The sequence below is a fragment of the Geosporobacter subterraneus DSM 17957 genome, from assembly GCF_900142145.1.
Lineage (GTDB): Bacteria > Bacillota > Clostridia > Peptostreptococcales > Thermotaleaceae > Geosporobacter > Geosporobacter subterraneus.
The window spans coordinates 1-57,671 of record NZ_FQZV01000013.1 but is presented as its reverse complement, the minus strand read 5'-3'; the positions used below and the strand labels follow the sequence as shown (position 1 = coordinate 57,671).

Below are 57,671 nucleotides of genomic sequence, written 5' to 3'. Positions count from 1 at the left end.
AAGGTCATACGCCTATACGGAGAAGGAGATTTAAATGAAATACTCGGCAAAATAATTTTGGAGGAGATGATAAAAGGTAAAAATCAATGGATAGAGGATCCTGAGCAGCAATGAAAACGTGGTATGTAGGTATTTATGCAAGAGTTTCTACTACGAAAGACGAGCAGAAAGACTCCATACAGGCACAAATTCAAAGTCTCGAAGAATGGATTCGGACTAACAATGAAAAAGGCATAGAACAATACAAGTTGGTACAAATTTTCCAAGACTATGGAATATCCGGTGCTACTTTTAATAGGGATGAATTTGACGAGATGAAAAAATGTATTGAACAAGGAAAGATAAATATGGTTCTGACCAGAGATTTATCCCGTTTTGGGAGAAATTATGTACAGGCGGGATATTACCTGGAAGATTACTTTAAAATAAACAACATTAGATTTGTTTCAGTACTGGATAATGTAGATACTATTCATGAAATCAATGATATCGTACCTTTCAAAAATGTACTCAATGAAATGTATATTAAAGATTGCTCCAGAAAAAGCCGGGACGGGTTAAAGCAAAGAATGACCCGGGGTAGTTACATTGGCTCAAAAGCTCCTTACGGATATGTAAAAGAAATTGTAGAGGACAAGGGACAAAAAACCATTCGGTTAGTGCCTGCAGAGGATGAAACAACGGAGACTGTTAAAGAGATATTTCAGATGTACTTAGACGGTTGGGGATATTCCAGGATTGCAAGCTATCTGAATGATAAGAAAATCCCTTCTCCTGCTGCACTTATTGATTTTCCACTTGCCAAAGGATATCAGTGGAATGTAAACGGGGTCAAATCAATCTTAACCAATCCAAAGTACGGTGGAATGATGGTGCAAGGTCAATACAAAAAAATCAGCTACAAGCTTAAAAAAACCATAAAGCTTCCACCGGAAAACTGGATATATAGCGGAGAATTCCAAGGAATTGTATCTAAAGATATTTATATGAAGGCACAAGAACTGAGGGTGGCCAGAAGTGGGACAGGACAAAAAGGTAGCAGGAGTAGTCAACTATTTAGCGGTAAAATCCTATGCGGCGATTGCGGCAGTGGGATGGGATATCAAAAAAAATATCAGGAATATCGATGCGTAAATGCACAAAAAGGGAAGCAATGTACCGCCCATAGCATTAAAGAGGATTTCTTACTGGAACAAATCAGAGTAGATATCCAAGCATGCTGTAAAAACTTAGAGATAGGCAGGTTATGGAGCCTAAAGAATCTCGCCCTGAATATAAAAAAAGAGGGTATTCAAAAGAATCTGGCAGAGATAGAAGAGCAATATAAAAAGGCGGAAGGAAAACTTAAAAAGTTATATTGTGACCGGTTAGAAGGACATATATCCAAAGAACTTTTTCTGACATTTTCAAATGAAATTCAAGATAAGCAAATATCCTTACTAAAAAAAAAGGATCAGTTAGATAAACAATGTACAGAAATAAACAGGTGTATGAAGCAATGGGAAGAGGAACCCTTTAGACAAATTGAAAGAATTTTTTGTATAGAAAACATTTCAAGTGAAATCGTCGACAGATTGATTGAAGTGATCATAGTGCATGAATATAAGAATAGGGGAGAGAAGGTCGTTAAGCTCCACTATAGATTCCGGGATACAGATTTAAATGATAATGAATACAATCCTATTCTCTAAAGACTGAATGTGGCGACTGCTCTATACATTGGATGAAGAATTTGAAAAGCTGTTTAAAATAAAAGTGGATTTTGATGACCGGATGGATACTGGAGAGGAAAACGAATTGAGTATTGCCCAGTTTATTAGTTATTACTGCAAGAAAAAAAATATCAGACACCTGGATACTACCGGTGTTGCAAAGGTGGTTGAGTATTGCAGCAGAATTGCAGGCAGTCAGAAGAAATTGTCAACCCAGTTTAGCAAGATAGCGGAGCTGCTCATCGAAGCTGATGTGTGGGCAGAGGTAGAGCGTGAGCCATATATTTGCGACAGACACATTAAAAAAGCCTATGATGAGAAGATATATAGAAACAATATGTTAGAAGATAGAATGTTGGAGATGTATAAAACTAAAAAAATAATTATTGATATCCGGGACAGAAAAATCGGGAGAATTAATGGACTGTCAGTAATAAATTTAGGAGATCATGTGTTTGGAAAACCATCGGTAATCACAGCTACAACATTTATAGGGCATAAAGGCGTTATCAATATCGAACGGGAAGTAGAAATGAGCGGCAGCATTCATGACAAGGGTGTAATGATTCTAGAAGGATATTTAAACGAAAGATTCGCCCAAGAAGCGCCTTTGTCCCTTACAGGAAAGATCTGTTTTGAACAATCTTACGGGGGTGTAGATGGGGATAGTGCCTCTAGCACGGAGTTATATGCGCTGCTATCCAGTTTAGGAGATGTACCTCTCAAGCAGTATATCGCAGTAACCGGTTCAGTAAACCAAAAAGGCGAGGTTCAGCCGGTGGGAGGTGTAACGGAAAAAATTGAGGGATTTTTTGATATTTGCAGTTACTTTGGACTCACAGGAGATCAAGGGGTTATGATACCTTATCAAAATGTGGAGGATTTAGTGTTAAAAGACGATGTGATCGATGCAGTTCAAAAAGGTCTTTTTCACATTTACCCTGTATCTAGTATCGAAGAGGGGATAGAGATTCTAACAGATCGATCTTATCCTGATATTTATGAAGGGATTAGAGCGAAGTTAAACAAATATGCTGCATCAGAAAATCAAAATACGTCTTCAACAAAAAATGGAAGGGAGTCTGGCAACTTATTGTAGGAAGTAGAGCGAATTCGCTCTTTTTCTTTGCGCTAGTATCGCTGCATTCCACAGCGATAAATTTTTAAACTTATGTAATGAGTTCATAAAATGGAGGATTTTCTCAAAAGGATATGATATATTTTAAAAGGGAAACCTTTTATGCTTGGAAAGTAAGGATAAAAGAAGGAAAATGGACAGAATATAACAATAACGGGTATGAAAAACTTTAGAAGCCCTATTAGAATTAAAGGAGGTAAAGAACATGAGCAACATACATGAATTACCATTTCTAAAAGAGAAGATCAATGAACTAAAGGAGCAGGGAGTATATCGACAGCTCCCGATTTTAGAAGGACCCAATGAATCAGAAATCTTTCTCAATGGTAAAAAAGTAGTTAACCTTTCATCCAATAATTATCTGGGATTTGCTAACCATCCGAGATTAAAAAGAGCCTCTATTGAAGCCGTAGAAAAATATGGTGTCGGTGCTGGTGCCGTACGAACCATTATTGGAAATATGGATATTCATGAAGAAATGGAGACACTTTTGGCAGCCTTCAAACGGGAGGAGGCTGTGATGACTTTCCAATCCGGCTTTAATTGTAATGCAGGTACTATACAAGCAGTTACTGAAGCAGGTGATATCATCATTTCAGACGAATTAAATCATGCCAGCATCATTGATGGTGCGCGGTTAAGCAAGGCTGACAAAACAGTTTATAAGCACAATGATATGGATCACCTGGAGAAAGTTCTAAAGGAAAGCAGAGAAAAGTACAGAAATCTGCTGATTATCACTGACGGTGTATTCAGTATGGATGGGGATATTGCGGACTTGCCTTCTATTGCTGCTTTAGCAGAAAAATACAATGCAATGACCTATGTAGATGATGCCCATGGCTCTGGTGTATTAGGTGAAAGCGGCCGGGGAACAGTAGATCATTTTCAACTGCATGGCAGGATTGATTTTAGCATTGGAACCCTTTCAAAGGCTATCGGTGTTATCGGAGGCTATGTAGCAGGCAGCAAGACAGCTCAGGAATGGCTAAATCATAGGGGCAGACCAATTCTATTTAGTACGGCTCTTCCTCCTGCTGCAGTTGGTGCTATTATTGAGGCTGTAAAGATGTTGATGGAAACCACAGAATATACCGATAGATTGTGGAAAAATGCTAAATATTTTAAAGAAAAACTTGGAAAGCTAGGCTTTAACACGGGACATAGTCAAACACCTATTACACCGGTGATTATCGGGGACGAAGCAAAGACAATGGAGTTTTCCAGAAATTTGCTAAAGAATGGGGTGTTTGCATCGGGAATTGTGTTCCCTACAGTACAAAAGGGAACCGGAAGAGTACGGTGCATGGTAACCGCAGGGCACACTGAGGAGCAGTTGGACCGTGCCATTGCTGCCTTTGAAAAGGTTGGAAGAGAAATGAATTTAATATAAGCAGGCAATGAGAAGCAGGTGTGATTCACCTGCTTTTCTTTTATGCCAATTATCTTTGTTCACATGATTCCTGCAGGTTGTTATATAATATTAGTATCTAAACTAGCATCGAGGTGATGGGAATGATTATTGGAACATGTACTGTTGAGCTAATTATGTTTGAACCTAATTCCCTAAAAGAGAAAAGACATATCATAAAGAGCCTGATTGGAAGGCTTCAGTCTAGATTTAATGCATCTGTAGCCGAGGTAGATCTGCAGGAAAAGTGGAAAGGGGCTGTGCTTGGCATTGCTTGTGTAACAACCACCACCAAGCATGCAAATCAAATGATTGATAGCATCATCAGGTTTATTGAGGGAGATAATAGGGTAGAGATTGTACAGTTAAATATTGAGATTCTGTAATTATAAAAATGATCCATCGTGATTAGGAAGGTGAAAATTCATTGAAGAAAAAAGCAAATGAAAGGTTAAGAAAGAAGGAAATAAAGGATGTGTTAGAGAAGCTAGAGAAAATATATCCGGAGGCTGTTTCGGAGTTAGTTTATCAGACTCCTTTCCAGCTTCTGATTTCTACAATACTTGCAGCGCAATGCACAGATGTTCGTGTCAATCAGGTTACAAAAAAGCTATACCAGCATTATAATACACCTCAGGATTTTCTTAAACTCAGTGAAGAGGAATTAGGAGAGTGGATTCACAGCTGTGGCTTTTATAAGACTAAAGCAAAAAACATTCTCAATACCTGTCGTATTCTAGTGGAAAAGTATGGAGGCGAGGTACCTCAAAGGAGAGAAGAACTGGTGGAGCTGCCTGGAGTAGGCAGAAAAACCGCTAATGTGGTTATCAGCAATGCTTTTGGAAAACCAGCCATTGCCGTGGATACCCATGTTTTTAGGGTGTCCAATCGCATTGGGCTGGCCCATAGTGACAATGTAGAGGACACCGAAGAGCAGCTTATGAATAATATTCCTAAGACCCAGTGGTCCGATGCCCATCATTGGTTAATCTACCATGGGCGCAGAATTTGTAAAGCGAGAAAACCTCTTTGTGAACAATGTCCGTTAAGAGAGGAATGCCTATACTATAAGGAATTAACAAAGAAGAGCTAGATTTCGTCTGGTTCTTCTTTTCAACGAAATGAAAAGGAAAATGTAAAAATACGACGAATAATAAAAACGAAAGATCTAAAGATGAAAGAGGTGTGGGTCATGACGGAAGCTGGAGAGCAAAGAATCAGCCCCCATGAAGTGATGTTTGCCCTAGACATTGGGACAAGAAACGTGGTTGGCATCGTGGGCAGACAGGAAGAAGATCAGTTCATCATATTAGATGTAGAAGTGATCGAGCATCCAAGCAGATCTATGTACGATGGACAGATTCATGATATCGATAAGGTTGCTGCTGTAGCCCAAAGGGTTAAAAGTAATCTTGAAAATAGATTAGGTTTTTCTTTACGTCAGGTAGCGATTGCTGCTGCCGGTAGAGCTTTAAAAACTTATAAAGTTCATGTAGGAAGAGAAGTAGACATTACAAAGATCATAGACAAACGTATGATCGATAGTCTAGAAATAGAGGGAATTCAAAAAGCGCAGCATGCCCTTGAACAGGAATCCTCGACCCAAGATATAAAATATTACTGTGTGGGTTATACAGTAATTAATTATTATCTTAATGATGGCGTGATGACAACCTTAAAGGGACATCGGGGAGATAAAATTGGCGCCGACATTTTGGCTACCTTCCTGCCGCAGGTTGTTGTGGACAGTCTATACAGTGTTATGGAACGAATCGGATTGGATGTAATCAACCTTACGCTAGAGCCCATCGCTGCTATTCATGTAGCCATTCCGCCAAAGCTTAGACTGCTAAATCTTGCACTAATCGACATTGGGGCAGGTACTTCTGATATTGCAATCACACAGGATGGTACAGTGGTAGCCTATGCAATGGCTTCTGTAGCAGGAGATGAAATCACAGAGGCAATCGCAAAAAACTTTCTACTGGATTTTGAAACGGCTGAAAAACTGAAAGTAAGCCTCAACAAAAAGGAACAGCACTCTTTTAGTGATATTGTAGGAATACCATACGAAATGAGCACCAGTGAAATCATTGAGCGGATTGACGAGGTAATAGAGGCACTGGCAGAAGAAATTGGAGAAAAGATCCTTGCCTACAACGGGAAGACTCCAAGTGCAGTATTTTGTATTGGCGGAGGAAGCCAGATTCCAACCTTTACGCAACATTTAGCTGCAAAGCTTGGACTGCCAAAGGAAAGAGTCGTTGTAAGAGGAACTGAAATTATTGAAAATACAATTTTTCAATGCAACAGGATTGAAGGGCCTGAATTCATTACACCTATTGGTATTGGGTTGATTGCCTTGAAAGACCGGGAGCAGGATTTTATTCATATTCATGTGAACGAAACAGCAGTCAAATTATTAAATACGAAGCAAATGTTTGTTTCCGACGCTCTTATCCGAATCGGATATAATGCAAGAAAGCTCATCGGCAGAAGGGGAAAAGGGTTGACCTGCTTTGTAAATGGTGCTCAAAAGAATATTCCAGGAGAACCGGGGGAAGCAGCAAAAATATTTGTGAACGGTGTCCCTGGCAACTTGGACACAAAGATAAAAAACCGGGACAATATTGTAGTAGAGCCGGCCTATGATGGAAAAGATGTACACCTTACCTTAAACGACCTTTTAATGGAGGTTAAAACTGTCCAATACAATGGCCTGGATTTTAAATTAATAGGAGATCCTCTTGTAAATGGAAAACCAACTGCTTTAAATTATAGTATTCAAGATGGGGATCAGATTACATTTAAAGAAATTCAGCAAATAGATGAGCTGCTGATGCGGCTGCAAAAAAGATCGGAACACTGTAGAGTTTTTGTCAATGAGGTACTGGTAGACAAAGATTATGTGATGCAAGACAAAGATCATATCAGGATTGAAGAAATTGAAATTAGAGAAAAACCAATTGAGGGTCCTTTTAATGCGGTGGTTGTCCATGAAGCAGAGGCTGCCCCAAATCCACAGAAGGATTGCAATGAACACGGGATATTGGTTCATGTAAACAATGAACCTGTCTTACTGCACTCCGATCGAAATACCCCCTATATTTTTGTGGATGTTTTTAATTATATCGACTTTGATCGCACGAAAGTGCAGGGTACGCTTATATTAAAGCTAAATGACCAAAGAGCTAATTATACAGATCCCATTGCTGATGGAGATCGTATAGAAATCTATTGGGAATAAATCATTGGGGGTTAAGACAAAAAAACTAGAGGGATTCCCTCTAGTTTTTTTGGTTGCGGAGGCAGGATTTGAACCTACAGCCTCCGGGTTATGAGCCCGACGAGCTACCATTGCTCTACTCCGCGCTGAAAAATGTTACTATCATAGTATATGTACAGAGATTATAGAATATGCATTGATTTGTAAAAAAGGAGGGAGAAAACTCCCTCCGTCATCAAAGGGGAAAATTTATGGGTGGATCTATGTCCACTACATATTATGCATGTACAAAAAAAAAGTGACAGAATCCAACATTCAAAAGTGTTATTTTGGCATTAAATTTGTGTTACATTATGTTCAATGAAGTAAATATAATGTATATTAGTAATATAGGTGTGTCAAATGTAATAATATTAAAACAAACAGATCTTGCTACATTAGAAATTAAAATGCAGGAAAGGAGGAAAAAATGATGGATGCAAAAGCTGCCAATAACACCAAACAAAAGAATTTTGTTGCAGGAATTATCATTGTATTATTAAGTTTTCTAGTTTCTACTACAGGAATTACATTTTTCCTGATTCACCGTGATACAATCTATAATGGTGTAACGATAGAAAATATAGATATGGGCGGCCTATCTATTGCTGAGGCTGGTAAAAAAGTTCAGAATCATTTCGAAGACAGCGTTGTCCAAAAGAAGATACTTCTAAAATATGGAGATAAGGTTTGGAATTTTAGTGCAGAAGATATGGGATACAATCTTAATTATACAAAGGCTGTTAACGAAGCCTATAACATCGGCAGAGAAGGGAATTATTTTGAAAGGCTTCAAAAGATCATCTCTCTTTATCGCAGTCCTGAAAACGTAGCGCTTACGCCTGTCTATGATCAGGAAAAGATTGAAAAGCAATTATCTGAAATAAAAAAAAATATTGATAAACCTGCAAAAAATGCCATTATAAAGCGGGAAAACGGAAAATTTATCATAACTCCTGAGGTTACAGGACTTCATATGAATTTAGAGCGGGCAAAAAGTTCGATCCTAGATGCGGTAAGAGATCAAAAGGATATTTCTGAAATTGCCATTGACCTTCCTGTGGAGATTCAGTCCCCTAAAATTACTTCTGAAAGTCTAAGCTATATTAATGATCTATTGGGGGTATATACTACCCAATTTAATGCAGTAAACAAAAACCGCAGCCAAAATATAATACTTTCTTCGAATGCTATCAATGGAACCGTACTTATGCCTAATGATGTTTTTTCATTTAACGATAGGGTGGGTCCAAGAAGTAGAGATAGAGGCTATCTGGATGCGCCGGTTATTTTTAAAGGTGAACTGGTTGAAGGATTAGGAGGAGGAGTATGTCAGGTTTCCAGCACCATTTACAATTCCGTTTTAATGAGTAATCTTAAGATTGTAGAACGTGTGAATCATAGTATCCCTTCCACCTATGTACCAAAGGGATTAGATGCAACGGTTTCTTATGGGGTATTGGATTTTAAGTTTCAAAATACACTTTCTCAACCCATTTATATCGAATCAAATGTTCATGGAAATCAATTAACTATAAAGATTTATGGTTTAAAAACCGATAATAGAGTGGTAAAAATTGAAACGAAGGAAACGGAGTTTGTCAAACGGGGCACGGAAATCAAACAGGATCCTCATTTGCTGCAGGGAATGCAGCGGGTAGAGCAAGAAGGCAGAGATGGATATAAAATAACTACCTATAGAATCGTTTATGAAAATGGTGTAGAGGTTGAACGTAGTGTGGTTTCAAAAGATTACTACAGGCCACAAAAACAAATTATTATTAAAGGAACGAAAAAACCTCAACCAATAAGTACCATTAAGCAGGAGGCCACTAGCACGGAAACCAACAATATGGAGCCCGTCCAATAAAAACCTCTCAATTTGAACGATTTGTAGAATATGTTTACAGATATTGTCGTAGAAGTCTTAATGAGGTACGAGGTGATAGGATGAATCAGGATTTATTTGACAGGGAGATACAATGTCCTGTGTGTAAAAATATTTTTCACACCAAAAGAGTAAAGAGCTCTGCATGCAGAATTGAAAAACGGGATACAGATTTCTGTATTACCTATAGCAGTACAAATCCAATGTTTTATGGTGCCATTGTATGTCCCATGTGTGGTTATGCAGCTCTGGAGAGTAATTTTAAAGACATTACCCCTCAGGGGAAGAAAATTATTGAGGCCACAATAACAAAACGGTGGGTACCACGCAGCTTTGGAGAGGAAAGAGATGTACATGATGCTATAGAAGCCTACAAGCTGGCGCTGGTCTGCGGGCAGCTGTTGAATCTCAAAAAAGGAAATCTTGGAAATATATGTTTAAGGCTTGCCTGGCTCTACAGATTTATTAATAGTGAGCGGGAGCAGGAATTTCTAGCCCATGCACTAAATTGCTTTGAAGAGGCTTTTTTACACGAGCCGCTGCCTATAGGTAACTTGGATGAAGTATCTTTAACTTATCTCATTGGAGAATTATATTTACGTCTTGGAAGATATGTGGAATCCATTGATTGGTTCAATAAGGCAGTAGGGAATCCGCTGATAAAAAGAAATAAAAAGCTGGAAATGCAAGCGAGAGAACAATGGCGTGTAGCTAAGGAAGAATTCAAAAAATTAAAAAGTGAAGTGCAGGTGGGATGAATGAAAAGGGTGTTCTATGGAAAAGCGAAAACAACCTTAGGTGAATTCTATGTTGCGTCTAGTGACCAGGGTTTATGCAGGATTGCACTGGAAAACGAAGAAGAAAGCAGTTTTTTAAAATGGCTCCATAAGCATTTTGATCATGTAGAGGAAAGTTATGATAGAAATGAACAGATTATAAATCAATTAACTGCATATGGAAAAGGGCTGCTAAAAGAGTTTACTGTGCCTTTGCATTTGATTGGAACTCCTTTTCAGCAAAAGGTTTGGCAAGCACTGATGGCTGTTCCCTATGGTACAGTTAGCAGTTATAGGGATATTGCTGAAAAGATCGGTTTGCCTAAGGGCTTTCGGGCTGTAGGTATGGCCAATAACAAGAATAACATTCCGATTGTTATCCCTTGTCATCGCATTATCGGTGTGGATAGAAGCTTAGTTGGTTATGGGGGAGGCCTGGATTTTAAAATAAAATTGCTTGCCCTTGAGGGAATTAATGTTTACGAAGGAAAAGCTGTTACGAATCTGTAACGGCTTTATTTTTTGCGTTAATCCGAAATATGAGGGGGAATTCCATGTATAAAACAATGATGATTCTTGGACTCATACGGATGATAAAAAACAGAACACAGATATCCAGGCAAAAACCGATTGTTTTTGTGCCCGGATTATTTGGTTCTATGGGCGAGGAGATCATACCAGGGACTGGAGCTTGGAATTTTGGAATGGCTGCTTCCGTATATGAACCTTTCATCAAAAGCCTGGAAGGACTTGGATATAGACACAACAAGGATTTATTTATTGCTTATTACGATTGGAGAAAAGATTGCAGCTATATTTCCGCCCATTATCTGAAAAAAGTAATAGATCAAGCAAAAAAAGCAACGAAAAGTAATCAGGTGAATGTAATTTGTCACAGTATGGGAGGGCTGGTAGCCCGTGCTTATGCCCAAGGCGGTACTTATGAAAATGATATTGACAACCTAATCATTATCGCTACGCCGAATGCCGGCGCAGCAAATGCTTATTATTTTTGGTCCGGCGGCGAGCTTCCTTATGAAGGGAATATCAAATCAAATCTTTTTAGATCTCTGTTGGAAGGATACTTATGGATACTGGAGCGTGTATATGGTACAGAAAATGATATGGAAACCATTCGCCGTTATTTGCTGGGAGCGCGTGATCTGCTGCCTGGAAGAAAATATAACCCTTATCTTTATCAAATGGGTCCTCTGGGACGAATGCATTTTATACCTTATGAGAGCATGCAGCATCAAAATACTTTCATTGATGAATTGAATGAGAATGAAGGAATCTTGCCACGCAGAGGAATAAAAGTAACTTTGATCGGAGCAAAGGGAGTAGAAACCAATCAGTATTTATACGTAGATAGAAACTATAAAGACCCGATCGGAAGGTGGGCAGACGGAAAAGTTATTGAAGCTTATAAATCTGAAGAAGGTGATGGTACGGTTATGCTAAAGAGTCTGCTGGCTATTTCGGGAGATACCTATATCTTTCATGGAAGCCATACGGATATATTAAAGAAATGCAGCTTTGTATTACGAAAAAAACTGGAAATTCCTGAGGATGCGGTCATTAGTGAACAGGAGGAGAGCATTGAAAGGTACTTAAGTATACTTGTGGAGGGCAATGGGGATGTAGCAGTAAAAACCCTGACGAATCAGGGAGTGCATACCATTTACTCCGGCTTGGAAAAAAGAAGCGGCTTATATTATCAACAATTTAAACCGGGGTTGCAGTGGATTATGATTACTAACCACGGTCCTACCTCTCACTATATTGATTTCTTAGCAAAAGAAAACGGTGTTGTAAATCTAAAAATCATGGATAGCAATGGTGCCGTCAGAAAAATACGAAATAAGAGGGTGGAGGCAGGAAAAAGCTATCGGCTGTCTATATAGGGAAAGGAATTGCATAATATTCAAAAATCTGGTATAGTCTAAATATAGTATAGAAGGTGTCCCTCAAAAGTAGGGACATATTTTTTGCAGTTTATTCAAATTGTAAATTATATAGTATTGAGGTGATATTTTGAGGGGCAAAATTACATTGGTTACAGGCGGAGCTAGAAGCGGAAAGAGTTCTTTTGCTGAAAATCTAGCAAAGGAAGCACTAGGATCTGTGGCTTATCTAGCGACGGCTATCGCCTTTGATCAGGGAATGAAGGATAGGATTAAGAAACATCGGGAGAATAGACCGCAACAGTGGACTACCTATGAAGCATATAGCAATTTAGATCGCATAATACCGGAGATTGCCCAGACCCATAACACAATTTTATTGGATTGTGTTACAGTTATGACTACCAATCTTATGTTTGAGCAGGAGGGTATAGATTGGGAGACCATAAAACATGAGGAAATCGATAGGATAGAAGAAGGAATTCGGCAGCAATTTATTGACTTTCTTAGAGCCTGTCAAGAATATAATGTGTGGCTGATTATGGTAACCAACGAAGTGGGCATGGGGATTGTTCCTGAAAACAGACTGGCGCGGATTTTCAGGGATATAGCGGGTAGAATTAATCAGTTAATTGCACAGGAAGCAGATGAGGTTTATTTTACAGTATCTGGAATACCTATGAGAATCAAGTAAAGGAGCAGATATAAATATGGAAAAGAAGCTTGATAAAGGATTGGTACAGGTTTATACGGGAGACGGCAAGGGAAAGACAACTGCGGCATTAGGACAAGCCCTTCGAACTGTGGGGAGAGACTACAAGGTATATATGATACAGTTCTTAAAGGGTGGAGACTCGGGAGAACTGCATAGTGTGGAGCGGCTTTATCCTGATTTTCAAATTTTTCGCTTTGACAAAGTAAAAAAATTCTTCTGGACACTAAATGATGAAGAAAAAGCAGAGCTAAAGAAAAGAATTGATGAAGGCTTCGATTTTGCCATGCAGGTAATCAGAGAAGAGAGTTGTAATATGTTGATTTTAGATGAAATCATGGGCGTGTTATCTAATAAACTTCTTTCTGTTGAACAAATTTGTCAGTTAATTCAGGAAAAGCCGGAGCATATGGAGCTCATTTTGACAGGTAGAAATGTACCCCAGAAAATCATTGAGCTTGCGGATTATGTATCTGAAATAAAAATGATTAAGCATCCCTTCCAAAAAGGGATTCATGCAAGGGAAGGAATTGAACAGTAATGAAAAGACTGATCCTAATGATTCAGTTTTTAACCAGAATTCCAATATTGGTTCAACTGGATGTGGATGAGAAGGATTTCTTGGAAGGCGTGATCTATTTTCCTTTAGTAGGGCTAGTCATCGGTATGTTTGTATTATCCTTTTACCACTTAGGGAATTGGCTGGGAGGTCCATTTGCAGCTGCGGTGCTGGCTGTGGCCATTGAAGTATTTATTACTGGGGGACTTCATCTGGATGGCTTAGGGGATACCTTTGATGGTATATACAGCAACCGGCCTAAAGACAGAGTCCTTGAGATTATGAAGGACAGCCGGCTGGGAACCAATGCAGCTTTGGCTATATTGCTAACTCTACTGTTAAAGGTTGCTTTTATATCAAGCATCTCTATATCGAAAGCAGGGGGAATTCTTTTGTTAATGCCTGTTTTTTCAAGATTTAGTCTTGTATTTGCCAGTAGATATGCCAAGTACGCCAGGTCCAATGGCATGGGTAATTTGTATATTGGAAAAGTGAACAACCGACAGCTGCTGATGGCCGGTATTATGACTTTACTGTTTTCTCTCGTAACTTCTTGGTCTATACTTTTTCTGCCGATAGTCTGTATATTTAGTCTTTTATATATCCGGCATATTACTGGAAAAATAGACGGCATGACAGGAGATACCTTAGGAGCCCTTTGCGAGCTTGCAGAACTGGTTTATTTATTCTACCATCTTGTAGTATTCAATATTGTTAGGTGAGGGTTTTATGGAACTAATACTTGTAAGACATGGGGAAACACAATTGAATTACCAGAAAAAGTATTGTGGTTGGTCAGATTCCTGTTTAACAGAAGAAGGGCTTCTACAGGCAAAAAGAGCTGCAGACAAGCTCAGGGAAGAGACAATTCAGCATATTTATTGCAGTGATTTGAAGCGCACGGTTCAGACTGCTGAAAGGATTAATGCCTATCATCATGTTGGCTTGACACAATCAAAAGAGCTTAGAGAACTCAATTTTGGAAAATGGGAAGAATTAACCTATAGAGATATAAAAGAACAGTATCCCAAGGAAGCTGCGGATTGGGAAGCAGACTGGCTCAATTATGCTGTGCCGGAAGGTGAAAGCCTGGTGATAATGTATCGGCGTATCATTGAAGCTATAGAAAAAATTGTGAAGGAGCATCAGAATAAAAGGATACTTATCGTATCTCATGCCGGTTGTATACGTGCTACACTGGCCCATTATATAGGGAGTGGAATCGAAGACTACTGGAAATACAAGGTAGATCACTGTGGGATTACGAGGATAGAGATTGTAGACAATTATGCTGTGCTGACTGCCTTAAATCAGTAGTAATAATAAAAATACAGATGCATAAAATGCATAAAAATATGCTTATATTACATAAAACCAGGAAAATTTAAAGAAATCTATTGATAATTAACAAAAAGTTTGATACCATGTAAGCAAGTAAATATGATACAAACAGGTGTCGAAGTACTTAATAGGGAAGTTCGGTGAAAGACCGACACAGCCCCCGCTACTGTGAGTGAGGATGAAATTGGCACAATGCCACTTGGGATACAAGGAAGGCGCCGAAAGTAAGTAGATTCACGAGTCAGGAGACCTGCCTGTTGTGATCTGCTGTATTGCCTTCGGCGGGAAGGAAAAAGTGGGATGTACAATTGTGTGTTCATACCCTAACCGAGATGGTTAGGGTTTTTATTTATTACTTGGAGAAGGGAAGAGTATAGATGAATTACCCCAGGTTTGTCTTGGCAGGTACGCAAAGCGGTGTAGGAAAAACAACAATCTCCATAGGTGTTATGGCAGCCTTAAAGAAAAGAGGCTTTGAAGTACAGCCCTTCAAGGTGGGGCCAGATTATATTGATCCTGCGTTTCACAGCTTTGTCACGGGGAACGCTTCCCGAAACTTAGACGGCTGGATGTTAGAGGGTGCAGTGGTTAAAAAATTGTTTATGAAAAACGCTTCTGGAAAAGATATATCCGTCATAGAAGGTGTGATGGGCCTGTATGACGGCTTTGGAATCGAGAAGGATCAAGGGAGCACTGCACATATCTCAAAGATTATTCATGCGCCGGTGATTCTTATCATTAATGGAAACGGAATGTCTGCCAGTGCTGCTGCCCAGGTATTAGGCTATAAGGTCTTTGATCCCAGCGTAAATATACAGGGAATCATCATTAACAACCTGTCTGGAGAAAAACATTACGAACTGCTAAAGGCAGCTATTGAAAAATATACGGGGATTCCGTGTATAGGGTATATGAAGACGAATACAGCCATTCAGTTAAAAAGCAGACATCTTGGACTAATTCCCAGTGTAGAAGTGGAAGATTTGAAAAAGAAGATCGATGAAATTGGGGAAATGGTTGAAGAAACCATTGACCTTGATCAATTGATCCAAATTAGCAACAAAGCTCAATCTCTGCAGGGAGAAACAGATCCTCCAAAAGAAGTACTGAAATTTGAACAGGTACATATTGGTGTGGCAATGGATAAAGCATTTAACTTTTACTATAGAGATAATTTAGATTTATTAGAGGAATTGGGGGCAAAATTAGTTTATTTTAGCCCTCTGGAGGATGAAAAACTTCCGGAGGCTCTTCATGGCCTGTACTTTGGCGGCGGATTTCCGGAAGTATTTGCAGAGCAGCTAGAAAAAAATGTCTCCATGAGGGAGTCCATAAAAACTGCAGTAGATCAGGGGATACCCACCTATGCCGAGTGCGGAGGACTGATGTATTTGACGGAGGCCATAACAACCCTTGAGGGAAGGCGTCATGAAATGGTGGGGGTTTTCGAGGCGGAAACAACCATGACCAATCGTCTGCAGCGATTCGGATATGTAGAGGTAAACATTGAGAAGCCTTGTGTGATCAGTCATAATCCAGTTGGCGTAAAGGGTCATGAGTTTCACCGATCAGTTATTTCAATGTCAAAAGATGAAGCGTTTGCTTACAGGGTGGAGAAGCGAAGAAATGGAGAACTGGTGAATTCATGGTACTGTGGTCTGCAAAAGCAAAATGTACTGGCAGGTTATGCCCATATTCACTTTTATAATCGTAAGGAGCTTGCTAAGGATTTCGTTGAGAATTGTAGAAACTTTATGGATGGGAAAGGGGATCGTCATGGAGAATAAGAGATTGATGTTTCAAGGTACAGCTTCATCTGTTGGGAAGAGTCTGATTACTGCAGCTTTTTGCAGGATATTTCAACAGGACGGTTATCGGGTAGCTCCCTTTAAGTCTCAGAATATGGCTCTGAATTCCTATATTACAAAAGAGGGGCTGGAGATGGGAAGAGCACAAGTGGTCCAAGCGGAGGCGGCTTGTGTAGAAGCCGATGTGCGTATGAATCCCGTATTACTTAAACCTACCAGCGATAAAAAGTGTCAGGTAATACTAAATGGGAAAGTATTTAAAAATATGACAGCTATGGAGTATCATGAATTTAAGCCTGAGCTTTCGCAAATGGTGAAGGAAACCTTTGACAGCCTATCAACGGAGTACGATATTATTGTATTGGAAGGTGCAGGAAGCCCTGCGGAAATCAATCTCCGCGAAAATGACCTTGTAAATATGGGCATGGCAGAAATGGCAGATGCTCCGGTGATTCTGATTGGAGACATTGATCGCGGCGGTGTGTTCGCATCACTGGCAGGTACCATGATGCTGCTAACTGAAGAAGAAAGAAGGCGTGTAAAAGGAATTATTATTAATAAGTTTCGGGGAGACGTAGAAATTCTGAAGCCAGGCATTCAGATGCTGGAGGATATAGTAAAAATCCCTGTATTAGGAGTAATTCCATATTATAACGTTCAAATTGAGGACGAGGATAGTTTAGCAGAACGTTTCCGCTCACAAAACAGACAAGGGCGGCAGATTAAGGTTGAGGTGCTATATCTTCCTCATGTCTCTAATTTCACAGACTTTAACGTCTTTGAAACGCAGGAAGACGTAGAGCTAAGATATGTAATGCGTGGAGAACAGATTGGAGATCCGGATATTTTAATTTTACCTGGCTCGAAAAATACGATTGAAGACTTGCTGTATATAAAAGAAAGCGGATTAGCAGAACAAATCCTAAAACTTCACCGCAATGGAAAGCTTATTGTAGGTATTTGCGGGGGATATCAAATGCTTGGGAAAAGACTGCACGATCCTCATGGCACAGAAAGCTCCATCGAAGAAATGAATGGGTTGGGACTCTTAGATGTAGAAACTGTCTTTGAACTGGAAAAGGTAACAACCCAGGTAGAGGCGAAAATTATTCCTCAGCTTTCGGGCGTGCTGGAAGGTACTCAAGGGTTGGCGGTTTCAGGATATGAAATACATATGGGGAAAACAAGCCTGGGAGAAGATTGTATTGTCATGAATCAAATCGTGAACCGTCTGGGAGAAACTGTGGATCTAAAAGATGGCTGTGTTAATAGGGAAGGTAACGTGATGGGAACCTACATTCATGGTATTTTCGACAATATTCCATTTACGAGAAAGGTATTAAATAATATACGCAGGGCAAAGGGACTGGAGGAAAAGGGAAGTACCATCGAGAGCTTCCAGGCTTTTAAAGAGGCTGAGTATAACAAGCTGGCACAAATTGTACGAGAGAATATAAATATGGAGAAGATTTACAGTATCTTAAATGGAGAACAGTGATGATCAAAATCTTAGTGGGATATATTTGTGATCTGGTTTTTGGAGACCCTTATTGGATTCCACATCCTATACGATTTATTGGCAATGGGATCAGTAGTACAGAGCGAGGACTGCGAAAAATTTTTAAGGGACCAGTCTTAGAAAAGCTTGGAGGAATAATACTTGTCCTTATGGTTGTAAGCAGCAGCTATCTGCTTATTTATCTGCTGCTATGGATTGCGGATTGGTTTCATCCGGCTTTCCGATGGATTATGGAAACCTTTCTGATCTTTCAGATATTAGCAACGAAAAGTCTGGATGTGGAGAGCAGAAAGGTATATATAAAATTAAAGCAGGGAGATATCCTTGAAGCGCGAAGGTTTCTTTCTTACATCGTAGGAAGGGACACTACTCATTTAAATGAACAGGAGATTACCCGGGGAGCGGTTGAAACCGTTGCAGAAAACATATCTGATGGAATTATAGGGCCCTTATGCTACATCTTTATTGGTGGAGCCCCTTTGGGGATGGCCTATAAAGCCATCAATACCCTGGATTCTATGGTAGGCTATAAGAATGAGAAATATCTCCATTTTGGGTGGGCATCAGCAAAACTGGACGACCTGATAAACCTTATTCCGGCCAGGCTTACGGGACTTTTTATCGTTGTATCCTCAGGATTGCTGGGATATGACTGGTCCAACAGCTTAAGGATCTTACGCCGGGACAGTAGAAATCACAAGAGTCCAAACAGCGGATATCCCGAGGCTGCTGTTGCGGGAGCTCTCAATATTCAAATCGGGGGAACGAACTCCTATTTTGGACAATTGGTTGAGAAACCAACGATAGGAGATAAGTTAAAGGAATTAGATACAGAAGACATTCTTCGGACAATAAAAATCATGTATGGCGCATCGGCAGTGGGAATGTTCTTTTTTACCCTTATTCGATGGGTTGCATATACACAATGGGGGATTGGGTTATGAAGGTAGCTAAGCATGGTGGAAATATTTATGAAGCAGCAATGGAACGAGGTATTGCAATAGAGGAAATTCTTGATTTTAGTGCCAATATCAATCCTCTAGGGATTCCAAATTCGCTAAAAGAAGCTTTGATTCAAAACATCCATAGTATTGAGCGGTATCCAGACCCTGATTATAAGGCACTGGTAGGGGCGATTGCGGCTTACCATGGAGTGAATGAGCAGTGGATCACTGTAGGCAACGGGGCTACTGAAATCATTTTTGCATTGGCCGCCTCTCTGAATTCGAAAAACAGTCTTATTTTAGCACCTACCTTTGCCGAATATGAGAGAGCACTCTTAAAAGCCGGCAGCGAGGTACATTATTACTATCTAAAAGAAGACAACGATTTTCAAATTGACGAAGGCTTTAAAAAGATGCTCAATCCGGAAATTGACTTAGTGGTATTGTGCAATCCAAACAATCCCACTGGCCAATTTCTAAATCGGCAAAAAATGATGGAAATCCTTCAGCAATGCCGGGTGTTTGGTATTCGCCTTGTGGTAGATGAGGCTTTTATGGATTTTGTTGAAGCTGGAGAAGAGGAATCCATGATTGCCTGTATGGAGGAATATAATCATCTCTATGTTATTCGGGCTTTAACAAAATTCTTTTCCATTCCAGGCCTTCGATTAGGCTACGCAGTTGCTTCCAATGAGAATATACTCAGACGAATTCGGGACAATAGGGAGCCTTGGAGCATCAATAGCCTAGCAGCCTTAGCTGGGGAAGTAGTATTAAAAGACCAGGCATATATTCGGGAGACAAAAGATTGGCTGCACAAGGAAAAGAATAAATTCTATGAGGAATTGAATGCCATAGAGGGGATTAAAGCATATAAGCCGGAAGCCAATTATATATTCTTTAGCTATAATAAGGATGAAAGATGTCTGAAAGAAGCACTGCTGACGAAAAAAATACTCATAAGAAGCTGCGGCAATTACAAAAATTTAACCAATCGGTTTTATCGAATTGCCATTAAGGATCGAAGTTCTAATGAAAAATTGATTGAAGCGTTGAAAGAGGTAATCTATGAAAGCTAAAGCCATTTGCCCCGCTTCCTGCGGCGAACTGTTGCAGGGAGTGATCGGTACAAGTGAAAAGTTAATTTCATACCCCATTGATTTATATGCTGCCGTAACGATAGAAGAATCGAAAGTACCTGCAAGAACAATGGATCGGAGAAAAGCGGTAGAGGGGATGTATAGGACTCTAGAGTACTTTGGACTGCCACGGAAGATCGGAGACACTCTTTCTGTAGAGGTGGTTTCACATATTCCGGTGGCCAAGGGAATGGCCAGCAGTACCGCTGATATTGCAGCCTCCATTGTTGCAACAGCAGCTCTGCTGGGCAAAGAGATTTCAAGAGACGATCTGGGAAGATTGTGCGTTGCCATTGAACCGACGGACAGTACCATTTTCCCCACGCTGACTTTATTTGATCATTTGAAGGGTATACGGATAGAGAGCAGCGACTGGATTCCGTCACTGGATGTTTTTGTACTGGAATCAGAGAAGATTTTAGATACCCAGGATTTTCGAAAGAATGATTATACGAAGGAAAGACTGGAAAATAAAAACAAGATTGAGAAAGCCTATCAGATATTTCAAGAAAGCTGTAGAACGAAGGATACCGGTGGCTTGGGAAAGGCGGCTACCTTAAGTGCCCTAACCAATCAAAATATCCTGCCAAAGGATAAATTGGAAGAAATCATTGATACGGTATTAGCCCTAGGGTGCTTTGGGGTGAATGTGGCCCATAGTGGAACCGTTATCGGGATTTTATATGATAAAGAGATTGTGGATTTGGAAGCTGTAAAAAGGAAGTTCTCGGATATAGGCGTTTTTAATAGTTATCCCCGCAGCTTTGAAACAAGGATTGTAGAAGGCGGAGTTAAAATAATTGAAAGCAAGTAGGAGGATGTAAAATGAAGAATGCATTATTTGTTTTAGGTCATGGCAGTCAAGCCCAAGAGGCAGATGAAATATTCTTTCAAATTGTTGAGCAGGTGAAAAAAATTAGTAAATTTGAATTTATAGGCATGGGGTCCTTACAGATTTCAAAGCCAAGCTTTGAGGAGGGAATTGAAGCCCTTATTCAGCAGGGGGCGGAAAGAATCGTCATTGTTCCAATGTTTATATTCCTAGGAAATCATGTTAAATTTGACATTCCAGAACAACTAGAGCAATTAAAAGAGAAATATCCAAAGGTAGAATTTATTATGGCGGGACATATTGGCGCTGATCCAAGAATTGCAGCTATCATTGATGAAAGAGCAAAGGAGGCTATTGAAGGCTAATGGAGTATATCAAGGTGCCCCATCTCATTGAAGAAAAGAGCTTTGAAATCATTACAGAGGAACTCGGGGATAAAACCTTTCCTGAGGAGATTGGAAAGATTGTTAAGCGAATCATACATACAACTGCCGACTTTCAATACGCTGACATTACGGTAATCTCTCCCGGTGCTATTGAAAGTGCCAAAGAGGCTTTGCGCAGAGGCGCTAACATTGTAACGGACACCCAAATGGCTAAGGCCGGGATCAATAAAACAAAGCTTGGAGAACTTGGCGGGGAGGTTCATTGTTATATTGGAGATGCGGATGTGGCAAAAAAGGCAAAGGAAAAAGGCATAACCCGGGCTATGGTATCCATGGAAAAAGCTATAGAAGATAAAAAAAATGAAATATTTGTAATTGGAAATGCGCCCACTGCCCTATTTGAACTAAAGCGCTATATCGAAGAAGGGAAAATCCGCCCGGCTTTAGTCGTAGGGGTTCCCGTAGGTTTTGTAGGAGCTGCAGAGTCTAAGGAAGAATTTGAGAGCATGAATGTACCCTATATTATTACCCGAGGCCGCAAGGGCGGCAGTACAGTTGGAGCTGCTATTATCAATGCATTGCTTTACATGCTGTAGAATTATTGAGAACAAGTAATTGAATACCCCAAAAAAGAAGGTATGCATATGTTAGATCAATATATAGTAAAAGATGGAAAAAAAATGCGATACGGATATACCACCGGATCCTGTGCAGCAGCAGCAGCAAAAGCTGCTGCTATTATGGCTTTAGAGGGCCAACCGATCAAGAGGGTTCAAATTGATACGCCAAAAGGTTGGAATCTGGAGCTTACAATAGAAACCTGGGAAATTGCGGAGCATAGGGCCCTCTGTACAATAAAAAAAGATGGAGGGGATGATCCGGACAACACCCATGGGATGCTCATTGGCGCTTCCGTAGAGATAACCGACCAGCCGGAGATATTGCTCAAAGGAGGTATAGGCGTAGGTACAGTCACCAAGCCGGGGCTCCAGATACCTCCAGGAGAACCGGCTATTAACCCTGTTCCCAGAGCAATGATCCAAAAAGAAGTTTCTTCTGTGCTGCCGAAGGGTAAAGGTGCTGTTGTGACCATCTTTGCACCGGAAGGAGAAGCTGTTGCACAAAAAACCTTTAATCCCAGATTAGGCATCATTGGGGGAATCTCTATTTTAGGAACTACTGGAATTGTAGAACCCATGTCAGAGGAAGCTTTTAAAGAGTCTCTTGCCATAGAGCTGAAAATGGCGGTACAGGATGGATTAGATCAGGTGATACTGGTACCGGGAAATCATGGAAGGGATTTAGCTTATGCGTGCTATGGGATTTCAAAGGATAAAGTCATCAAGACCAGTAACTTTGTAGGTTTTATGCTGGAAAAATGTGTGGAATATGGTGTTCGAAAGGTTTTGATGATCGGCCATATCGGCAAATTTGTCAAATTAGCCGCAGGGATTTTCCACACCCACAGTAAGGTTGCCGATGCCCGAATTGAAATATTAGCTGGAAACTTAGCTTTGCTGGGAGCGCCGCAGTCCTTGATTACAGAGCTGTTTGATTGTGTAACTACAGAGGCTGCCCTATCACTGATTGAGGATAATGGATATGAATCGGTTTATGAAATCCTATGTGATAAGGCGGAGGAGAAAAGTGCCCAGCACGTCTACAATCAATTGGAGGTTGGCGTTATCATGTTTTCTATGGATAAAAGAATTTTAGGAGTAGGGAAAAAGGGAAAAAAAATGCTGGAGGCGTTCAAGTATGCATAAAATCTATGTATTAGGAATGGGTCCTGGAAGCCTGGAATATGTTCTGCCGATTACTACTGAGAAAATTCTTGATAGTGATGTTTTGATCGGAGGCAGAAGAAACCTTCAGTATTTTGAATCCTTGAATAAAGAAAAGGTTTATATTGGTGCTGATTTGGAGAGCATAATCGCCTACGCGAAAGAACAGCGCAAAGAGAAGAAGATTGCATTTTTGTTATCTGGAGATACAGGCTTTTACAGCATGCTGAAGAGCTTAAAACAGCATTTTACGTCTTCGGAAATGGTTGTAATACCAGGAATCAGCTCCTTTCAATATTTAATGGCGCGAATCGGTGAGCCTTGGCAGGATGCTTTTGTTGGGAGCCTTCATGGACGAAGCTTTGATATGATAGAAACAGTAAAAAACTATGAAAAAGTTATCTTATTGACTGACCCCATAAACTCTCCAAAGAGGATTGCCAGTATGCTGATCGAACATGGCCTTGCAGATAAAACCATGGTGGTAGGATCAAATTTATCCTATGAAAATGAAATGATTTTTGAGGGAAAGCCAAGGCAGGTTTTAGAACTGCAGGATTTGAATATGTCAGTGGTGGTGATAAAAGATGGAGAAGATCGTGTGGAAATATAAAACCCCAGGTATTCCGGATCAATATTTTATACGGGGAAAAGTGCCTATGACGAAGGAAGAAGTGCGGGCGGTAACCATTTCCAAGTTAAGGCTGCAGGAGGATTCCATAGTAGTAGATATAGGTGCGGGAACCGGCTCTATTGCCATTGAAGCTGCTCACATATGCAGACTCGGGAAAGTGGTTGCTATCGAGAGAAATGAGGAAGGGATTCAGCTCATCCGGCAGAATCAGCAGCGTTTTCAGGTGGAATTGGATATTCTGCATGGCAATGGTGCAGCATTACTCCATACAATCGATTTCTTTGATCGTGCTATTGTGGGGGGCAGCGGTGGAGAATTAGAGGAAATATTAGCGTTATGCTATCAGAAGCTGCCGGATATGGGGATTGTGGTGGTGAATGCGGTGACCATAGAAACACTCTATGAAGCTACACAATATATGAAGGAATGCGGTTATCAGGATATTGAAGTAATTTCCCTACAAACTGCAAGAGGAAAGCAGTTGGGTAAATATACGTTGATGGAGGCCTTAAACCCAATCTATGTTATATCTGGCACCAAGGGGCAGTCGTCGGAACAGGAGGAAGAAAGATGAATGGAAAATTCTATGGTTTAGGTGTAGGGCCAGGTGACCCTGAATTAGTCACTGTAAAGGCAGTAAAGGTTCTAAATAAAGCGGATATTATCATCGCACCGGAAACGATCAGTGGCAAAGGAAGTGTGGCATACAAGATTATTAAAGAGCATGTGGAGCAGCAGGATAAGGTGAAGTTTCAGGTTTTCCCTATGACCTATGATGCAGATGCTTTAGACAGCACTTGGAATCAAAACATGGAAGAGATCATGTTATTTTTAAAGCAAGGAAAAGATGTTGCCTTTATTACTCTGGGAGATCCAATGATTTACAGTACCTATATATATGTAATGCGGCGGATAAAAGCCCAGGGAATAGAAGTGGAAACTGTACCGGGAATACCTTCCTTTTGCGCTGCTGCCAGCCGGTTGGGAATACCTTTATCAGAAGGGGAAGAAACCATTGCCATTATTCCCGCTGCATACAAATGTGATCATATGGATGAACTCTTAACCTATGGGGACAATGTTATTTTAATGAAACCTTCCAGAGGCTTTGAAGATACCGTAGAGAAATTGGATAAGCACCAATTGCTTCAAAACACAGTGATGATTTCAAAATGTGGCCATGCAGATGAAAGTATAACCTGGGATTTGAAGAAAATGACAGGTCAAAAAATAGATTATTTATCCATGATCATAGCGAAGAAGAGGGGGACAAAGGAATGATATATTTTATTGGGGCAGGACCAGGAGATCCGGAGCTAATAACCGTTAAGGGACAAAATATAGTAAAACAGGCAGATGTTATCGTTTATGCAGGGTCTTTGGTAAATAAAGGAATTATTGACTGCAGAAAAGAAACCGCGGAGGTTTACAATAGTGCATCCATGACATTGGAAGAAGTGATAGAAGTGCTGTCTGCCGGAGAAGCTGCAGGTAAGCTTGTGGCTAGGGTACATACAGGAGATCCAAGTATCTATGGTGCAATTCGTGAACAAATGGATATTTTAGATGAGAAGGGGATAGCCTATGAAGTAATTCCAGGGGTGAGCTCTTTTGTAGGTGCAGCAGCAGCGATTAAGAAAGAATTTACGCTGCCGGGCGTTACCCAGACGGTTATTCTTACGAGAATGGAAGGACGAACAGAAGTGCCGGAGAAGGAGAGCCTAGAGAGTCTTGCACAGCACAAAGCGTCTATGTGCATATTTCTGTCGGTACATATGATTGAAGAAGTGGTTCGCCGCCTGGCTGCTCATTATCCAATGACAACACCGATTGCCGTGATTCAAAAGGCAACCTGGGAGGATGAGAAGATTGTCCTGGGAACCTTGGAAGATATTGCTGAAAAAGTAAAGAAAGCAGATATTGGAAAGACTGCTCAGATTCTAGTTGGTGATTTTTTAGGAAATAATTATGAAAAATCGAAGCTTTATGATAAGCATTTTAGTCATGAATTTAGGAGTGCGAAAGAATGAAAACAGCCATTGTTACCCTGACCGCAGGAGGGGCAGCGCTGGGAAGAAAGCTGGCAGAGGGTTTTCCCCAATCGGATTTATTTGTTCACGCTAAATTTTTAAGGGATGGAAATAGAGAAAAGCCCATTGAGGGTAATTTTACCGTATTCATAGGAGAGATTTTCTCCAAATATACGTCTCTTATTTTTATTATGGCTGCGGGAATTGTGGTGCGATCTATTGCACCCTATCTAAGAGATAAAAAAACAGATCCTGCAGTGGTTGTCATGGATGAAAAAGGAACTTTTGCGATCAGCCTTCTATCGGGTCACCTTGGCGGAGCCAATAACCTTAGCAGGGAAATTGCGGATTTTCTTGGTGCAACCCCGGTGATTACCACTGCCTCCGATGTAAATGACCGTATTGCCGTTGATACTTTGGCCATGCTGCATCACTGTACAATAGAAGATTTTAAAGAAGCTACAAAAATTACAGCCCATATAGTCAACGGGGAAGAAGTAGGTATTTTATCAAGTATTCCTATCACAATGCCGCTGCCATCTAATGTAAGCCTGCTGAAGGCAGAGGATATGCATGGTGTAAATATAAAGGGATTGATTTATATCACAGAAAATGAGGTTCAGCATCTGATACCTTGTGATAAGGTGGTACTAAGGCCAAAGAATCTGATTGTAGGCTTAGGCTGTAGAAAAGGAAAAGAGAAAGATGAAATTCTTGGAGTTATTACCGAGGTATTTCAACAAGCCGGTCTTTCTATAAATAGTATTAAGCAGCTGGCAACGGTGGATGTAAAAAAAGAGGAGTCCGGGATGATAGAAGCGGCAGAAGCTTTGGGTGTTCCCTTATGTATCGTGAGCCGTGAAGAAATATCGAAGATAGAAGATCAATTTGCTGCTTCTTCCTTTGTAAAAGAGACCATTGGCGTTGGTGCCGTTTGTGAGCCGGCTGCATTGATCAGCAGCAAAAAAGGATCTGTCGTCATCGGGAAAAAAGCCTGTAAAGGCATTACTATAGCAGTAGTTAAAGAGGGTGAAGAGGTATATGGAAATCGTTGTTGTAGGGATTAATTATAAAAATACACCCCTACAAATTCGAGAAAAGGTTGCTTTTTTAAAAAGCGATTTAGAGCGTGCCTATGGGCAATTGGACAATAATCATTATGCTAGGGAAATCGTCATATTATCTACCTGTAATCGGAGTGAGATTACTGCTGTCGTTACAGATATAAAAAAAGGCGTTCAAGCTTTGAAAAGTTTTTATTATCGTTTTTTTGGGCTGGAAGAGGGCACCCTGGAGGAATACTTCTTTGTAAATGTATCTGATGAGGCAGTAAAACATGTATTTTATTTAGCTGCAGGTTTAGAATCCTTGGTGCTGGGGGAGGACCAGATTCTGGGTCAAGTACGGGATGCCCACGGCTTTGCTCATGAACGGGGCAGCACAGGGGCGATTTTAAATAAGCTCTACAGAGAAGCGGTTACAACAGCAAAAAGAATCAAACGGGAAACGGCTATCTCGGAACATTCCCTTTCTATAAGTTCTATTGCAGTTAAGTTTATCGAACAAATCTTTGAGGATTTGAGTCATAAGAAAGTACTGGTGATCGGCGTAGGAAAGATGAGCAGGATTGCTATAGAAAACCTTATGGCCAAGGGTGTAGAAGAGATTTACGTAACCAACCGAACAAAGGGTCATGCCATAGATTTATCTAAGCGTTATCCTGAGGTGGGTGTGATCGATTTTCATGACCGATACAAAATGATACCACAGATTGATATCATTATTACTTCAACCAGTGCCCCTCATTACGTCCTAAAAAGGGAAGAGTTTGAAAAATATTATGCTAAAGATAATAGAGTTTGTATTGTGGATATAGCAGTACCAAGGGATGTTGATCCGGAGATCAACTCTCTCAAAGGTGTGTCCTTATATGAATTGGATGCACTAAAGAAGGTTTCATTGGAAAATATGGAATCCAGGATGGAGGCAGCAAAGGTTGCAGTAGAAATCATCATTGAGGAATGCATCAAATTTGAAAATTGGTATCACTGCTTACCGGTTTTCCCGGCTATTGAGGGACTTAAAACCTTTGGAGAGTCTGTTTTGACCGAGGAACTGGAGAGTTTGACCAAGAGACTGGAGAAGGCCAGTGATAAGGATAAGGAATTAATTGAAATTGTAATGAGAAGCCTGGTGAAAAAGATCATTAAAAAACCAATACTCAACTTAAAGCGGGCTGGAGAGGACCAAAAGGGTGAACTTTACGCCAGGGTTGCCAGCGAGCTATTTGGTATCAACGATTACAGCTGTAAAAGAAGATAGGGGGAAGAAAATGAATACAAATGGTAAAATATATGTGGTGGGCATTGGACCGGGTAATCGTGAGCATATGAGTGTTCGTGCTATAGAAGCCATACAAAGTGCGGATGTGATTATTGGATATAAAACCTATATCAATTTGATTCGTGACTTGATTGAGGGAAAAGAAGTCATTGACTCCGGCATGAAAAAGGAAGTGGAACGATGTAATTTAACTCTGGATAAAGCCATGGAAGGCCATCAGGTTGCCATTATCAGCAGTGGTGATGCCGGAGTCTACGGAATGGCAGGCATCATGCTTGAGGTAAAATATGAAAGAGAAAGCGACGTAGAAATCGAAGTTGTGCCCGGAATCACAGCGGCCAGTGCCGCTTCAGCTGCCCTCGGGGCACCGATGATGCATGACTTTACGGTGATCTCCCTTAGTGATTTATTAACGGACTGGGAACTGATCCGAAAGCGGCTGGAATGTGCTGCTATCGGAGATTTTATTGCAGCACTGTATAATCCTAAGAGTATGGGGCGGGTACATCAAATCGAAGAAGCCCGGGAGATATTCCTGAAATATAAGGCGAAGACTACACCTGTAGGAATTGTAAAAAATGCAAAACGTGCCGACGAAGAAATTGTAATTACTGATTTAGAACATATGCTTCAGCATGAAATCGATATGCTGACCGTTGTGATTATCGGAAACAGCAATACCTATGTTAAGGATGGAAAAATGATTACACCAAGGGGCTATAAGCTATGATCATGATCCTCGGCGGCACAAAGGATGCCCGAGAAATTGTTGTACAGATATCAGAAAAAAAATATCCGCTTCTGGTAACCACGGCTACAGAATATGGTGGAAGTCTCCTTGAGGCCTATGAGGGATGTGATGTTCTTACGAAAAGAATGTCCGCCCAGGACATGGAGACGATTATTATAGAAAAGCAAATTCAACTGGTGGTTGATGCAACCCATCCCTATGCAGTAGATGTATCCCAGAATGCTATGATTGCCTGTCAAAATAGAAAAATCCCCTATTTACGCTACCAAAGAAATGAAAGCGCTTACGACGCCTACGAAGATATCCTGATAACGGTAGAACATATGGAGGCAGCAGCAGATTATCTTGCAGCTGTTGAAGGAAACGTCCTGCTGACAACGGGCAGCAAATCCCTAGAGGTTTTTACAAGCAGGATACCGGTTCAAAGACTTTATCCAAGAGTGCTGCCCACGGCAGAGGTTTTGAAAAAATGTGAGACTTTGGGCATAAAACCAGGAAATATCGTTGCCATGCAGGGCCCTTTTTCTAAAAACATGAATATGGAAATCATAAAAATGTTTAACATTAGCATCCTTGTCACAAAAGATAGCGGAGACTTAGGGGGAACACTAGATAAGCTAGCTGCTGCCAGTGCCTGCGAATGCGAGGTTGTTATGGTGAGACGACCAAGGGTTAATTATCATAACCTATTTGAAAATAAGGAAGATTTGGTTTGTAAGGTGAGTGAAATTTATGAAAAAATACTATCCAATCATGATTGATCTGGAAGATAAATGCTGTACCATTATTGGCGGTGGAAAAGTGGCAGAAAGAAAAGCCATATCCTTACTGGAATATAAAGCGAAGGTCAGGATCGTAGGTCCGAGACTGACCAGTATACTGGCAAAGCTTGCTGAAGATAAACAGATTCTTTGGGTATCCCGCCCATATCAATGGGGAGATCTGGATAACAGCTGCTTAGTATATGTGGCAACCAATGATTCGGATGTAAACCGCCTATGTTATCAGGAAGCCCGGCAGAGAGGGGTTCCTATCAATATCGTAGATTCACCTCACTTATGTGACTTTATTGTTCCTGCTTCTATACAGCGTGGCGATTTATCAGTTATGGTATCTACCAATGGGAAAAGTCCCATGTTATCCCGTCGCATTCGTGAAGAATTAGAAAAAAGGTATGGACAAGAATACGAGGAGTTTGTTGATCTATTAGGAGAATTGAGGGAAAGAGTTTTAAACGAAATAGAGGATATCGAGAAAAGAAGACAAATTTTCGAAGCTGTAGTATATAGTGATATATTGCAGCAGCATTCAGAGGGAGAATCCAAGAGTTTAAGAGAGAAGATTGAGGAGATCTACAAAAGGATGCGCTAAATGCAAGCCGTGATCATATAGGGAAAAGGTGAAATATATGGATAGAAAGAAAGTGATTGTAGGCTCCAGAGCCAGTGAATTAGCATTGACTCAGACCTATTGGGTAATTGACCGATTAAAAGAAAATTTTCCTCATATTACCTTTGAAGTAGTAAAAATAAAGACAATTGGGGATAAAATATTAGATAAGACCCTGGATAAAATTGGTGGAAAGGGACTTTTTGTAAAGGAAATCGAAACAGCTTTACTGCAAAATGAGATTGATATGGCTGTACATAGTATGAAGGATGTTCCTACGGAAATGACACCGGAATTGACGATTGGCGCCATATCTGATCGGGAAGATGTGCGGGATGTATTGATTAGTAAAAATGGAGCAGCGCTAAAGGATTTACCTAAGGGGGCTAGAATTGGAACCAGCAGTTTGCGAAGAGCGGCACAATTGCTGGCTTATCGCCCCGACTTGAAGATTGAGCCTATTCGCGGAAATATCGCCACTAGAATTGGAAAAATAGAGGGTCTTCAGTTAGATGGAGTTATTTTAGCTGCAGCAGGAGTGCTCAGAATGGGCTGGGAGAACCAGATTACAGAGTATATTTCCACGGAAATATGTACTCCGGCGGTAGGCCAGGGTGCCCTTGGTATACAAATACGCCAGAATGACGTCTTTATTGCAGAAGTCGTTCAGGTACTAAATAATCCGCGGGTGGAAACCGCTGTAAAGGCCGAGAGAAGCTTTATGGCTGCACTGAAGGGGGGATGTCATGTACCCATTGGAGCTTATGCCCAATCTATAGAAGGTATGCTCCATATGGAAACGGTGGTAGCATCCCCAGCAGGCAACGAGGTAATCCGGTTAAGCTTAGACAGCCCGGAGCATGAATACTGGGAATTAGGCAGCAGGGCAGCAAAAGAAAGTATGGTTAACGGTGCTGAAAAAATACTGAAGAATATAGAGGTAGGTGAATAGCATGGCAAGGGGAAAGGTTTTTCTTATTGGTGCAGGGCCTGGAGATTATAAGCTTATTACTGTAAAGGGACTAGAGTGTATTCAAGAATCAGATGTTATACTATATGACCGGTTAGCCAGCGAAAAATTACTTTGCTTTGCAAGGGAAGACGCGGAACGAATTTTTGTTGGAAAAGCTCCAACAAATCATGCGTACAGTCAGGAGGAAATTAATCAACTGCTGGTACAAAAAGCTTTAGAGGGAAAAACTGTAGCTAGATTAAAGGGTGGAGATCCCTTTGTTTTTGGCAGAGGCGGCGAGGAAATCCTAGAACTGATTAAAAATCAAATAGAATTTGAAGTAGTTCCTGGAGTTACTTCGGCTATTGCTGTGCCAGCCTATGCAGGGATTCCTGTAACCCATAGAAATGTAAGTTCTTCCTTTCATGTGATTACGGGTCACGAAGACCCGACAAAGGATGAGAATGTTATTGATTATGAGGCGTTGGCAAAGGTTGAAGGTACTCTAATCTTCCTAATGGGAGTAAACAATTTAGGGAAAATCTGCAAAAATCTCATTGGTTTTGGGCAGGATGAAAATAGACCTGTGGCTGTAATTATGCATGGAACAACCCAGCATCAGAGAATGGTGGCAGGTACTCTAGGGAATATTGAGGAAAAGGTATTGGCCAATGAGATCAGCAATCCATCTATCATTATTGTAGGTGAAGTAGTTTCTCTTTCCCCTATGCTTCAGTGGTTTGAGAATAAACCCTTATTTGGAAAGCGGGTCCTTGTAACGAGAACGAGAGACCAAGCCAGCTCCCTTTCCAAACGAATAGAAGCCTTAGGCGGAGAAGCTATAGAATTTCCTACCATTAAGATTGAAAGACCCGACCATTACGATGAAATAGATAAGGCTATCGGGGAAATAAAAAAATATCAATGGATTGTATTTACCAGTGTAAATGGGGTGCAGGCCTTCTTCGACCGGATGAAGAAGCTTCGTTTTGATATTCGTTTATTACATGGAGCAAAACTTTGTGCCATTGGGCCGGCTACGGCGAAGGTACTGGAGGATATGGGTTTTGCTATTGAATATATACCGGAGGAGTATAGGGCAGAGGGCATTATTGAAGGATTGGCTGAAAAAATAAAAGCAGGAGATCAGGTACTGCTGCCAAGGGCAGATATCGCCAGAGAATTGCTCATTACAGAGTTAGAAAGATTAGGGGCAAAGGTTGATAACGTACATGTTTACAGAACCGTGATTCCGGAGCAAAATAGAGGTCTATTGCTGGAATTTCTGAAAAATGAGGACATCGATGTAATCACCTTTACCAGTTCTTCTACAGTTCGAAATTTTATCCAAATCCTTGGGGAAGAAAACATAGGGATGCTGAGTACAAAAAAAATAGCTGTTATCGGGCCCATTACTGAGGAAACTGCTAAAGCCTCAGGATTGAATATAGACATCATGGCAGGGGAATATACGATTGATGGGCTTGTTACTGCAATTCGGGAATATTATCAAAGATAAGGGGTGGGAAATATGACGTTGGTAAACAGACCGAGAAGATTACGGGTTAGTGGGGCGATGAGAAGCTTGGTAAGAGAAACCGTATTACATGTAGATGATTTTGTATATCCTCTTTTTGTTGTGGAAGGAGAGAATATTAAAAGTGAGATATCCAGTATGCCCGGTAATTATCACTACTCTGTGGATCAGCTAAAGGAAGAGATTGAGGAAATCAGTGAACTAGGCATTAAGGCGGTTCTATTGTTCGGGCTGCCCGAACATAAGGACAGCAGAGCAAGTCAGGCATACTACGATCAGGGTGTTGTGCAAAGAGCCGTTAGAGAGATTAAAAGGATTAATCCAGCGCTTTTAGTTATTACCGATGTATGCATGTGCCAATATACTGACCACGGTCACTGCGGCGTGATTGAGGAAAGCTATGTTGCAAACGATGTGTCTGCTCAAATCATTGCTGAAATAGCGTTGTCTCATGCGAAGGCAGGGGCGGATATCGTTGCTCCTTCCGATATGATGGATGGAAGAATCGCTGCGATCAGAAGTACTCTGGATGAAAATGGCTATACGGAAGTATCGATTATGTCTTATAGTGCAAAATATGCCTCTGCTTTTTATGGTCCTTTTCGTGCTGCAGCCAACTCGGCGCCACAGTTTGGAGACCGTAAGACCTATCAGATGGATCCTGGAAACAGTGATGAGGCATTAAGAGAAATAAGCTTAGATCTTCAAGAGGGTGCTGATTTTATCATGGTAAAACCTGCCCTAGCCTATTTAGATATTATACGAAGGGCGAAGGATTACTTCAACGTTCCATTAGCTGCCTACAATGTCAGTGGTGAATATGCAATGTTGAAAGCGGCGGCAGAAAAGGGTTATATTGACGAAAAGGCCACAGCCCTTGAAATGCTGACAGCTATCAAAAGGGCCGGTGCGGGGATTATCATCACTTACTATGCTAAGGAAGCTGCCCGATGGATTAAGGGGGAGTAAGGACAATGAATCTGGAGAGATCTAGACAGTTGTTTGAAGCGGCGAAACAGGTAATTCCCGGAGGGGTGAATAGTCCTGTAAGAGCCTTTCGATCTGTATCCGTAAACCCACCCTTTATTAGAGAGGGGAAGGGAAGCAGAATTATCGACGTAGATGACAACAGTTACATTGACTATGTGGGATCTTGGGGACCACTGATCTTGGGACATAGTCATCCAGAGGTTGTATGTGCGTTGAAGGAAGCTATTAATAGGGGAACCAGCTATGGAGCCCCTACAGAAATTGAAACAGAACTGGCCCGTATGGTTTGCGAAGCAGTTCCCTCCGTTGAAATGGTAAGAATGGTTAACTCGGGTACTGAAGCTACTATGAGTGCCCTTCGTCTGGCAAGAGGCTATACCGGTAGAGATATGATTGTAAAGTTTGAGGGTAACTATCATGGCCATTCCGATAGCTTGTTGATCAAGGCCGGTTCTGGGGCTTTGACCCATGGAGTGCCCGATAGTCCGGGTGTGCCGGCAGATATTGCGCAAAATACACTTACGGCTAACTTTAATGATATAGCAGGAATGAAGGAGATATTTCAAAAATATGGTGAGCAAATCGCGGCTGTTATTGTTGAACCTATAGCGGGGAATATGGGGGTAGTGCCGGCTTCGCAGGAATTTATGGATTTTTTGAGAATAATAACAACAAAATATGGAACACTTTTGATTTTTGATGAAGTGATGACAGGTTTTCGTGTTTCCTATCATGGCGCCCAAAGTTTGTATGGTATTCAACCGGATATAACCTGTTTCGGAAAGATTATTGGAGGCGGACTTCCCGTAGGTGCTTATGGAGGTAAAAGAGAAATCATGTCTATGATGTCACCGGCAGGACCTATTTATCAGGCAGGTACATTATCGGGAAATCCATTAGCCATGGCTGCTGGACTCATTACCTTAAGGATTCTGAGAGACAATCCTTGTATTTATACTGAACTTGAGGAAAAATCAAAGCTTCTGGCTGAAGGCTTGCGGGAGAATGCTATGAAGCTAGGGATAGCCGCTTCTTTGAATCGGGTAGGATCCATGCTATGCATGTTTTTTACTAGCCAGCAGGTTGTTGATTATCATACTGCTATCAGCAGCGATACCCGTATATTTGCCCGATATTTTGAGGAGATGCTGAAGCGTGGTATTTATCTGGCACCTTCCCAATTTGAAGCTGCCTTTGTTTCAGCAGCCCATAGGAAAGAGGACATTATTTTCACGATTGAACAGAGCTATGAGGCATTAAAGACCATTCTGTAAACGATAATTTTTTTTAAAAGGAGAGTAGAAATGAGTTTATTTGAAACTTGGAGAGAAACAGCCTTTGATCATGAAACCCGAGAGGCAGAAGCAAACTTTTGGAAAGAGTTTTGCAGTACTGAGAAGCATATCTACGATACACTATTGAATAAGCCTTATGAGGCAGTAGAAGGACAGATCAAGGTTCTTGCGGAGGGCTTTGATACCTCCAATGTATTTTTTATGGGCTTTCTTGATGGAATCAATGACAGTCTGAAAGAATCTTTGTCTTTGGAAGAACTGACGGAAGACAGCAATATACGATTTGAGATGGATTTAGAAAAGCTTTACTACAATATGCTGGCAGCAAAGGCAGATTATTTATATACATTGCCTCAATGGGATCAGATACTCAGTCCTGAAAGAAGAAAAGAAATCGAGAAAGAGCAAAAACGATCTAAAATCGTTGTAAAAGAGGAACGGATCGGACGTAATGATCCTTGTACTTGCGGAAGCGGAAAGAAATATAAGAAGTGCTGCGGCAAATAACAGCAAAAATCCCACCGTTAGGTGGGTTTTTAGGCTGTTGGTAAATTATGTTTATCAACAGCCTGAAGCAGTTAAACTGCTTCTACGCTTTCATTACATTGAGGACATTTCCCATAAAAATATAATTGTTGTTTAGTGACAGAATAGTTGGTATATTGTAAAACCTTTTCTATCAGATCAGAAAAGATGTGCTCCGCTAGATCTTCTACCTTATGACATTCTGTACAAATAATGTGAGGATGAGGCGACACAGTGGCATCATATCGGAAGCTGTACTCTCCTACGTTTAATTCCTGTACTAATTCAGCCTTTTTGAAGGCTTCTAAAGATTTATAAACCGTGGCTAAGCTCATTGTAGGATAAATTGGAGACAGTTTTTTATAAATCGTTTCGGCACTGGGATGTTCTTTCGAATTTTTCAAAACATCATAGATTGCCAATCGCTGCGGTGTCACTTTCATTTCTAAATTTCTTAAGGTTTGAGTAAAATCATTCAAAATATCGCCCCCTGGTTTCATTGACTGGTACCCCGTTGTCTTGATTATATATAATTGTTATTGCTTTGTCAATTATTGGGTGAAATGTGGGCGAAAAATTACAAAAATTAATTAAATATTTTTTAAAAAATCATCATACTATTAAAAATTTAGAAGAATCTCATCATTTTATTGGAGCCAGTGGAGAGCTTTCGGCTATCCGTTATCTCTACTTGAAACAGAGTGGGATATAGCGTATTATATATGTACATTAAGGTTATGGTGAATTCAAACAAAAAGTGAAGGTGAGTAAATTGGAAAAGGTAGCTTTGATCGCTTGCAGCACATACGAAATAGAAATTCTACGAAATGCCATACAAAATGCTTTCATGGAGCTTGGCGGCGTGGAAAAATATATACAACCGGGAGAGAAAGTGCTACTTAAGGCGAATTTACTGATGAAGAAGAATCCAGAAGAAGCAGCTACGACACACCCCGCCTTTGTACAGGCTCTGGCAGAAATACTGATAGCCCATGGCGCCTCTGTTATTATAGGGGACAGTCCCGGAGGCCCCTTTAGTGAAAAGCATTTGAGGGGTGTATACAAAGTGTGCGGAATGGAGGCTGCCGCTGAAGCCAGTGGAGCGGCTTTAAATTATGATATAGGCCATGTGGAGGTGAAGGGTGAAGGTCTAAAGTTACTTAAAACCCTAACGGTAATAAATGTATTGGAGGATGTAGATAAAGTCATTTCAGTATCAAAGCTAAAGACTCATGGAATGGCTCTATTTACAGGTGCAGTAAAGAATATGTTTGGGATAATCCCAGGACTGCTAAAAGCGGAATATCATTTTAAAATGCCAGATATAAAAGATTTCTCGGATGCTTTGTTAGATATTTGTCAATATGCGAATCCCGTACTTTCATTTATGGATGGTATCGTTGGAATGGAGGGAGAGGGCCCTTCTGCGGGAACACCGAGGGATATTGGTGTAGTACTTGCATCGGCCAGTCCCTATCACCTGGATGTTGTAGGTGCTTCCCTGATTGGTCTAGTACCTAATGAGGTGCCAACGATTGCAAGATCTATAGAACGGCAGCTTTGTGCAGGGACCTTGGAAGATATTGAGATTTTAGGCAGTTCATTATCATCATTTATCAAAAAGGATTTTAGAGTTCCTAAAATTAAAAGTGTTAGTTTTCTCAAAGGAAAAATGCCAAAGTTTATCGAAAGGTCGTTGAATCAACTGCTCCAACCGAAGCCTGTTTTTCTTCATGAGCTATGTATTGGCTGCAGAGATTGTGAAGAGAGCTGCCCGCCTAAAATCATTAGAATGGAAGAAAATCGTCCTGTGGCAGATTTAGATCACTGCATACGCTGTTTCTGCTGTCAGGAGCTGTGTCCTAAAAAAGCCGTGAGGATCCATAGGCCTTGGCTGCTGGATAAGATGATGAAGTGGTGAAAGAAAATGACATAGAACTGGAAAATAAGACCGCATACTTTATGATATTTACTTCAATAATAAAGACAGAAGTTTTTAGGGAATCTCTGTCTTTATTATTTTAAAACAAATACTGAGGTGGAAGTATGCGGAAAAGAAGAGTAGAAAAACCCATCGTTGCGATTTCAAAGGGCTCTAGGGAAGAAGAATCCATACAGAAAGCCTTGGAAATGCTGCCGATCGATGAAATCATAAAAACAGGAGATATTGTTGCCATTACTCCAAACTGGGTTAAGGCAATGTCTCCCAATACAGGGACGGTAGTAGGGCCTAAAACCCTGAAATCCCTAATCAAATATATAAAGAGGAAAAAGCCTGGAAAAATCTATATAGCCACAGGATCGGGCGGAGATCCGACACCGAAAGTGATGGCATATGCTGGATATGATCGTGTCATTAAGGAAGAAGGGGTAGTTTTTGTAGATTTAAACTACGGTCCTTATATCAATTTAGATCTTGATCATTCTAATCCCAAAACCACGAAAATCAATCAATTATTGGAGGAGATTAATGTACTGATTTCTTTTACTCAATTAAAACAACATGAAGAGGCAACCATGAGCGCAGGGATAAAAAATATCGCTCTAAGCTGGCCTCCTGCAGAAATTCACGGCTTTCCCAAAAAAACCTTAGGGATACATCAAGACCTGCATGGGTTTATAGCTGCTATGGCAAAAAAAATTCCTATAGACCTAACCATCGTAAGTGCCGATAAGACAATGATTGGGACTGGACCTTCGGATGGAAAAGCAGTGGATACGCCTTCCCTGATTCTAGCAGGGACCGATCCTGTGGCAACAGATACCATTGGCGCACGATTATTGGGCTTCCTGCCCCAGGCAGTTCATTATCTGTATCACTTATATCAAGAGGGATTTGGCGTTGCAGAACCAGAAAAAATGGATTTACGGGGCATATCTCTACAGGAGGCGGAAAAAATTTTCAGTCAGGCGGCCTATCAACAGGAAATTGTCTTAGATAAAGATGGAATTAAGAATATACACGGCAATCAATAATTTTTGCTCATCTTAAAATTAGACATTTAACGACAGTTCCCATGTACTTTGCAGTTATTTATGATATAATAGCTTAATACATAATACATAGGCGTCAACTTAACCCATAATTTGTCATCCTGAGCGGAGTAAAACGGAGTCGAAGGATCTTTAAGCTAGATGATATATTCTGATACTCAAAAGTAATTTTGCTTATGTTTTATAAGATTCTTCGCTAACGCTCAGAATGACATGCTTCTAAGGTTTATTTGGAAATAATTGGATTACGTTGACGCCTATGATACATAATATGGAGCATAAGTGATCATTAAGGGGGATCTTGTTATGAAAGCAGAACTCATAAATCCTTTTATAAAGGCGAGTAAGGACATTTTAATGCAAATGGCGATGATTCCATTTGAGCTTGGTAAAATTTATTTGAAGGAATCACCCTTTATGGCGCAAAATGTTGCTATCTTGATCGGAGTGACAGGTGGTTTGAAGGGTCAAGTGATTATTAATATGGGCGAGGAAACGGCGAAGAAAATTGCTTCCGGAATGATGGGCGGTATGCCCGTTGACAGCTTTGAGGAGATTGCGAAGAGTGCAATCTCCGAATTAGGAAATATGATCATGGGAAATACGGCAACCCTATTATATAATGAAGGTATAACCATTGATATAACACCCCCGACTCTATTAACGGGAGAAAAGCTTTCTGTGTCAAACGGACATTTGAAAACACTTTGTATACCCCTCATAAGTGATGGGGCTGTTATAGAAATCGAGATTGCAGTAAAGGAGTAATGGATATGGCTTTGAATATCGTTTTATTTCAGCCTGAAATACCACCCAATACAGGAAATATTGCAAGAAGCTGTGCAGCCACAGGGACAAAGCTGCATTTAATCAAACCTTTAGGCTTTTCTATAGAGGATAAGCATGTTAAACGCGCCGGTCTGGATTATTGGGATTTGTTGAATTTAAAAGTTTACGAAAATTTAGAAGAGTTTTTCCAAAGTTACCCCTCTTCTACTTTTTTCTTCGCCACAACGAAAGGAAAAAAGTTCTACACTGAGGTGCAATTCGAGGACGAGTGTTTTATCATGTTTGGCAAAGAAACAGCAGGACTACCCCCAGAATTATTAAAAGCCCATGAAGAACAGTGTATACGAATTCCCATGGTAGAAAATGAAAAGGCACGGTCACTTAACCTTTCAAACTCGGTAAATATTATTCTATACGAAGCCCTACGGCAAAATGGATTTCAAAATCTAACTTAGAGAGTATAAAAGCTCTCTTTTTATTTTGCATAAAATATAGGAATGCTGTAATTAGAAGGAATTGCATATTGACAAATGTAAATATTGTATTAAAAATTTAACATGCATTTAACAAAAAGAATAAAAAATAGTGTATGATATACAAGGGAGAAAATGAAATAGACAGACTTGGAGGGAAATGATGAAAATTGTATTTGAACTATTAGGCGGTTTAGGATTATTCCTCTATGGTATGACCATCATGGGAGACGGGTTAGAAAAGACAGCCGGAGACAAAATGAAGAAAATCATTGAGGTTCTGACAAATAACCGAATCATTGCCGTAATTGTCGGGGCATTAGTTACAATGATTATTCAAAGCAGCAGTGCTACCACTGTCATGGTCGTAGGCTTTGTTAATGCAGGTATTATGACACTAACACAAGCCACGGGAATTATTATGGGTGCCAATATTGGTACAACCATAACGGCACAAATTGCTTCATTAAATATCAGTGCCATTGCACCTATCGCTGTTGGGATATCTGTAGCTGTTTGGATGTTTTCAGATAATAAGAAAACGAAGAATGCTGCTGAAATATTTATAGGTTTCGGGATCTTATTTATCGGTATGGATTTTATGAAGGATGCAGTAAAGCCTCTAAGAGGGTACGAAGGTTTTACCCATATGCTGCTGAGCTTTGGAAAACCTACGATTACCGATTCTATACTGGCTATTCTAGCAGGGTTTGGTATAACTGCAATAGTGCAGAGCAGCAGTGCATCAACAGGACTTTTAATCGCTTTAGCCAGCGAAGGCTTGCTGCCTATCGAAGCAGCTATGCCGATTGTTTTTGGAACAAATATCGGTACTTGTGTCACTGCCATGCTTTCCAGTATTGGCGCCAATCGAACAGCTAAAAGGGCCGCATTTATTCATTTCTTATTTAATATCATTGGAACTATTATATTTATGATCTTTTTTAGGGGACTTACCATTAATCTTGTGAAGAGTATCTCACCGGATAGTGCAGCACGTCAGCTTGCCAATGCACACACACTATTTAACGTGACAAATACGATAATTTTATTGCCTTTCGCTTCTATATTAGTCCGTTTTGCCAATAGAATAATCCCGAAAAAAGATTACGAAGATTTAGAGATAAAAGGAATTCGATATCTGGACGATCGTATTCTAGAAACTCCATCTATTGCTATGGTTCAAGTAATTAAGGAAACACTAAACATGGGAGACTTAGCGCTAGAAAGCTATCAAAAGTCCATGGAAGCCTTCTTCAAAAAAGATGAGAAGTTAGCCCATGAGGTATTTAAGCTTGAAAAAATCGTTAATAGCATGGAGCGATCTATTGCCGAATATTTGGTAAAGCTTTCGAATACCAGCCTATCAGCAGAACAGCATGAGATAGTGGATGGTTTAATCAATACCATCAATGACATTGAGCGGGTAGGAGATCACAGCGATAACCTTGCAGAGCTGGCCATATATGCCATCGAGCATGAAATCGAATTCTCCGAACAGGCAGTGCAGGAACTCAGTCATATGCATGAGCGGGTGGTAAAATCCTATAATCAATCCATTCTCGCCCTACGGACTGGTGATATGAATATTGCTAAGAAGGTTGCAGAAAGAGAAGGGGAAATTGACCTGATGGAGAAAACCTTGAGAGCCAATCATATTGCAAGATTAAATCGCCAATCCTGTTCAGCAGAAGCTGGTGTGGTTTTCTTGGATATTATCAGTAATTTAGAAAGAATTGGAGATCATGCATCTAATATTGCATTAGCCGTTCTAGACACTACAAAAAAATAGAATCGTGCAAAAAAGGAGGACTTCCCTAGGGAAGTCCTCCTTTTTTGCTCAGTTTTAAAAAAGCTAATAAAAATTTAAAAAAATTAACACAATGTTAACAAAATAAATAAAAAAATGTCGTATGATATACAAGGTATCGATGATTGGAGGGGGTGGCAGTCGCAACAGGCTGAGGCAACATTTCCATAAATAATGCCATTGAAAACAGATCGGACTTCTAAGAATAATGAGGGGGACATTGCATGAAAATTTTTTTTGGACTGATGGGCGGGTTAGGACTTTTCTTATATGGCATGAAAATCATGGGAGACGGTTTGGAAAAGGCGGCAGGAGACCGCCTGAAAAAACTAATTGAAATACTGACGAATAATCGTGTAATGGGTGTGTTTGTGGGAACCATCGTAACTATGGTTATTCAAAGCAGCAGTGCTACTACTGTTATGGTGATAGGTTTTGTAAATGCAGGAATTATGAGCTTGACACAGGCTGTTGGTGTTATCATGGGTGCTAATATTGGTACCACCATAACAGCGCAGCTGGTATCCTTTAAGCTGGTGGATTATGCTCCCGTTGCGGTTGCTGTTGGTGTGGGGATTTGGCTTTTTTCAAAAAATAAGAGAACCAAGAATATCGCAGAGGTTTTTATTGGTTTCGGTATTTTATTCATTGGAATGGAAATGATGTCCGGCGCCATGAAGCCGCTGCGAGAGTATGAAGGTTTCAAGGCCTTGCTGATGAGTTTTGGAGAAGATACCCTATTGGATGCATTGCTGGGAATTCTGGCGGGCTTTGGATTGACAGCTATTATTCAGAGCAGTAGTGCCTCAATCGGTATATTGATTGCACTGGCAAGCCAGGGTCTGCTGCCGATTGAAGCTGCACTTCCGATTCTATTTGGTGATAATATTGGTACTTGTGTTACCGCATTATTATCCAGCATTGGTGCCAATAAGACTGCAAAAAGAGCAGCATTGATACATCTGCTGTTTAATGTTATTGGTACAATCATTTTTGTATTCATTTTAAAACAGCCGGTGCTTCACTTGGTAACAAGTTTAACTCCAGGGGATGCGGCCAGACAGATTGCTAATGCCCATACCCTGTTTAACGTAAGCAATATGGTAGTCCAACTTCCTTTTGCCAGTATATTAGTATATATTGCTAAGAAAATGATTCCTGAAAAAGCTGGAGAAGAAGAAATGATAGTAGGTGTTAAATATCTGGATGATAGAATCTTGGAAACTCCTTCTATTGCTTTAGGTCAAACCATCAAAGAAGTACTGCACATGGGTCATCTGGCTCAGGAATCTTATCAAAGATCTATGGAAGCCTTCTTTAAAAAAGAGGAAAAGATTGTCCAAGAAGTGTTCAAGCTTGAAGGCGCTATTAACCATCTGGAACGGGAAATTGCCAACTATCTGATTAAATTGTCCAATAGTTCCCTATCCGCTTCACAACACGAAATCGTTGATGGCTTATTTAATACCATTAATGATATTGAAAGAGTAGGTGATCATGCGGATAATTTGGCAGAGTTAGCTGTGTATCGCATTGAGAATAAGCTGCAGTTCAGTGATGTAGCCATAAAAGAGCTGGAAATGATGCATGACCGTGTTTTAAAATCTTATGATCAAGCCCTTTTGGCACTCAAGACCGGAGACACAAATATTGCAAAACGGGTTATCGAAAGAGAAGGTGAAATTGATCATATGGAAAAATCTCTTCGTGCCAGCCATATAGCCCGATTAAATAAACAACAGTGCAGTGCCGGTGCTGGTGTAATCTTCCTGGATATCATCAGCAACCTGGAAAGAATCGGAGATCATGCAGCGAAGATTGCATTCGCAGTGATTGATGCGACCGATAAATACTAAAAAAGACCTATCTTCTCCTTCGATGAATTATATATTATTTAGGCTCTGTTAAACTATGATGTTGATTTTGTAGGGTGCAGACCACCGTGTCCGCCCGTTTGTTTTATAAGGCATCTGCAGGTGGACAGAGTCGCCCACCCCCTACCCTTGTCACAATCTATGTCTAAAATATATAATATTCACACGAAACTTTAACAAAGTCATTATTTAAAAAAGCGGTTATCTTCTACAGAAAAGGGTATATAAGTGAATAGCAAAGAAAAGTTCATAAGGTTCATTGCGAAAAATTCATTAAAAAATGAAAGAAAAATGTTGTCAGTAATTTAACATTTATAATATAATGGTTATAGAAAGAAATTATGGTAATTTAAAAATACATACAGACTATCTATAGATCTGGTTGATGAATACGGGAGAGAGTTCGTAATGAACCGCCGAAGGAAAAAGGGACGATGATCCGCCAATCACGTCGCGAAATTCTCAGGCAAAGGGACCGTATTTTGACAGAACTCTGGAAAGCTTTTTTTTTAAAAGCACCGAAGGGGCAATTCTATTGTTTAGAAGAAACTCTCAGGTTATTATACAGAGGAGATGTGGCAAAGGTTTCTTTGCTATGCTCCTCTGTTTTGTTCTATTCAGACGTATACATTATGTATATTTTTAAAAAACTAATCAATAAAACGTTTTCCTGAAAAAGCAACTTGCATTGAGGTGAAGTACTTGAAAAAAATATTGGTTACAAATAATTCATTGGTCCATGCAAATTATAAGGATAAATTGGACATAATTTATTCGAATAACTATAGCTATCTAGACATATTAGGGATTGCAAGAGATAAAATCCACGAAGGCTATAGATTGTTAACCCATCCCTTATCTGGAAGCGTAAAGCCCAACGAAACTCCCTACAAATCCCTTGCCATTAGCAGTGACAAAGGAGAACTGGATCTTGATTCGCTTTCTATTATTGAGGCGAGTATTGAGACGGCAAAAAAGTTTATTGAGGGAAAAAAAACACCACAATGGACCGAAAAAATACTGCAGGATTTTGAACTGATAGACTTTTATCTCATTAGAAGTGCAGTTGAGAGCATGGATCAATTTTCATGATAGTTTATTCATTATATTAATCTAATGTTAAGGAGGAATAGAAGTGGAGAATTTATACGATGTGGTCATTATTGGCTCAGGCCCGGCAGGCTTATCTGCAGGATTATATGCAGCAAGAGCAAAAATGAAAACGCTGATTTTGGAGAAGAATAAGGTAGGAGGACAAATTTCTACTACGAATGAAGTCGCCAACTATCCAGGGTCTATTGCCCATGCTACAGGGCCAAGCCTGACTGCAAGAATGGTAGAGCAGGTAGAAGAATTTGGTGCAGAAAGAAAAAAAGATACCATAAAAGCTGTAGATTTTTCTGGAAAGATTAAGGTAATCAAGGGAGAACAGGGAGAGTACCAAGCAAAATCTGTAATCATCGCCAGTGGTGCAGAACCAAAACCAATAGGCTGTCCGGGTGAAGTTGAACTTACAGGTAAAGGTGTTTCCTATTGTGCAACCTGCGACGCAGACTTCTTCACGGATTTAGAGGTATTTGTAGTAGGTGGTGGAGATTCTGCTGTTGAGGAAGCCATCTATTTAACAAAGTTTGCAAGAAAAGTAACCATTGTTCACAGACGAGACGAATTAAGAGCAGCAAAATCAATCCAGGAAAAGGCCTTCAAGAATCCTAAGATCGATTTTCTTTGGAATACTACTATCACTGAAATTAAGGGTGATGGAGTAGTTGAATCAGTGGTATTCAAAAACCTGGTAACAAATGAAGTATCTGAATATCATGCCCATGAAGATGATGGTACATTTGGAATTTTCGTATTCGTTGGATATAAACCGCTGAGTGATTTATATCAAGGACAGATCAACTTAGATGCTGCCGGTTATATTCCTACCGATGACAATATGAAAACCAATATCGATGGAGTTTTTGCGGCTGGAGATATCCGTGTAAAATCATTGAGACAAGTTGTAACAGCTGTGTCTGACGGTGCTATTGCTGCTGTTCAAGCAGAAAAATATATTGAGCATAATTTTGAAGAATAGTCTATGGAAAAACAAATGTTTATTAAAGGAGGTGAAAACATGTTATCTGTAGATAAGGATACTTTTCAAGCTGAAGTTTTAGAAGCACAGGGTTTAGTACTTGTGGACTTTTGGAGCGACGGCTGCGAGCCTTGCATTGCACTAATGCCAGACGTTGAAGCTTTATCAGAAAAATATGAAGGCAAGGTAAAATTTGTAAAGCTAAACACGACACAAGCAAGACGACTAGCCATATCCCAAAAAGTTTTAGGACTGCCAACGATTTCACTTTACAAAGATGGGCAGAAGATTGATGAAGTGACAAAAGATGATGCAACAAGAGCAAATATTGAAGCAATGTTAGAGAGAAATATCTGTTAGTAAGTAGCATGCACTGGCGTGTATAACCGCACCGGTTGTAGGCTATAAATATAAAGGGAGGTGAATTTTGTGCGCCTTGAATTAGGAAAAATTAAGATTAAAGATGTTCAATTTGGTGACACAACGAAAGTAGAAAATGGAACACTCTATGTAAACAAGCAAGAAGTCATCAACCTCATCATGGAAGACGAGCACATTAAGAGTGTAGATGTTGATCTTGCGAAACCAGGTGAGGAAACAAGAATCACACCGGTTAAAGATGTAATTGAACCAAGAGTTAAGGTTGAGGGGCCAGGCGGAGTTTTCCCGGGAGTAATCAATAAGGTTACAACAGTGGGAACAGGTCGCACACATGTACTAAGCGGCGCTGCTGTAGTTACTTGCGGCAAAATTGTAGGTTTCCAGGAAGGTATTATCGATATGTCTGGACCTGGGGCAGAATATACTCCATTCTCAAAAACTTACAATATCTGTTTAGTAATTGAACCAGTAGAGGGATTGAAGCAGCATGAGTATGAAACAGCAGCTCGTATGGCTGGCTTAAAAGCCGCATCCTTCATTGGAAAAGCAGGTGTAAGCGTACAACCTGACGAGATCGAAGTATTTGAAACAAAGCCATTGCTGGAGAGCATCGCGCAATATCCTAACTTACCAAAGGTTGGATATGTATATATGCTTCAAACACAAGGTTTGCTTCATGACACCTATGTTTACGGCGTAGATGCGAAGAAAATCGTACCAACCATTCTTTATCCAACTGAGGTGATGGATGGAGCTATCCTAAGCGGCAACTGCGTTTCTGCCTGCGATAAAAACACAACCTACCATCATCAAAACAACCCGATCATCCATGATCTCTACGAGAAGCATGGTAAAGAATTAAACTTTGTTGGTGTAATCATTACAAATGAAAACGTATACCTGGCAGATAAGGAAAGATCCTCTAACTGGACTGCAAAACTTTGCAAGTTCTTAGGGCTAGATGGTGCGATTATCTCTCAGGAGGGCTTTGGAAATCCTGATACAGACTTAATCATGAACACTAGAAAGATTGAGAATGAAGGAATTAAAACTGTAATTGTTACAGACGAATATGCCGGCCGTGATGGAGCATCTCAATCCCTAGCTGATGCAGATCCGAAGGCAGATGCGGTTGTAACCGGCGGAAATGCTAACGAAGTAATAGAATTACCGCCAATGAAAAAGGTTATTGGTATGCTGGATTACACAGACAAAATTGCCGGCGGCTTTGATGGCAGCTTAAAAGAAGATGGCAGTATTGTTGCTGAGATTCAGGTGATCACAGGGGCAACCAATGAGCTTGGCTTTAATAAGATTTCTGCAACAAGCTTCTAAGAAAACAAAATAAAATAATGAGAGGATGGTATCCATGAGCATGTTTGATGGTAAAAAAGTCATCATCATCGGCGACAGAGATGGTATACCAGGTCCTGCCATGGAAGAATGCCTTAAGAACACAGGCGCAGAAGTTGTGTTTTCTGCAACGGAGTGCTTTGTCTGAACGGCTGCGGGCGCAATGGACCTGGAAAATCAAAATAGGGTAAAAAATTTGACTGAGAAGTATGGAGCAGAGAACATCATCGTACTTCTTGGTGCAGCAGAAGCAGAAGCTGCAGGCTTAGCTGCTGAAACTGTAACAAATGGTGACCCGACTTATGCAGGTTCATTAGCAGGAGTCCAGTTAGGACTCAGAGTATATCATGCAGTAGAACCGGAGTTTAAAGATAATGTAGATGCAGATGTATATGATGAGCAAATCGGAATGATGGAGATGGTTTTGGATGTAGACTCCATTATTGCTGAAATGACTTCAATCAGAGATCAGTTTACAAAATACTAAAAGAACAATTCTGTAATGAAAAATACAATTTCCCATTGCAAAAATAAGAGAGGGGGGAAACTATGAGCAAAATTAGAGTTGTTCATTATATAAACCAGTTCTTTGCCGGAATCGGTGGAGAAGAAAAGGCTGATATTAAGCCAGAGGTACGAGAAGGTGCAGTTGGACCGGGAGCTGCTTTAAATACAGCCTTCGGCGGAGAAGCTGAAATCGTAGCTACAATTATTTGCGGAGACTCCTATTACAACGAAAATATAGAAACTGCCAAGAGTGAAATCCTGGAGATGGTTAAACAGCACAATCCTGATTTGTTCATTGCAGGACCGGCATTCAACGCAGGAAGATATGGTGTAGCTTGCGGTTCCATTTCTAAGACCGTTAAAGAAGAATTGAATATTCCTGTAGCCACAGCCATGTATATTGAAAATCCTGGTGCAGACATGTATAAAAAGGATCTGTACATCGTAGAAACAGGAAACTCTGCTGCATCTATGAGAACAGCTGCTCCTGCTTTAGCTAAGCTTGCTCTGAAGTTGGCTAAGGGTGAAGAGATCAAAGCGCCGACAGTGGACGGATATATTCCTAGAGGCGTGAGAAAGAACATCTTTACAGAGGACAGAGGCTCTAAAAGAGCTGTAGATATGATGTTGAAAAAGCTTAAGGGAGAAGAATTTGTAACAGAGTATCCAATGCCGGATTTTGATAATGTTACACCAAATCCAGCAGTAAAAGATATGACAAAGGCTAAAATCGCTCTGGTTACATCCGGCGGTATTGTTCCGAAGGGCAACCCAAATCATATTGAATCCTCCAGTGCTTCAAAATACGGAAAATATGATATTGCCAGCTTTGATAACCTTACTGAATCAAGCCATGAGACAGCTCACGGCGGATACGACCCAGTATATGCAAATGCTGATGCTGATAGAGTATTACCGGTGGATGTGCTTCGTGAGTTGGAAAAAGAAGGGGTTATTGGAGAATTGCACAAGTACTTCTATACAACTGTAGGAAACGGTACATCCGTTGCAAACTCTAAGCAATTTGCTGCTGAATTCTCTAAGGAATTGGTAGCAGATGGAGTAGATGCCGTTATCCTAACCTCCACCTGAGGTACTTGTACACGTTGCGGTGCAACGATGGTAAAAGAAATTGAAAGAGCGGGAATCCCTGTTGTGCATATTTGTACTGTAGTACCGATTTCCTTAACCGTTGGTGCAAACAGAATTGTACCTGCGATTGCAATCCCGCACCCACTTGGCAATCCGGCTCTAGACCCAGCTGAAGAGAAGAAGCTGAGAAGAAAGATTGTTGAGAAGGCCCTTAAGGCTTTACAAACAGAAGTCGAGGGACAAACAGTATTCGAAAATTAATTGCAAGCCAGTTGCTTCTGCAGCTGGCAGCTGCTAAGACTATCAAATAAATGGGTGATATTTTCATCACCCATTTATTTAAAAGCTGCATTCTTCTTTAAAATATATTATTAAAACTTCATATGGTCTGCAGCTGCGAGCTGCAAGGATATGCTTACAGCAAATTAACCTTTTATATTATGCGGAGGTGAAGGATATGAGTTATGCAGTAGTAAGGGGTGCAGGATATGTTTTAATATATACCCCTGATATGATTCTCCATAATGGTACAACACAAACCACAGAAAGACATACCAATCCTGATTCAGATTATCTTAAAAAGGTTCCTGAGCATACAAGATCCTTTGAACAGGTAATCAACTATGCACCCAATCAGGTTTATATTGGCAACCTAACACCGGAAGAACTAAGACATTATGAAATGCCTTGGTATGATAAGGACGTAGCCAATGCGAATCGGTTTGGAAAGTTTGGGGAAATCATGCCGCAGGATGAGTTTATCGGTATGATGAAAATGTCTGATGCATTTGACCTGGTAAAGCTGGATAGAGGGTTTACAGCTTCAGTCAAGGAGAAGCTGGCCAAGCATCCCTTATTTACCGATGAAGAACTGGTCAATCTAAAGGAAGGGGAAGACCTTTCTGAAATCGAAAAGTTTGTTAAGGAGCAGCATGCTGAGGCCCTTTATCATGAAGGGAAGCTGGTAGGCTGCGTAAAAAGAGCCCATGATATTGATCCAAACTTAAATGCCCATGTGCTCTTTGAAAATCTTGTGGTAAAAGCCTCCGGCGTTTTGGCCTTTAAACACTTGATTGCAAAGAATAACATTGACATAAAAGATATTGACTATGTGATCGAATGCTCAGAAGAAGCCTGCGGTGACATGAACCAAAGAGGCGGCGGCAACTTTGCAAAAGCCATCGCAGAAGTAGTGGGAGCAGTCAATGCTACAGGCTCTGATACAAGAGGCTTCTGTGCAGCGCCGACCCATGCATTGATTCAGGCAGCGGCCCTTGTGCAATCAGGCGTCTACAACAATGTAGTACTCGTAGCCGGCGGTGCAACAGCGAAGCTGGGGATGAATGGAAAAGACCATGTGAAAAAAGGCATGCCGATCCTGGAGGATACCCTAGGAGGATTTGCAGTTTTAGTGAGCAAGAATGATGGTGTAAACCCAGTACTGCGCACAGACCTTGTGGGAAGACACACCGTAGGAACCGGCTCCTCCCCCCAGGCAGTCATCACATCCCTCGTTGCTGCACCCCTGGATAAAGGCGGATTAAAAATTACAGACATCGATAAATATTCCGTAGAAATGCAAAATCCTGATGTTACAAAGCCTGCGGGAGCAGGGGATGTTCCGGAAGCAAACTATAAAATGATTGCAGCCCTAGGGGTAAAGCGAAATGAACTGGATCGAAAAGACCTGGCAACCTTCGTAGAAAAACACGGCATGCCGGGATGGGCGCCAACCCAAGGCCATATTCCTTCCGGAGTACCCTATGTTGGCTTTGCCAGAGAAGACCTAACGGAAGGAAGCCTAAACCGGGCTATGATCGTAGGGAAGGGAAGCTTATTCCTAGGCCGTATGACCAACCAGTTTGACGGCGTATCCATCGTAATGGAAAGAAATACTGGAAAAGTAGAGACAAAGGATACTGCAGTATCACAAGAGCAGGTGAAGAGCTTCATCGCAGAAGCAATGAGAGACTTTGCATCACATCTTTTAGGAGAATAGGAGTGATGACAATGACCGAAAACAAATCTGTAAAACAGATGATTGGAAAAGTATTTATGGATATCGCTGATGCCATTGAGACAGGTCAGTTTGGCGCAAAAATAAAAGTAGGCCTTACCACCTTGGGCAGCGAGCATGGGGTAGATAACCTGGTAAAAGGGGCAGAGCTGGCAGCCAAATCCGGTGCAGACTTTGATATCGTACTCATTGGCCCTAAGGTGGACACCCACTTAGAAATCGTAGAGGCCAACAACGAAGAAGAAATGCATAAAAAGATGGAAGAACTTTTAGACAGCGGATATATTAAAGCCTGCGTAACCATGCACTACAACTTCCCCATCGGTGTTTCAACCGTTGGCAAAGTAATCACACCGGGAATGGGCAGAGAAATGTTCTTAGCTACCACCACAGGCACCTCCTCTGCCCATAGAGTAGAAGCCATGGTAAAAAATGCGATTTACGGGATCATCACTGCAAAAGCTATGGGCATTGAGAACCCAACCGTAGGCATCCTAAACCTAGATGGGGCAAGACAGACAGAAAAGGCTCTAAAAGAATTAAATGCCAACGGCTATCCTGTAAACTTCTCAGAGTCCGTACGCTCAGACGGTGGTGCGGTTATGAGAGGCAATGACCTTTTAGCAGGAACTGTAGACGTCATGGTAAGCGATACATTAACCGGAAATATCATGATGAAAGTCTTCTCATCCTATACTACAGGAGGAAGCTATGAGTCCTTAGGCTATGGCTATGGTCCCGGTATAGGGGAAGACTACAAGAGGGTAATCCTGATATTATCCAGAGCATCGGGAGTACCGGTAGTAGCCAATGCCATCAAATATGCAGCAGGATTGGCAAAGGGCAATCTGGCAGAGGTTGCCGACAGAGAATTTAAAAAAGCAAAAGCAGCAAAGCTGGATGAGATCCTAAAGAGCTTGACAAAGGATACCAAAAAAGCAGCTCAAGAGGATGAAGGCGAGATCACAGCACCACCAAAGGAAGTGGTGACTGGATCTATTTCCGGAATCGATATAATGGATTTAGAGGATGCAGTGAAAGCATTATGGAAAGCCGGCATCTATGCAGAAAGCGGTATGGGCTGCACAGGACCCATTGTTATGGTTTCTGAAGAGAGACTGCAAGCAGCCATGCAGGTGTTAGGGAAGGCAAATTTTGTTGCACAGGAAGGCGACATCTGTTAGTGTACAGGCTCCAGTTTAGGCTGGAGCTTTTCTTTTACAGATACATGTTTAAAATTAAATAGAAAAAAATAGAATTATAGAAGGATTTTAGCAAAAGGATATAGAATATTATAAAGCTAATGTCTAGGGGAAGACAAAAAAATATGAGGAGGAATCTTAGATGTTAAGAAAAAGAATGTCAGTATTCTTAGCAATGGTGCTTGTTTTAGGCTTACTTGCCGGTTGTGCGCCAAAGGCACCAGCACCACAAGGAGAAACACCAGCACCTGCTGAAACAGCGGTGAAGATTGCAATGGTAACCGACGTAGGTGGTGTAAATGACCGTTCCTTTAACCAATCTGCTTGGGAAGGACTGCAAAGGGCAAAGAATGAGTTAGGCGTTGAGATTAACTACTTAGAGTCTAAGCAAGAGGCAGACTATGAGACAAACATCGAAACATTAGTAGATCAAGCAAATGATCTGGTATGGGGTATCGGTTTCTTAATGGGAAATACGATCGAAGAAGCTGCTAAGAACTATCCAGACCAAAAATTTGCGATTATTGACTATGCATATGCAGATACACCTGCGAACCTAGTTGGAGTTGTATTTAAGGAGCAAGAGGCATCTTTCCTTGTTGGATATATTGCTGGTAAAATGACAAAGACGAATAAAGTTGGTTTCATTGGCGGTATGGACTTTGACGTAATCCACAGATTCCACTATGGTTTTAAAGCTGGCGTGAAATATGCAAACCCTGACGTAGAAGTTCTAGAGCAGTATGCAAATGCTTTTGACAAGCCTGCAATCGGTAGAAGTATTGCAGAAGGTATGTACCAGCAAGGAGCAGATATCATCTTCCATGCTGCTGGAGATACAGGTAATGGTATGATCGAAGTAGCCAGAGAGCAAAACAAATATGCGATTGGTGTTGACAAGGATCAAAATGCAGATGCACCGGATCACGTAATCACTTCAGCTATGAAGCGTGTTGACAATGCAATGTTTAATATTGCTAAAGAGTTAAAGAATGGCAACTTCCCAGGCGGATCAACTGTTGTTTACGGTTTAGCGGAAGGCGGCGTTGACATTGCTCCTACTTCTGATAAGCATGTTCCAGCAGACATCTTAGCAGAAGTTGAAAGCTTAAAGGCGAAAATTATTAGTGGAGAAATCAAAGTTCCACAAAGCAAAGCAGAATTTGAAGCTCAATAATAGCTGAATATTTAGGCCCAGGACGTATGTTCTGGGCTTATGTTTTCAATATGAAAATAAGTAGATTTTGTAACCTTTGAATAAGCTGTTGTTATGATTTGGCAAGTTTAGTATAATAATAAATGCATAGGCGTCAACTTAATCTAAATATTTCCAAATAAACCTTAGAAGCATGTCATTCTGAGCGTTAGCGAAGAATCTTATGGAACATACGCAAGATTACTTTTGATTATCAGAATATATCATCTAGCTTAAAGATCCTTCGACTCCGTTTTACTCCGCTCAGGATGACAAATTATGGGTTAAGTTGACGCCTATGATAATAAATGCAAATTATTATTTCACAGTAGTTAGGAGGTATCCTTTTGAATACCCGTCAGAGAAATATCGATTTCGATACACCTATGATTGAAATGAAGGATATTGTAAAAAAATTTGGTGACTTTGTAGCAAATGACCACATCAACCTCAAGGTACATAAAGGAGAAATCCATGCCTTACTCGGAGAAAATGGGGCTGGAAAGTCTACCTTAATGAATATCCTCTATGGTCTATATACGCCCAATAGCGGAGAAATATGGATTAAAGGTAAGAAGGTTGAAGTAAAAAATCCTAATGTGTCCATTGCCCATGGTGTAGGAATGGTACACCAACATTTTATGCTGGTGAAGCCCTTTACGGTGGCTGAAAACATTATCCTAGGAATGGAACCCACACTGGGATTCAATCGAATCAATATGAGCAAAGCGATAGATGATGTACGGCAAATTTCAGAAAAATATGGCCTTCAGGTTGATCCGGAGGCGAAAATTCAGGATATTACTGTCGGCATGCAGCAAAGAGTAGAAATCCTAAAGGCCCTTTACCGCGGTGCCGATATCTTGATACTAGACGAGCCCACAGCTGTTTTGACACCACAAGAAATCAAAGAGCTTATTGCCATTATGCATAATCTTACGGAACAGGGAAAATCTATTATATTGATTACCCATAAATTAAAGGAAATCAAGGCAGCGGCTGATTATTGCACCATCATACGACGAGGAAAGCGTATTGATACGGTTGAGGTTAGATCTACTACAGAAAATGAATTGGCTTCCATGATGGTTGGTAGAGAAGTCAGCTTTGAAGTTTATAAAGAAGAACGACAGGCAGAAGATGTGGTGCTCAAGATAGAAAATCTTGTGGTTGAAGACAATCGAAAACAGGAAGCGGTGAAAGGACTTAATCTTGAGGTCCGTGCCGGTGAAATCTTAGGGATCGCAGGGGTTGACGGAAATGGCCAGACCGAATTGATCGAGGCGATTACGGGATTGAGAAAAATTAAAAGTGGAAGGATATTCATCAACGGAAAAGATATCACCAATAAAACACCAAGGGAAGTTTTTGAATCAGGGGTGTGTAATATCCCAGAGGATCGACAAAAACATGGCTTGGTTTTAGATTATACCATTGCTGAGAACATGGTATTGGAAAACTATCGAAAGGAACCTTTTTCAAATGGAATAAGGCTTAATTTTCCTCAGATTTTTTCCTTTACTGAAGAATTAATGGAAAAATTTGATGTGAGGCCGCGGAACAAAGATCTGAAAGCGCGCTCTCTGTCCGGTGGAAATCAGCAAAAGGTAATTATTGCAAGAGAGGTTACCAATGATCCGGATCTGCTGATTGCTGCTCAGCCAACCCGGGGCTTAGATGTAGGGGCAATTGAATTTGTACACCGCTCTCTTGTGGATCAGCGGGACAAGAATAAGGCGGTTCTGCTGGTATCCTTTGAACTGGACGAAGTAATGAGCGTTTCTGACAATATAGCTGTAATTTACGAGGGTAAAATTGTTGGTATGGTCAATGCGAAAGATACCAATGAGAATGAGCTGGGACTGATGATGGCAGGGGGTGGACATAATGGAAGTGAACAGTAAAAAAGAAAAATTAAAGAGTTTTTTAATCAACGAAACATTGATACTAACCTTATTGTCCATCGTTATGGGTCTTTTGGTAGGTGCACTGATTATTACTCTGTCGGGGTATAATCCCCTTGAGGCTTACAGACTGATGTTAGAGGGGATTTTTTCTCAGCCAAGATATATTGCCTGGACTGTAATCAGAGCAACACCGCTTATATTAACGGGTCTGTCGGTGGCATTTGCCTTCCGGACAGGGCTATTCAATATTGGAGCTGAAGGTCAATTCATTATTGGGGCCCTGACTGCTGCATTGCTGGGTTATTTTTTAGAGCTTCCAGCTATTCTCCATGTACCTATTGTACTGTGTGGCTCAATATTGGCAGCTGCTACATGGGGAGGTATCGTCGGTTTTTTGAAGTCTAAGTTTGGTATCCACGAAGTAATTGCATCGATTATGCTCAATTGGATCGCCCTCTATTTCATGAATTATATTATCAATCAGCCAGGCTTTAAGAGACCGGGAACGGAAGCATCTTTTGATATTCATGAAAGTGCACGTATCTCTATACCCTGGATGCGGGAAGTACTTGGCCCCGCTACAAAGGTTAACTGGGGAATTGTTATAGCACTTGTAATCACAGCTGTTATTTATTATCTTCTATTTAAAACTACGATTGGTTATGAATTAAGAGCTGTAGGTTATAATAAGGATGCTGCCGAATATGGTGGAATCAACGTAAATCGAAGTATCATGTTATCTATGGCCATTGCCGGTGCATTGGCTGGAGCAGCAGGTGCCATGCATGTAATGGGTGTTTCTTTTAGAGTCTCCGTTTTAGCTGCCATGGAAGGTTATGGATTTAACGGTATAGCCGTTGCTTTGATTGGAAACAACAATCCTTTTGGAGTTATATTATCGGCTTTTCTATTTGGGGGATTGACCTATGGGGGCAGCAAGATGCAAACCATTGGAGTACCAACTGAAGTAATCAATATTGTAATTGGTTCTATCATCTTCTTTGTTGCTACCTACAGGATTTTTAGATACGTATTGGTCCTATTCAATCGAAAAAAACTCCAAAAGGAGGTTCAATAAACCATGAGAGACTTAGCCTTTATATTAGCTACGACCCTTATGTATTCCACACCGCTGATCTATGGAGCTTTAGGAGCTGTTTTCTCAGAAAATTCAGGAGTGGTTAATATAGGAATAGAAGGTATGATGACGATTGGCGCCTTTGCAGGAGCCGCTTCCACTTATATTATGGCTGAAGGCTACGGTCATTTATGGTGGGTGCCATGGGTAGGCTTTTTAATAGGTGGCTTGGCAGGCGGATTGTTTGGTTTGCTTCATGCCGTTGCGTCAGTTACCTTTCAAGCAGATCAAACTGTGTCTGGGATAGCTATAAACTTTTTAGCACCAGGCTTAGCGCTGTTTCTATCGAGAAGACTCTTTGAAAACGCGACTACTACACCGCCCATTCCTTTGGATGCCAAGCTTCCGAGGCCGCTAAATCAGTTTTTTGATTTAAGTAGTATACCGGGCATTATTTTCAATCAATACGCTTCTGTTTATATTGCATTTATACTTGTATTTGTATCCTGGTTTGTACTGTACAAAACAAAGCTTGGACTCCGTATACGGGCAGTAGGAGAACACCCGAAAGCTGCGGACACCCTTGGCGTCAATGTATATCGCGTTAGATATTTTTCTGTGATACTATCAGGCATTTTAGCTGGCTTGGGTGGCGCGTCATTAAGCATGGCTATCGTCGCCTCCTTTAGACCAACGTTGATTTCCGGTCAAGGATTTATCGCAATGGCAGCAATGATTTTTGGCAAGTGGAAACCCCACGGAGCAATGCTTGCTTGCCTATTATTTGGTGCGACTACAGGAATACAGATATATTTAGGAAGTCCACAGGTAGGACTGCAGGTATCTGCAAATTTGCTGTCTATGATCCCATATATCATCACCCTCATTGTGTTGATGGGCTTTGTAGGCAAGGCTGTAGCACCGGCAGCAGACGGTATCCCCTATGAAAAAGGAGATCGATAGGCAGGACAAAATCCTGCCTTTTTTGTGCCTTTAAACAAATTGTGGAACTTGCTTTATTTAACAATAATTTAACCTGAATTATTCATCATAATTTATCCAGCATTGCTTCGTGCCGCATAGTTACAGTAGTTTTGCATTATTATTGGTTTCACTTAAAAAGTGAAACCAATACAATAGAAAAAGAGTTTCAACTTTGTTAAAATGAAGTCACCACAACTAACATTTCACAAAGGAGAAACCCTTATGTCTAGTCTAAGTGCACTTCACTCAGAAAGCAACAGTAAAATTAAAATTAATTTCGCAGGAGGGGATTTATCCTCTGATTCTGGCCTACTTCTGATTAAGGAATTCGCCCATAAGCTTGGTTTTCCTAAACTAATTAAAAAGCT

Annotated in this window: 56 protein-coding genes, 1 tRNA gene, 1 pseudogene and 2 riboswitches (1 of these 60 running past the window's edge); of the genes and pseudogenes, 56 read left to right on the top strand and 2 right to left on the bottom strand. The window is 40.6% G+C overall.

What is annotated here, in order from left to right; genetic code table 11:
* The 7 genes from BUB56_RS20085 to BUB56_RS05820 all read left to right on the top strand — a co-directional run.
* Positions 1–114 carry the 3' portion of a hypothetical protein gene (locus BUB56_RS20085; protein WP_278319460.1) on the top strand. It extends 21 nt beyond the left edge of the window, so only the last 114 of its 135 coding nucleotides appear in the window; the start codon falls outside the window, past its left edge; its stop codon occupies positions 112–114.
* A complete protein-coding gene (locus BUB56_RS05845; protein ID WP_110940435.1) occupies positions 111–1,691 on the top strand; it encodes a recombinase family protein in 1,581 nt (526 codons plus the stop codon). Before BUB56_RS20085 ends, BUB56_RS05845 begins: the two co-directional genes overlap by 4 nt.
* Before the next feature lie 28 nt (positions 1,692–1,719).
* Positions 1,720–2,811: a Lon-insertion domain-containing protein gene (locus BUB56_RS05840; RefSeq protein ID WP_190014246.1), complete on the top strand. Its 1,092-nt coding sequence runs from the start codon at positions 1,720–1,722 to the stop codon at positions 2,809–2,811.
* A gap of 244 nt (positions 2,812–3,055) precedes the next feature.
* Positions 3,056–4,243, top strand: coding sequence for a glycine C-acetyltransferase (locus tag BUB56_RS05835; RefSeq protein WP_110940433.1), 1,188 nt, complete (start codon positions 3,056–3,058; stop codon positions 4,241–4,243).
* 122 nt (positions 4,244–4,365) lie between these two features.
* Positions 4,366–4,647, top strand: coding sequence for a DUF503 domain-containing protein (locus tag BUB56_RS05830; protein WP_110940432.1), 282 nt, complete (start codon positions 4,366–4,368; stop codon positions 4,645–4,647).
* Between the two features lie 41 nt (positions 4,648–4,688).
* A complete protein-coding gene (nth, locus tag BUB56_RS05825) occupies positions 4,689–5,354 on the top strand; it encodes an endonuclease III (RefSeq protein ID WP_110940431.1) in 666 nt (221 codons plus the stop codon).
* 99 nt (positions 5,355–5,453) lie between these two features.
* The gene (locus BUB56_RS05820) at positions 5,454–7,508 is read left to right on the top strand and encodes a cell division protein FtsA (protein ID WP_110940430.1); all 2,055 of its coding nucleotides are present in this window, start codon (positions 5,454–5,456) and stop codon (positions 7,506–7,508) included.
* 50 nt (positions 7,509–7,558) lie between these two features.
* On the opposite strand, the gene BUB56_RS05815 is transcribed toward BUB56_RS05820, so the two are convergent.
* A tRNA-Met gene (locus BUB56_RS05815) sits at positions 7,559–7,633 on the bottom strand.
* Positions 7,634–7,959: 326 nt separating this feature from the next.
* Between BUB56_RS05815 and BUB56_RS05810 the strand changes: the two genes are divergently transcribed.
* The 30 genes from BUB56_RS05810 to BUB56_RS05665 all read left to right on the top strand — a co-directional run bounded on the left by BUB56_RS05810 (position 7,960) and on the right by BUB56_RS05665 (position 35,546).
* A complete protein-coding gene (locus tag BUB56_RS05810) occupies positions 7,960–9,396 on the top strand; it encodes a VanW family protein (RefSeq protein WP_190014244.1) in 1,437 nt (478 codons plus the stop codon).
* 80 nt (positions 9,397–9,476) lie between these two features.
* The gene (locus BUB56_RS05805) at positions 9,477–10,172 is read left to right on the top strand and encodes a DUF2225 domain-containing protein (RefSeq protein WP_110940428.1); all 696 of its coding nucleotides are present in this window, start codon (positions 9,477–9,479) and stop codon (positions 10,170–10,172) included.
* Positions 10,173–10,700 carry a methylated-DNA--[protein]-cysteine S-methyltransferase gene (locus BUB56_RS05800; RefSeq protein WP_110940427.1) on the top strand — a complete coding sequence of 176 codons (528 nt, stop codon included), beginning with the start codon at positions 10,173–10,175 and terminating at the stop codon, positions 10,698–10,700.
* A 44-nt stretch (positions 10,701–10,744) separates the two neighbouring features.
* The gene (locus tag BUB56_RS05795) at positions 10,745–12,094 is read left to right on the top strand and encodes a lipase family alpha/beta hydrolase (RefSeq protein WP_190014242.1); all 1,350 of its coding nucleotides are present in this window, start codon (positions 10,745–10,747) and stop codon (positions 12,092–12,094) included.
* A gap of 130 nt (positions 12,095–12,224) precedes the next feature.
* Positions 12,225–12,788, top strand: coding sequence for a bifunctional adenosylcobinamide kinase/adenosylcobinamide-phosphate guanylyltransferase (gene cobU, locus BUB56_RS05790; protein WP_242946229.1), 564 nt, complete (start codon positions 12,225–12,227; stop codon positions 12,786–12,788).
* 16 nt (positions 12,789–12,804) lie between these two features.
* Positions 12,805–13,347, top strand: coding sequence for a cob(I)yrinic acid a,c-diamide adenosyltransferase (locus BUB56_RS05785; RefSeq protein ID WP_110940424.1), 543 nt, complete (start codon positions 12,805–12,807; stop codon positions 13,345–13,347).
* Positions 13,347–14,087, top strand: coding sequence for an adenosylcobinamide-GDP ribazoletransferase (gene cobS, locus BUB56_RS05780; protein WP_110940423.1), 741 nt, complete (start codon positions 13,347–13,349; stop codon positions 14,085–14,087). Before BUB56_RS05785 ends, cobS begins: the two co-directional genes overlap by 1 nt.
* Before the next feature lie 7 nt (positions 14,088–14,094).
* Positions 14,095–14,682 carry an alpha-ribazole phosphatase gene (gene cobC / locus BUB56_RS05775; RefSeq protein WP_110940422.1) on the top strand — a complete coding sequence of 196 codons (588 nt, stop codon included), beginning with the start codon at positions 14,095–14,097 and terminating at the stop codon, positions 14,680–14,682.
* A 117-nt stretch (positions 14,683–14,799) separates the two neighbouring features.
* A riboswitch (cobalamin riboswitch) is annotated at positions 14,800–14,978 on the top strand.
* A gap of 105 nt (positions 14,979–15,083) precedes the next feature.
* Entirely contained in the window at positions 15,084–16,493 is a 1,410-nt protein-coding gene (locus tag BUB56_RS05770) for a cobyrinate a,c-diamide synthase (RefSeq protein WP_110940421.1), read from the top strand.
* Positions 16,483–18,012, top strand: a complete 1,530-nt coding sequence (locus tag BUB56_RS05765) for a cobyric acid synthase (protein ID WP_242946228.1) — start codon at positions 16,483–16,485, stop codon at positions 18,010–18,012. Before BUB56_RS05770 ends, BUB56_RS05765 begins: the two co-directional genes overlap by 11 nt.
* Positions 18,012–18,977 (top strand): adenosylcobinamide-phosphate synthase CbiB, encoded by a 966-nt coding sequence (gene cbiB, locus BUB56_RS05760; protein WP_110940420.1) that lies wholly within the window; start codon positions 18,012–18,014, stop codon positions 18,975–18,977. The genes BUB56_RS05765 and cbiB overlap by 1 nt, the downstream gene beginning before the upstream one ends.
* The gene (gene cobD / locus BUB56_RS05755) at positions 18,974–20,056 is read left to right on the top strand and encodes a threonine-phosphate decarboxylase CobD (protein ID WP_190014239.1); all 1,083 of its coding nucleotides are present in this window, start codon (positions 18,974–18,976) and stop codon (positions 20,054–20,056) included. Before cbiB ends, cobD begins: the two co-directional genes overlap by 4 nt.
* The gene (locus BUB56_RS05750; protein WP_110940418.1) at positions 20,046–20,930 is read left to right on the top strand and encodes a GHMP family kinase ATP-binding protein; all 885 of its coding nucleotides are present in this window, start codon (positions 20,046–20,048) and stop codon (positions 20,928–20,930) included. The genes cobD and BUB56_RS05750 overlap by 11 nt, the downstream gene beginning before the upstream one ends.
* Positions 20,931–20,941: 11 nt before the next feature.
* On the top strand, positions 20,942–21,313 hold the full coding sequence (locus BUB56_RS05745; RefSeq protein WP_110940417.1) for a sirohydrochlorin chelatase: 372 nt from the start codon (positions 20,942–20,944) through the stop codon (positions 21,311–21,313).
* The gene (locus BUB56_RS05740; RefSeq protein WP_110940416.1) at positions 21,313–21,930 is read left to right on the top strand and encodes a precorrin-8X methylmutase; all 618 of its coding nucleotides are present in this window, start codon (positions 21,313–21,315) and stop codon (positions 21,928–21,930) included. The genes BUB56_RS05745 and BUB56_RS05740 overlap by 1 nt, the downstream gene beginning before the upstream one ends.
* 48 nt (positions 21,931–21,978) lie before the next feature.
* On the top strand, positions 21,979–23,100 hold the full coding sequence (gene cbiD, locus BUB56_RS05735; RefSeq protein WP_110940415.1) for a cobalt-precorrin-5B (C(1))-methyltransferase CbiD: 1,122 nt from the start codon (positions 21,979–21,981) through the stop codon (positions 23,098–23,100).
* Complete coding sequence (cbiE, locus tag BUB56_RS05730) at positions 23,093–23,731, top strand: precorrin-6y C5,15-methyltransferase (decarboxylating) subunit CbiE (protein WP_110940414.1); 639 nt, start codon at positions 23,093–23,095, stop codon at positions 23,729–23,731. The genes cbiD and cbiE overlap by 8 nt, the downstream gene beginning before the upstream one ends.
* Positions 23,706–24,326, top strand: a complete 621-nt coding sequence (gene cbiT / locus BUB56_RS05725; RefSeq protein WP_110940413.1) for a precorrin-6Y C5,15-methyltransferase (decarboxylating) subunit CbiT — start codon at positions 23,706–23,708, stop codon at positions 24,324–24,326. The genes cbiE and cbiT overlap by 26 nt, the downstream gene beginning before the upstream one ends.
* On the top strand, positions 24,323–25,033 hold the full coding sequence (cobI, locus tag BUB56_RS05720; protein WP_110940412.1) for a precorrin-2 C(20)-methyltransferase: 711 nt from the start codon (positions 24,323–24,325) through the stop codon (positions 25,031–25,033). The genes cbiT and cobI overlap by 4 nt, the downstream gene beginning before the upstream one ends.
* The gene (gene cobM / locus BUB56_RS05715; RefSeq protein ID WP_110940411.1) at positions 25,030–25,782 is read left to right on the top strand and encodes a precorrin-4 C(11)-methyltransferase; all 753 of its coding nucleotides are present in this window, start codon (positions 25,030–25,032) and stop codon (positions 25,780–25,782) included. The genes cobI and cobM overlap by 4 nt, the downstream gene beginning before the upstream one ends.
* Complete coding sequence (cbiG, locus tag BUB56_RS05710; protein WP_110940410.1) at positions 25,779–26,849, top strand: cobalt-precorrin 5A hydrolase; 1,071 nt, start codon at positions 25,779–25,781, stop codon at positions 26,847–26,849. Before cobM ends, cbiG begins: the two co-directional genes overlap by 4 nt.
* Positions 26,824–28,104, top strand: a complete 1,281-nt coding sequence (gene hemA / locus BUB56_RS05705; protein ID WP_110940409.1) for a glutamyl-tRNA reductase — start codon at positions 26,824–26,826, stop codon at positions 28,102–28,104. Before cbiG ends, hemA begins: the two co-directional genes overlap by 26 nt.
* A 10-nt stretch (positions 28,105–28,114) precedes the next feature.
* Positions 28,115–28,855: a precorrin-3B C(17)-methyltransferase gene (cobJ, locus tag BUB56_RS05700; protein WP_110940408.1), complete on the top strand. Its 741-nt coding sequence runs from the start codon at positions 28,115–28,117 to the stop codon at positions 28,853–28,855.
* Positions 28,852–29,637: a precorrin-6A reductase gene (gene cobK / locus BUB56_RS05695; RefSeq protein ID WP_110940407.1), complete on the top strand. Its 786-nt coding sequence runs from the start codon at positions 28,852–28,854 to the stop codon at positions 29,635–29,637. Before cobJ ends, cobK begins: the two co-directional genes overlap by 4 nt.
* A complete protein-coding gene (locus BUB56_RS05690; RefSeq protein ID WP_110940406.1) occupies positions 29,609–30,247 on the top strand; it encodes a precorrin-2 dehydrogenase/sirohydrochlorin ferrochelatase family protein in 639 nt (212 codons plus the stop codon). Before cobK ends, BUB56_RS05690 begins: the two co-directional genes overlap by 29 nt.
* A gap of 37 nt (positions 30,248–30,284) precedes the next feature.
* A complete protein-coding gene (hemC, locus tag BUB56_RS05685; protein WP_110940405.1) occupies positions 30,285–31,217 on the top strand; it encodes a hydroxymethylbilane synthase in 933 nt (310 codons plus the stop codon).
* 1 nt (position 31,218) lies between these two features.
* Entirely contained in the window at positions 31,219–32,736 is a 1,518-nt protein-coding gene (gene cobA / locus BUB56_RS05680) for a uroporphyrinogen-III C-methyltransferase (protein ID WP_110940404.1), read from the top strand.
* A gap of 12 nt (positions 32,737–32,748) precedes the next feature.
* Positions 32,749–33,723 (top strand): porphobilinogen synthase, encoded by a 975-nt coding sequence (hemB, locus tag BUB56_RS05675; protein WP_110940403.1) that lies wholly within the window; start codon positions 32,749–32,751, stop codon positions 33,721–33,723.
* Between the two features lie 5 nt (positions 33,724–33,728).
* On the top strand, positions 33,729–35,018 hold the full coding sequence (hemL, locus tag BUB56_RS05670; RefSeq protein WP_110940402.1) for a glutamate-1-semialdehyde 2,1-aminomutase: 1,290 nt from the start codon (positions 33,729–33,731) through the stop codon (positions 35,016–35,018).
* Between the two features lie 30 nt (positions 35,019–35,048).
* The gene (locus tag BUB56_RS05665) at positions 35,049–35,546 is read left to right on the top strand and encodes an SEC-C metal-binding domain-containing protein (protein ID WP_110940401.1); all 498 of its coding nucleotides are present in this window, start codon (positions 35,049–35,051) and stop codon (positions 35,544–35,546) included.
* Positions 35,547–35,617: 71 nt separating this feature from the next.
* On the opposite strand, the gene BUB56_RS05660 is transcribed toward BUB56_RS05665, so the two are convergent.
* Complete coding sequence (locus tag BUB56_RS05660; RefSeq protein WP_330392567.1) at positions 35,618–36,043, bottom strand: transcriptional regulator PerR; 426 nt, start codon at positions 36,041–36,043, stop codon at positions 35,618–35,620.
* Between the two features lie 284 nt (positions 36,044–36,327).
* Between BUB56_RS05660 and BUB56_RS05655 the strand changes: the two genes are divergently transcribed.
* The 19 genes and pseudogenes from BUB56_RS05655 to BUB56_RS05570 all read left to right on the top strand — a co-directional run.
* Positions 36,328–37,485 carry a DUF362 domain-containing protein gene (locus BUB56_RS05655; RefSeq protein WP_278319462.1) on the top strand — a complete coding sequence of 386 codons (1,158 nt, stop codon included), beginning with the start codon at positions 36,328–36,330 and terminating at the stop codon, positions 37,483–37,485.
* A 125-nt stretch (positions 37,486–37,610) separates the two neighbouring features.
* Positions 37,611–38,540 (top strand): DUF362 domain-containing protein, encoded by a 930-nt coding sequence (locus tag BUB56_RS05650; protein ID WP_110940400.1) that lies wholly within the window; start codon positions 37,611–37,613, stop codon positions 38,538–38,540.
* Between the two features lie 324 nt (positions 38,541–38,864).
* Entirely contained in the window at positions 38,865–39,326 is a 462-nt protein-coding gene (locus tag BUB56_RS05645; protein WP_110940399.1) for a chemotaxis protein CheX, read from the top strand.
* Between the two features lie 5 nt (positions 39,327–39,331).
* The gene (gene trmL, locus BUB56_RS05640; protein ID WP_110940398.1) at positions 39,332–39,802 is read left to right on the top strand and encodes a tRNA (uridine(34)/cytosine(34)/5-carboxymethylaminomethyluridine(34)-2'-O)-methyltransferase TrmL; all 471 of its coding nucleotides are present in this window, start codon (positions 39,332–39,334) and stop codon (positions 39,800–39,802) included.
* 181 nt (positions 39,803–39,983) lie between these two features.
* Positions 39,984–41,612 carry a Na/Pi cotransporter family protein gene (locus BUB56_RS05635; protein WP_110940397.1) on the top strand — a complete coding sequence of 543 codons (1,629 nt, stop codon included), beginning with the start codon at positions 39,984–39,986 and terminating at the stop codon, positions 41,610–41,612.
* 242 nt (positions 41,613–41,854) lie between these two features.
* A complete protein-coding gene (locus BUB56_RS05630) occupies positions 41,855–43,486 on the top strand; it encodes a Na/Pi cotransporter family protein (RefSeq protein WP_110940396.1) in 1,632 nt (543 codons plus the stop codon).
* A 400-nt stretch (positions 43,487–43,886) separates the two neighbouring features.
* Positions 43,887–43,992, top strand: a riboswitch (glycine riboswitch).
* 214 nt (positions 43,993–44,206) lie between these two features.
* Entirely contained in the window at positions 44,207–44,596 is a 390-nt protein-coding gene (locus BUB56_RS05625; RefSeq protein ID WP_110940395.1) for a GrdX family protein, read from the top strand.
* A 43-nt stretch (positions 44,597–44,639) separates the two neighbouring features.
* Positions 44,640–45,587 carry a thioredoxin-disulfide reductase gene (gene trxB, locus BUB56_RS05620; protein ID WP_110940394.1) on the top strand — a complete coding sequence of 316 codons (948 nt, stop codon included), beginning with the start codon at positions 44,640–44,642 and terminating at the stop codon, positions 45,585–45,587.
* A 39-nt stretch (positions 45,588–45,626) separates the two neighbouring features.
* Positions 45,627–45,947 (top strand): thioredoxin TrxA, encoded by a 321-nt coding sequence (gene trxA, locus BUB56_RS05615; protein ID WP_110940393.1) that lies wholly within the window; start codon positions 45,627–45,629, stop codon positions 45,945–45,947.
* Positions 45,948–46,016: 69 nt separating this feature from the next.
* The gene (locus BUB56_RS05610) at positions 46,017–47,303 is read left to right on the top strand and encodes a glycine/sarcosine/betaine reductase component B subunit (protein ID WP_110940392.1); all 1,287 of its coding nucleotides are present in this window, start codon (positions 46,017–46,019) and stop codon (positions 47,301–47,303) included.
* 34 nt (positions 47,304–47,337) lie between these two features.
* Positions 47,338–47,808, top strand: a complete 471-nt coding sequence (gene grdA / locus BUB56_RS05605) for a glycine/sarcosine/betaine reductase complex selenoprotein A (RefSeq protein ID WP_110940391.1) — start codon at positions 47,338–47,340, stop codon at positions 47,806–47,808.
* Between the two features lie 62 nt (positions 47,809–47,870).
* A complete protein-coding gene (gene grdB / locus BUB56_RS05600; RefSeq protein ID WP_110940390.1) occupies positions 47,871–49,181 on the top strand; it encodes a glycine reductase complex selenoprotein B in 1,311 nt (436 codons plus the stop codon).
* Between the two features lie 196 nt (positions 49,182–49,377).
* Complete coding sequence (gene grdC, locus BUB56_RS05595; protein ID WP_110940389.1) at positions 49,378–50,919, top strand: glycine/sarcosine/betaine reductase complex component C subunit beta; 1,542 nt, start codon at positions 49,378–49,380, stop codon at positions 50,917–50,919.
* 11 nt (positions 50,920–50,930) lie between these two features.
* Positions 50,931–52,121 (top strand): glycine/sarcosine/betaine reductase complex component C subunit alpha, encoded by a 1,191-nt coding sequence (grdD, locus tag BUB56_RS05590; RefSeq protein WP_110940388.1) that lies wholly within the window; start codon positions 50,931–50,933, stop codon positions 52,119–52,121.
* Positions 52,122–52,281: 160 nt separating this feature from the next.
* Positions 52,282–53,316 (top strand): BMP family lipoprotein, encoded by a 1,035-nt coding sequence (locus BUB56_RS05585; protein ID WP_110940387.1) that lies wholly within the window; start codon positions 52,282–52,284, stop codon positions 53,314–53,316.
* Between the two features lie 404 nt (positions 53,317–53,720).
* Positions 53,721–55,238, top strand: a complete 1,518-nt coding sequence (locus BUB56_RS05580; RefSeq protein WP_110940467.1) for an ABC transporter ATP-binding protein — start codon at positions 53,721–53,723, stop codon at positions 55,236–55,238.
* The gene (locus BUB56_RS19345) at positions 55,222–56,319 is read left to right on the top strand and encodes an ABC transporter permease (RefSeq protein WP_190014236.1); all 1,098 of its coding nucleotides are present in this window, start codon (positions 55,222–55,224) and stop codon (positions 56,317–56,319) included. Before BUB56_RS05580 ends, BUB56_RS19345 begins: the two co-directional genes overlap by 17 nt.
* Positions 56,320–56,322: 3 nt before the next feature.
* A complete protein-coding gene (locus BUB56_RS19340) occupies positions 56,323–57,282 on the top strand; it encodes an ABC transporter permease (protein WP_190014234.1) in 960 nt (319 codons plus the stop codon).
* 243 nt (positions 57,283–57,525) lie between these two features.
* A pseudogene (locus BUB56_RS05570) lies at positions 57,526–57,671 on the top strand (IS1380 family transposase); the annotation flags it as partial.

What these genes read in the sequence shown, in the direction of transcription:
- cobK (WP_110940407.1), top strand. Translation starts at nt 28,852, where the DNA reads ATGATCATGATCCTCGGCGGCACAAAGGATGCCCGAGAAATTGTTGTA.
- cobJ (WP_110940408.1), top strand. Translation starts at nt 28,115, where the DNA reads ATGAATACAAATGGTAAAATATATGTGGTGGGCATTGGACCGGGTAAT.
- BUB56_RS05750 (WP_110940418.1), top strand. Translation starts at nt 20,046, where the DNA reads ATGAAAGCTAAAGCCATTTGCCCCGCTTCCTGCGGCGAACTGTTGCAG.
- cobC (WP_110940422.1), top strand. Translation starts at nt 14,095, where the DNA reads ATGGAACTAATACTTGTAAGACATGGGGAAACACAATTGAATTACCAG.
- hemC (WP_110940405.1), top strand. Translation starts at nt 30,285, where the DNA reads ATGGATAGAAAGAAAGTGATTGTAGGCTCCAGAGCCAGTGAATTAGCA.
- trxA (WP_110940393.1), top strand. Translation starts at nt 45,627, where the DNA reads ATGTTATCTGTAGATAAGGATACTTTTCAAGCTGAAGTTTTAGAAGCA.
- BUB56_RS05800 (WP_110940427.1), top strand. Translation starts at nt 10,173, where the DNA reads ATGAAAAGGGTGTTCTATGGAAAAGCGAAAACAACCTTAGGTGAATTC.
- BUB56_RS19345 (WP_190014236.1), top strand. Translation starts at nt 55,222, where the DNA reads ATGGAAGTGAACAGTAAAAAAGAAAAATTAAAGAGTTTTTTAATCAAC.
- cbiE (WP_110940414.1), top strand. Translation starts at nt 23,093, where the DNA reads ATGCATAAAATCTATGTATTAGGAATGGGTCCTGGAAGCCTGGAATAT.
- cbiG (WP_110940410.1), top strand. Translation starts at nt 25,779, where the DNA reads ATGAAAACAGCCATTGTTACCCTGACCGCAGGAGGGGCAGCGCTGGGA.
- BUB56_RS05820 (WP_110940430.1), top strand. Translation starts at nt 5,454, where the DNA reads ATGACGGAAGCTGGAGAGCAAAGAATCAGCCCCCATGAAGTGATGTTT.
- grdC (WP_110940389.1), top strand. Translation starts at nt 49,378, where the DNA reads ATGAGTTATGCAGTAGTAAGGGGTGCAGGATATGTTTTAATATATACC.
- trmL (WP_110940398.1), top strand. Translation starts at nt 39,332, where the DNA reads ATGGCTTTGAATATCGTTTTATTTCAGCCTGAAATACCACCCAATACA.
- BUB56_RS05690 (WP_110940406.1), top strand. Translation starts at nt 29,609, where the DNA reads ATGAAAAAATACTATCCAATCATGATTGATCTGGAAGATAAATGCTGT.
- BUB56_RS05665 (WP_110940401.1), top strand. Translation starts at nt 35,049, where the DNA reads ATGAGTTTATTTGAAACTTGGAGAGAAACAGCCTTTGATCATGAAACC.
- BUB56_RS19340 (WP_190014234.1), top strand. Translation starts at nt 56,323, where the DNA reads ATGAGAGACTTAGCCTTTATATTAGCTACGACCCTTATGTATTCCACA.
- BUB56_RS05650 (WP_110940400.1), top strand. Translation starts at nt 37,611, where the DNA reads ATGCGGAAAAGAAGAGTAGAAAAACCCATCGTTGCGATTTCAAAGGGC.
- BUB56_RS05740 (WP_110940416.1), top strand. Translation starts at nt 21,313, where the DNA reads ATGGAGTATATCAAGGTGCCCCATCTCATTGAAGAAAAGAGCTTTGAA.
- BUB56_RS05645 (WP_110940399.1), top strand. Translation starts at nt 38,865, where the DNA reads ATGAAAGCAGAACTCATAAATCCTTTTATAAAGGCGAGTAAGGACATT.
- BUB56_RS05580 (WP_110940467.1), top strand. Translation starts at nt 53,721, where the DNA reads ATGATTGAAATGAAGGATATTGTAAAAAAATTTGGTGACTTTGTAGCA.
- BUB56_RS05835 (WP_110940433.1), top strand. Translation starts at nt 3,056, where the DNA reads ATGAGCAACATACATGAATTACCATTTCTAAAAGAGAAGATCAATGAA.
- BUB56_RS05635 (WP_110940397.1), top strand. Translation starts at nt 39,984, where the DNA reads ATGAAAATTGTATTTGAACTATTAGGCGGTTTAGGATTATTCCTCTAT.
- BUB56_RS05770 (WP_110940421.1), top strand. Translation starts at nt 15,084, where the DNA reads ATGAATTACCCCAGGTTTGTCTTGGCAGGTACGCAAAGCGGTGTAGGA.
- cbiB (WP_110940420.1), top strand. Translation starts at nt 18,012, where the DNA reads ATGATCAAAATCTTAGTGGGATATATTTGTGATCTGGTTTTTGGAGAC.
- BUB56_RS05585 (WP_110940387.1), top strand. Translation starts at nt 52,282, where the DNA reads ATGTTAAGAAAAAGAATGTCAGTATTCTTAGCAATGGTGCTTGTTTTA.
- BUB56_RS05830 (WP_110940432.1), top strand. Translation starts at nt 4,366, where the DNA reads ATGATTATTGGAACATGTACTGTTGAGCTAATTATGTTTGAACCTAAT.
- cobS (WP_110940423.1), top strand. Translation starts at nt 13,347, where the DNA reads ATGAAAAGACTGATCCTAATGATTCAGTTTTTAACCAGAATTCCAATA.
- BUB56_RS05745 (WP_110940417.1), top strand. Translation starts at nt 20,942, where the DNA reads ATGAAGAATGCATTATTTGTTTTAGGTCATGGCAGTCAAGCCCAAGAG.
- cobD (WP_190014239.1), top strand. Translation starts at nt 18,974, where the DNA reads ATGAAGGTAGCTAAGCATGGTGGAAATATTTATGAAGCAGCAATGGAA.
- cobM (WP_110940411.1), top strand. Translation starts at nt 25,030, where the DNA reads ATGATATATTTTATTGGGGCAGGACCAGGAGATCCGGAGCTAATAACC.
- grdD (WP_110940388.1), top strand. Translation starts at nt 50,931, where the DNA reads ATGACCGAAAACAAATCTGTAAAACAGATGATTGGAAAAGTATTTATG.
- hemL (WP_110940402.1), top strand. Translation starts at nt 33,729, where the DNA reads ATGAATCTGGAGAGATCTAGACAGTTGTTTGAAGCGGCGAAACAGGTA.
- cbiD (WP_110940415.1), top strand. Translation starts at nt 21,979, where the DNA reads ATGTTAGATCAATATATAGTAAAAGATGGAAAAAAAATGCGATACGGA.
- BUB56_RS05630 (WP_110940396.1), top strand. Translation starts at nt 41,855, where the DNA reads ATGAAAATTTTTTTTGGACTGATGGGCGGGTTAGGACTTTTCTTATAT.
- hemA (WP_110940409.1), top strand. Translation starts at nt 26,824, where the DNA reads ATGGAAATCGTTGTTGTAGGGATTAATTATAAAAATACACCCCTACAA.
- BUB56_RS05795 (WP_190014242.1), top strand. Translation starts at nt 10,745, where the DNA reads ATGTATAAAACAATGATGATTCTTGGACTCATACGGATGATAAAAAAC.
- cobA (WP_110940404.1), top strand. Translation starts at nt 31,219, where the DNA reads ATGGCAAGGGGAAAGGTTTTTCTTATTGGTGCAGGGCCTGGAGATTAT.
- hemB (WP_110940403.1), top strand. Translation starts at nt 32,749, where the DNA reads ATGACGTTGGTAAACAGACCGAGAAGATTACGGGTTAGTGGGGCGATG.
- BUB56_RS05805 (WP_110940428.1), top strand. Translation starts at nt 9,477, where the DNA reads ATGAATCAGGATTTATTTGACAGGGAGATACAATGTCCTGTGTGTAAA.
- BUB56_RS05785 (WP_110940424.1), top strand. Translation starts at nt 12,805, where the DNA reads ATGGAAAAGAAGCTTGATAAAGGATTGGTACAGGTTTATACGGGAGAC.
- BUB56_RS05765 (WP_242946228.1), top strand. Translation starts at nt 16,483, where the DNA reads ATGGAGAATAAGAGATTGATGTTTCAAGGTACAGCTTCATCTGTTGGG.
- cobI (WP_110940412.1), top strand. Translation starts at nt 24,323, where the DNA reads ATGAATGGAAAATTCTATGGTTTAGGTGTAGGGCCAGGTGACCCTGAA.
- BUB56_RS05810 (WP_190014244.1), top strand. Translation starts at nt 7,960, where the DNA reads ATGGATGCAAAAGCTGCCAATAACACCAAACAAAAGAATTTTGTTGCA.
- BUB56_RS05845 (WP_110940435.1), top strand. Translation starts at nt 111, where the DNA reads ATGAAAACGTGGTATGTAGGTATTTATGCAAGAGTTTCTACTACGAAA.
- cbiT (WP_110940413.1), top strand. Translation starts at nt 23,706, where the DNA reads ATGGAGAAGATCGTGTGGAAATATAAAACCCCAGGTATTCCGGATCAA.